Source organism: Thermopolyspora sp. NPDC052614 (assembly GCF_040678635.1).
GTDB lineage: Bacteria > Actinomycetota > Actinomycetes > Streptosporangiales > Streptosporangiaceae > Thermopolyspora.
Map to the genome: position 1 here is coordinate 1 of NZ_JBFATZ010000008.1, position 57,671 is coordinate 57,671.

The window sequence follows — 57,671 nt, forward strand, 5'->3', positions numbered from 1 at the left end:
ACCTCGACACCGTCCTGACCCCCAAGGCCGACACCGCCTGGCACCTGCACGAACTCACCGCACACCACGACCTCGCCCGGTTCATCCTGTTCTCGTCCGCGGCCGGCACTCTCGGCGCGTCCGGGCAGGGCGAGTACGCCGCCGCGAACGCGTTCCTCGACGGCCTCGCCGCGGCCCGCCACGCCGCCGGTCTGCCCGCCGTCTCGCTCGCGTGGGGCCTGTGGGCCGAACGCAGCGGCATGACCGGGCACCTCGGCGACGCCGACCTGGCCCGCATGGCCCGCGGCGGTATCACCGCGATGCCGTCCACCCAGGCGCTCGCCCTGTTCGACGCCGCCCTCGCCGGCGCGGAGCCCGTCCTTTTGCCCATGGCGCTCGACCCGCACCGTGGCACCGACGTACCACGCCTGCTGCGTCCCGCCGCGGCGGCCGGGGCGACGCGGAGCCGGGCGCGGAGAGCGGCCTCGGACGGGCCGGCCGACGGGCCGGAGGCGCTGGTGCGGCGGCTGGCCGCGCTTGATCGTGACGGGCGGGCCGCGTTCCTGCTGGACCTGGTCCGCGGCCACGCCGCCGCCGTCCTGGGCCACGCCGGAGCCGAGGCCGTCGAAGGCGACCGGCCGTTCAAGGAGATCGGGTTCGACTCGCTCGCCTCGGTCGAGCTGCGCAACCGCCTCTCCGCGGCCACCGGCCTCAAGCTCTCCGCCACGCTCGTCTTCAACCATCCGACCCCGCTCGCCCTCGCCGCCTTCCTCGGCGCCCGCCTTCCCCTTCCGCCCGGATCCGCGGCGGACCCCGCCGACCCGCCGGACGGACACGGGGCATCCGGGGACGGCCTTGACGACGCCGAGATCGCCCGGCTGATCGCGACGATCCCGGTGAGCCGCCTCCGCGCGGAGGGCCTGCTCGACCCGGTGCTCCGGCTCGCGGACGGCCCGCCCGAACCCGATCCCGCCGCGGACCCCGCCGACGGCGAAGCGCGGCGCGCACCGGAGGAGTCAATCGACGCGATGGACGTGGACCGGCTCGTGGCTCGCGCCCTCGGCGGCGCATGACCCCCGCTTGGGAGACGACATGACGGTCAGTTCACACAACACGCAGGACGGCTCGCTGGATCGGGTCGTGGCGGCGCTACGCGCGTCGCTCAAGGAGAACGACCGGCTGCGGGACCAGAACCGCCGGCTGGCGGAGGCCGCGCGGAAGGTCGGGCGGGCGGCCGAGCCGATCGCGATCGTGGGGATGGCCTGCCGGCTGCCGGGCGGAGTCGACTCGCCGGAGGAGCTGTGGCGGCTCGTGGCCGACGGTGAAGACGCGCTGACCGGGTTCCCCGACGACCGCGGCTGGGATCTGGACCGGCTGTTCGACCCGGACCCGGACGCGCCGGGCGCCAGCTACGTCCGCGAGGGCGGATTCGTGCGCGACGTGGCCGGGTTCGACGCCGCGTTCTTCGGGATCTCGCCGCGGGAGGCCGTCGCGATGGACCCGCAGCAGCGGCTCGTGCTGGAGGCCGCGTGGGAGACGCTGGAACGGGCCGGGATCCGGCCGGGTTCGCTGCGCGGCACCCCGACGGGCGTGTTCGTGGGGGCGGGCGGCTCGGATTACGCGCAGCTCCTCGCGGGCGCCGGCGACGACGTCGAGGGCTACGTCGTGACGAGCAGCTCCAGCAGCGTCGTGTCCGGCCGCGTGGCCTACACCTTCGGGCTGGAAGGCCCGGCCGTGACGGTCGACACCGCGTGCTCGTCGTCGCTGGTCGCGCTGCACCTGGCCGCGCAGGCGCTGCGCAACGGCGAGTGCGACCTCGCGCTCTGCGGCGGCGTCGCGGTGCTGGCCACGCCGGGCGGCTTCGTGGAATTCTCCCGGCAGCGCGGCCTCGCCCGGGACGGCCGCTGCAAAGCCTTCGCCGACGCCGCCGACGGCACCGGCTGGGGCGAGGGCGCCGGAATGCTGCTGCTGGAGCGCCTGTCCGACGCACGGCGGAACGGCCGTCACATCCTGGCGGTGATCCGCGGCAGCGCCGTCAACCAGGACGGCGCGTCCAACGGGCTTACCGCGCCAAACGGCCCCTCCCAGGAACGCGTCATCCGCGCCGCCCTGGCGAACGCCCGCCTGAAGCCCGCCGACGTGGACGCCGTAGAAGCCCACGGCACCGGCACCCGCCTCGGCGACCCGATCGAGGCCGAGGCGCTCCTCGCCGTCTACGGCCGCGGCCGCACCGCCCCGCTCTGGCTCGGCTCGCTCAAGTCGAACATCGGCCACACGCAGGCCGCCGCGGGCGCCGCCGGGGTCATCAAGATGGTGCTCGCGCTGCGGCACGAGACGCTCCCGGCGACCCTGCACGTCGACAGCCCGACCAGCCAGGTCGACTGGACGGCGGGCAACGTCGAACTGCTCACCGAGGCCCGCCCGTGGCCACGCGGCGGCCGTCCCCGCCGCGCCGGCGTCTCCTCGTTCGGTGTCTCCGGCACGAACGCGCACGTCATCCTCGAAGAGGCCCCCGAGCCTCCCGCGGACCCGCCGGAGACCGCGGACGGGCCCGTCCCGCTGCTGCTGTCGGCCAAGGACGCGGCCACGGTCCGCGCGCAGGCGGGTCGCGTCGCCGATTTCCTCGCCAGGACGCCGACCGCGTCCCTCCCGCAGGTCGCGCGGGCCCTTGACGCTCGGGAGCGGTTCACGCACCGCGCGGTCGTCGTGGCGAACGACCGGGAGCAGGCGATGGCGGCGCTCGGCGCGCTCGCCACCGGCGCCGACCACCCGGACGCCGTCACCGGCAAGGCCGGACCGGGCAAGACGGTGTGGGTGTTCCCCGGCCAGGGCTCGCAATGGCCCGGCATGGGCCTGCGCCTCGCGAAGGAGTCGCCGGTGTTCGCCGCGCGGCTGCGCGAATGCGCCGAGGCGCTGCGTACGCATGTGGACTGGGACCTGCACGAGGCCCTGGGCGACCCGGCCGCGCTGGACCGCGTGGATGTGGTGCAGCCCGCGCTGTGGGCGATCATGGTCTCCCTGGCCGAGCTGTGGAGCTCCTACGGCCACCGGCCCGACGCGGTCATCGGCCACAGCCAAGGCGAGATCGCCGCCGCCACCGTCGCCGGAGCCCTCACCCTCGCCGACGGCGCCGCCATCGCCGCCCTGCGCTCCCGGCTCATCCGCCACCACCTGGCCGGAAAAGGCGGCATGGTCGTGACCGGCCTGCCCGCCCAGGCGACCGCCGAGCTGATCGCGCCCTGGCCCGACCTGCACGTGGCCGCGCTCAACAGCGCCACCCAGACCATCGTCTCCGGCGGCGCCGGCTCCATCGCCGAACTGCTGGCCGCATGCCACAACCGCGGCGTCTGGGCCCGGCGCGTCCCGGTGGACTACGCCTCGCACTGCCCCCACGTGGACGCCATCGCCGAACCACTGCAGGCCGCCCTTTCCGCCATCACCCCCGCCGACGCGGCCATCCCGATGTTCTCCACCCTCACCGGCGACTGGATCGACGGGGGCCGGCTCACCGCCCGGTACTGGGTCGACAACCTGCGCCACCCGGTACGGCTGGCGCCCGCGCTGGAGGCACTCGCCACGGCCGGGTACACCGGCGTCACCGAGATCAGCCCGCACCCGACGCTGCTCCCCGCGATCACCGACGCCCTGCCGGACGCGGCCGTCACGCCGACGCTGCACCGCGACGACCCCGGCTTGCCGAAGCTGCTGCGCGGCCTGGCCCGGGTCACCGCGTACGGCGGCCCGGCCCGCTGGGACCTCGGCACCGGCCCGGTCGCGGCGGACCTGCCGACGTACCCGTTCCAGCGCCGCCGCTTCTGGCTGGAGCGGCCGACGGCCACCGCCGACGTGGCCGCGGCCGGGCTCGCGCCGGGCGGGCACCCCTTCCTGCGGGCCGCGCTCGCCCGGGCCGACGGCGACGGCGAGTTGCTCACCGGCACGCTTTCGGTCCGGGAGCACCCGTGGCTGGCCGACCACGCCGTCCGCGGAACGGCGCTGCTGCCGGGCACCGCGTTCGTCGAACTGGCCGCGCACGTCGCCGCGTACACGGGCCTGGCGGGCATCGAGGAGCTGACGCTGCAGGCGCCGCTGGCGCTGCCGGAGCGCGGCGGCGTCCACCTGCAGGTCGCGGTGGCCGCCCCGGACGGCTCGGGCCGCCGCGCCGTGACCATCCACTCGCGTCCGCAGGACGCCGCGCCCACCGACCCGTGGACGCGGCACGCCACCGGCACCCTCACCCCCGACCCGGCCGATCCGGGCGATGACCTGGCGGTGTGGCCGCCGCCCGGTGCCCGCCCCCTCGACGTGACGGGCCTGTACGACCGGCTCGGCGGCGACGGCTACGAGTACGGCCCTGCCTTCCAGGGCCTGCGTGCCGCGTGGGCGACCGACGAGCACGTGTACGCCGAGGTCGCGCTGCCCGTCCCGGCGGGCGGCCACCTCGTTCACCCCGCGCTCCTGGACGCGGCGTTGCACGCGTCCGCGCTCGCCCGCGACCCTCGGGAGGGCGGCGAGATCCGCCTCCCCTTCGGCTGGTCGGACGTGACGATCACGGCCGCCGCCCCCGCGAAGGCCCGGGTGCGGCTGACCCGCGGCGAGCCCCTCGCGGTCCTGGTCGCGGACGAGACGGGCAGGCCCGTCGTGTCCGTGGGGGCGCTCACCACCCGCCCGCTCGCCGGCACCGCCGGTGTCCTGTCCGGCGTGGTCGCCGATGCCCTGTTCCGGGTGCACTGGGCGAAGATCTCCCCCGACGGCCCTGCTCCGGCGCGCGTCGCCATCGCGGGAGGCGACCCGCTCGGCCTGGCCGCGGCGCTCGCCGGGACCGGCATGACCGTCACCGCCTGCGACCCGTCGCGATCGCCGGACGACGGGACAACCGTCCTGCTCACCCTCACCCCCGGCGCGTCCCCGCTCGCCGGCGCGTACGCGCTGACGCACGAGATCGCCGACCGGGCCAAGGCGTGGGCGGCGGCCGACCACGCGGGGGCGCTCGTCGCGGTCACCGCCGACCCGGACGACCCGGGCGTGGCCGCGGCCCTGGGCTTCCTGCGGTCCGCTCGGTCCGAGCACCCCGGAAGGTTCCGTACGGTCGCGCTGCGCCCGGATTGGACGCCCGCGGGGCTGGCCGCCGCGCTCGGCTCGGCCGAGCCCGACACGACCGTGACCGGCGCCGACCTGCTGGCCCGCCGGCTCGGCCGGGCCGCGGCGGCGCCCGCGCTGGTCCCGCCGGACGGGCCGTGGCGGGTCGCGGTCGCCGGGAACGGCGCCCTCGACCTGCGCGCCGAGCCCGCACCCGAGCTCGCCGAGCCGCCGGGCCCCGGCGAGGTCCGTGTGGCCGTACGGGCCGCGGGCGTCAACTTCCGGGATGTGCTCATCGCGCTCGGCATGTACCCGGGCGCGGCGTTGCCGGGCAGCGAGGGCGCGGGCGTCGTCACCGCAGTCGGCGCGGGCGTCACCGGGTTCGCCCCCGGCGACCGGGTGATGGGCCTGTTCTCCGGCGGATTCGGCCCGCTGGCCACCGCCGATCCGCGCACGCTCGTGCCCATCCCGGACGAGTGGGGGTTCGCCGAGGCGGCGGCCACGCCCATCGCGTTCCTCACCGCCTACTACGCGCTCGTCGACGTCGCCCGGGCCCGGCCGGGCGAGCGGGTGCTCGTCCACGCGGGCGCCGGCGGCGTCGGCATGGCCGCGCTGCGGCTCGCCGAGTACCTGGGGCTTGAGGCGTACGCGACGGCGCACCCGCGCAAGTGGCCCGTGCTGGGGCTGCCCGCCGAGCGGGTCGCGTCCAGCCGCGACACCGCCTTCGCGGAGAGGTTCCGCCGGGCGACCGGGGGCCGTGGCTTCGACATCGTGGTCAACTCGCTGGCCGGGCCGGCCGTGGACGCGTCGCTGCGGCTGCTCGCGCCCGGCGGCCGGTTCGCCGAGCTCGGCAAAACCGACCTGCGCGACCCCGCCGACGTCGTCGCCGTGACCGCGCCCGGCGCCGAGTACCGGCCGTTCGACCTGTACGAGGCCGGACCCGACCGGCTCGGCGAGATCCTCAAGGAGGTCGTGCGGCTGCTCGACACCGGCGCGGTCGAGCCGCTCCCGGTGACCGCGTGGGACGTCCGCGACGCCCCCGAGGCGTTCCGGACGCTCAGCCGCGCCGCGCACACCGGCAAGGTCGTGCTGACCGTGCGGCGGCCCCTCGACCCGGCGGGGACCGTTGTGGTGACCGGCGGCACCGGCACGCTCGGCGGGCTCACCGCCCGCCACCTCGTCGAACGGCACGGCGTACGGCGGCTGCTGCTGCTCAGCCGCCAAGGGCCGGACGCGCCCGGCGCCGCCGACCTCGCCACGGAGCTGCGCGGCCTCGGCGCCGAGGTGACGATCACCGCATGCGACGTCGCCGACGAGAACGCGCTGCGGCGCGCCCTTGAGTCCGTCCCGGACGCGCACCCGCTCACCGGCGTGTTCCACGCGGCGGGCGCGCTCGCCGACGCCACCCTTGACACGCTCACCCCCGACCGAATCGACGCGGTGCTGCGCGCGAAGGCCGACGGCGCCTGGCATCTGCACACGCTCACCCGGCACCTCGACCTGGCCGCGTTCGTGCTGTTCTCGTCGGTCGCGTCCACCTTCGGGAACCGCGGGCAGGCCGGGTACGCCGCCGCGAACGCGTTCCTCGACGCGCTCGCCGCGTCCCGCCGCGCCGACGGCCTCGCCGGCACGTCCGTCGCGTGGGGGTTGTGGGCCGAGCGAAGCGCCCTCACCGGCGGGCTCGACGCCGTGGACCTGCGCCGCATGGAACGCGGCGGCGTCGGCGCCCTCACCACCGCCGAGGGGCTCGCGCTGCTCGACGCGGCCACCGCCGGGCCCGACCCGGCGCCCGTCGCGGTCCGGCTGAACCTGCCGGCGCTCGCCGCTCAGGGCCGCGCCGGGACGCTCCCGGGGCTGCTGCGCGGACTCGTCCGGACGGCTCCGCCGCCGCGCCGGGACGCCGCCGAGCGGTCCTTGGGCGACCGCCTGGCCGCGCTCACGCCCGCCGAGGCCGAACAGGTCGTGCTCGACCTGGTGCGCGCGCAGGTCGCGGCGGTGCTCGGGCATGCCTCGGCCGACGCGGTCGAGCCGCGGCGGACGTTCAAGGAGGCCGGGTTCGACTCGCTCACCTCGGTCGAGTTGCGCAACCGGCTCGCGACCGCGACCGGGCTGAAGCTGCCCGCCACGCTCGTGTTCGACCATCCGACGCCGCAGGCCCTCGCCGACTTCATCACCGGGCGGCTCGCCGGCCCGCCCGCCGCGACGCCCGCCGCGGCCCGTCCCAGCGCCCCGCTCGACGGCGACGCCGTCGTCGTGGTCGGGCTCGCGTGCCGGTTCCCCGGCGGGGTCGAGACGCCCGAGGACCTGTGGCGGCTCGTCGAGGCCGGTGGCGACGGCACGTCGGAGTTTCCCGCCGACCGCGGCTGGGACGTCGCCGCCGTCTACGACCCCGATCCGGGGCGGCGCGGCCGTACCTACACGCGTTCGGGGGGATTCCTCGCGGACGCGGCCGCGTTCGATCCGGCCCCGTTCGGGATCTCCCCCCGGGAGGCCCTCGCCATGGACCCGCAGCAGCGGCTGCTGCTGGAGACCTCGTGGGAGGCGTTCGAGCGGGCCGGGATCGATCCGCGGTCCGTGCACGGCAGCGGCACCGGGGTGTTCGTCGGCGTGAGCGGCACCGACTACGCGGCGCTCGGCACGGACCCTCCCGAGGAGGTCGAGGGGTATCTCGGGATCGGCAGCGCCGCGAGCGTCGCGTCCGGCCGGATCTCGTACACGTTCGGGCTGGAAGGCCCGGCCGTGACCGTGGACACCGCGTGCTCGTCGTCGCTGGTCGCGCTGCACCTGGCCGCGCAGGCGCTGCGCAACGGCGAATGCGACCTCGCGCTCGCCGGAGGCGTGACGGTGATGGCGACGCCCGCCCTGTTCGTCGAGTTCTCCCGGCAGCGTGGCCTCTCCCCGGACGGCCGCTGCAAGGCGTTCGCCGAGGCCGCCGACGGCGCGGGCTTCGCCGAGGGGGCCGGGATGCTGCTGCTGGAGCGCCTGTCGGACGCGCGCCGGAACGGGCGTCGCATCCTGGCGGTGATCCGCGGCAGCGCGATCAACCAGGACGGCGCGTCCAACGGGCTCACCGCCCCCAACGGCCCCTCGCAGGAACGCGTGATCCGGGCGGCCCTGGCCAACGCCGGCCTCAAGCCGGCCGACGTGGACGCGGTCGAAGCCCACGGCACCGGCACCCGCCTGGGAGACCCCATCGAGGCACACGCCCTGCTTGCCACCTACGGCCAGGACCGGCCCACACCCCTGTGGCTCGGCTCGATCAAATCCAACATCGGCCACACCCAGGCCGCCGCAGGCGCCGCCGGAATCATCAAGATGGTGCTGGCGCTGCGGCACCAGACGCTCCCGGCGACCCTGCACGTCGACGCCCCCACCAGCCACGTCGACTGGACATCCGGAAACGTCGAACTCCTCACCGAGCCCAGGCCGTGGCCGCGCGGGGACCGGCCCCGCCGCGCCGGGATCTCCTCCTTCGGGATCTCCGGTACGAACGCGCACGTCATCATCGAGGAAATCATCGAGGAACCTATCGAGGAACCTATCGAGGAACCTATCGAGGAACCACCCGCTGCCGAGACGGCCGTATCCGAGGCCGCCCCGGTGCCGTGGCCGGTGCCGTGGATCGTATCCGCGGCGACCGAGGCCGGAATGCGTGCGCAGGCCCGGAGGCTCGCCGAGCGCATCGCGCCGGAGACGGACGCCGCCGCCGTCGCGCGGGCCCTCGCCACCACCCGCGCCCGGCTCGACCGGAGCGCCGTCCTCACCGGCCGCACCACCGCCGAGCTGCGCGCCGCCGCCGCCCGGTTCGCCGACGGCGACGACGCCGGCGCGGCCCTCGTCCCGCCCGGCGCGGTCCGCGGCAGGACCGCCTTCCTGTTCACCGGGCAGGGCAGCCAGCGGCCCGGCATGGGCCGCGGCCTGTACGGGGTGCTGCCCGAGTTCACCGAGGCGCTCGACCTGGTCGCCGCCGCGTTCCGGCCCCACCTCGACGGCCCCGACCTGCGCGTGGTGATGGGCGTCACCGGGGACGGCCCGGAGGGCCTGCTGGACCGGACCGCGTGGACGCAGCCCGCCCTGTTCGCCTTGGAGATCGCGTTGTTCCGGCAGCTTGAGGCGTGGGGCGTGCGGCCCGACGCGCTCCTTGGACACTCCATCGGCGAGCTGGCCGCCGCCCACGCCGCGGGCGTGTTCGACCTGGCGGACGCGTGCGCGCTGGTCGCCGCTCGCGGCCGACTGATGGACGCGCTCCCGCCCGGCGGCGCCATGCTCGCCGTCCGGGCCTGCGAACCCGACCTCCTCGACCTGCTCGCCGGTCTGCCCGCGGTCGCCAAGCAGGCCGAGGTCGCCGCGGTGAACGGGCCCGCCGCGACCGTCGTCTCCGGTACGGCCGCCGCGGTCGAGGCGGTCGCGGCGGCGGCGGGCGAACGCGGCTGGAAGACCAGGCGGCTGAAGGTTTCGCACGCGTTCCACTCGGCGCTCATGGACGGCATGCTCGACGCGTTCGCCGACGTCGCGTCCCGCGTGACGTACCACGAGCCACGCGTGCCCGTGGTGTCGAACGTGACGGGCCGGATCGCCGACCCCGCCGAGCTGGCGTCGCCCGGCTACTGGGTACGGCACGCCCGCGGGACCGTCCGGTTCAGCGACGGGGTTGCGCACCTGCACGGCCGCGGCGTCCGCCGCTACCTGGAACTCGGCCCGGACGCGGTGCTCGGCCCGCCGGCCCTGGAGTCGGCGGGCGTGTCGGGGCCGCGCGGCGACCGTCCCCGGTTCACCGCGCTGCTTCGCCGCGACCGCCCCGACGCCGACGCCCTCGTCACCGCCGTCGCCGAGTACCACGCCTGGCACGGCCGGGTCGCCTGGGACGCGGTCCTCCCCGGTGCCCGCCCCGCCGACCTGCCCACCTACGCGTTCACCCGCGCCCGCTACTGGCTGGGCGCCCCGCATTCCGATGCCGCCGGCGGCGACGGCGGCCCAGGCGCGGCGGCGCACGGGCTCGGCGACGGGTTCGCGGACCTGCCCGCCGAGGAGCGGGCGGACGCGGTCCTGGCGCTGGTGCGGGAACGGGCGGCGGCGGTGCTGGGACACGCGTCGGCGGACGCGGTCGAGCCGGACCGGGAGCTGCTGGAGCTTGGCTTCGACTCGATCACCGCGGTCGAGTTCCGGGACCGGCTGGCCGCGATCACCGGCATCGATTTGCCCGCGACCCTGCTGTTCGACCATCCGACGTGCGCGCGGATCGCCGCGCTCGTCACAGCCCGCCTCAACGGCGAGACCGAGACGGACCCGCAGGACGGCATCGCCGCCCGCTACTGGGCGGCCAACGACGCGGGCCGTTTCCGGGAGGCCACCGACCTGCTGCGCGCCGCCGCCGCCGAGCGGCCCGTCTTCACCGCCGCCGAGGCCGGCACCAACGCTCCGCGCCTGCTGCGCCTGGGCCATGGCGACGGCCCCGGCCCGGTCCTGGTGTGCCTGCCGTCGTTCAGCCCGGCGTCCGGTCCGCACGAGTACGCCCGCCTCGCCGCCTCGCTGCCCGGCCACGCCGTGTGGGCGGTGTCGCAGCCCGGTTTCCGGTCCGGCGAAGCCCTGCCCGCGGACGTCGCCGCGCTCACCGCCGCCCACACGGTCACGCTCACCGGGCCCGACGCCCCCGGCGGGGACGCCGGGATCGTGCTGGTCGGCCGGTCGGCCGCGGGATGGATCGCGCACGAGCTCGCCACGGCGCTCGCGGCCCTCGGCGCGCCGGTGCGCGGCGTGGCGCTGCTGGACACCTTCACGCCCGGCGACCTGGCGGAGCGGGTGTGGGTGCGCGACGCGATGACGCGGGCGACGTCGGGCCGGGAGAACGCGCTGGTGCTGCGGAACGAGGCGCGGCTGGTGGCGTCCGGCGGCTATGACCGCGTCTTCGCGGCCTGGGAGCCGGAGCCGGGGCCCGTACCGACGGTGCTGGTGAAGGCGGGCACGCCGGTCGAGCCCGGACTGGACACCCGCGGCGATTGGACGGCCGCGTGGCCGCTGCCGCACACGTCCGTGACCGTCCCCGGCGACCACTTCTCCCTGCTGGAGGACCGCGCGGCCGAGACCGCCGCGGCCATCACCGCCTGGCTGGGCGCCCTGCCCGGCGCGAGCGGGGACCCGAGTCCGGGTCCGTCCCCTGTCCGGTTCGTGAGTGAGAGCTGAGGGCGCACGTTATGAAGACCGTCGTCATCGGAGCCGGCATCGGCGGGCTCGCCACTGCGCTCGGGCTGGCCGGGTCCGGGCTGCCGGTGGAGGTGTACGAGCGCGCGGAGACGTTCCGGGCCGCCGGCAACGGGGTGATCCTCTGGCCCGGCGCCACCGGCATCCTCAAGGAGCTGGGCGTCGACACGACCGGGCTCGGACGGCCGATGCACCGCGGCGAGTTGCTGTCGTCCGGCGGGTCGCTGCTGGTGTGGACCGACATGAAGGAGGTCAGCGACCGGTACGGCCACGACACGCTGCTGGTGTCGCGCGGCGACGTCGTGAAGCGGCTCGGCGCCGCGCTGCCGGACGGGATCGTCCGGTTCGGGAAGCGCTGCACGTCGGTTCGCGAGTCGGCCGGCGGCGCGATCGTGGAGTTCGAGGACGGTTCGCGGACCGAGGCGGACGTGGTGGTCGGCGCGGACGGGTACCGCTCGGCCGTCCGGGATGTCCTGCTCCCAGGCGATTCGGCCCGGTTCACCGGCGTCGCGACCTGGCACGGCGTCGGCGCGTTCCCGCATGAGCTGATCGGCGGCACCACCGCCCGCACCTATTTCGGGAAAATCGGGATCTGCGCGGTGCATCCGGTCGGCGACGGCCTGCTGCACTGGGCGTTCGAGGCGCCCTGGAAACCCGGCGGGCCGCGGCAGGGCCCCTGGCTGCCGCGGCTGCGGCAGTGGTTCGGCGACTGGCATCCCGCGATCCGTGACCTGCTGGCCGCGGTCGACGAGGCCGACGTGCACGTGTTCCCGCACGCGCTGCACACGGTGCGGCGACGGTGGGGCCGCGGCCCGCTGACGCTGCTCGGCGACGCCGCCCACGTGATCCCGCCGCGCGCCGGGATGGGCGCGAACCAGGCCCTGGAGGACGCGTGGGTCCTGGCGCACGCGCTCGCCGCGGGCGCCGCCGACCCGCCGTCCGCGCTGCGCGCCTACGAGGACGCGCGGGTCAAGCGGGTCCGCCGGGTCGCGAGCAGCGCCGGCTGGATGAGCAAGAGCAACAACATGCTGCTCATGCTGCGGTTCATACGGCGGGCCGTACCGATGAACCGGCTCACCCATGCCACGGTCCGCGGCGGCAGCAACTACCTCAACGACGACCTGCCCGCCCTCTCCCGTAAGCCCGGCCTCCCCGTAGCCCGGCGAAGCCAAGCCAGATGAGACGAGAAGGTGACATGCTGCGTTCCGAGCTGATCCGCCCGCTGCCCGAGTTGCTCGCGGGCCACGCCGCCCGGCGGGGCGGCCGGACGGCGTTCCGTGACGCCCGCCGCGCGGTGACGTACGCCGCACTCGACACCCGCACCCGCCACGTCGGCGGGCACCTGGCCGCGGCGGGCATCGGGCCGGGTGACCGGGTGGTGCTGCTGCTCGGCGACCGCGTCGAGACCGTCGAGGCGTACCTGGCGGTGCACCGCGCGGGCGGCGTCGTGGTGCCGGTGGCGGCGCGGTCGGCCGTCGCGGAGGTCGCGCACATCCTGCGGGACAGCGGCGCCCGCGCGGCCATCGCCGACACGGGCCGCCTGGAGACGCTCCGGTCGGCCGCCGCCGACGCGGGCACGCCGTTGTTCACCGTCGAGGTCACCGATCCGGACGCGACGCCCACGGCCGACGCCGTGTTCGAGGAACTGGCGCGGACCGAGCCGCCCGCCCCCGCCCCCGACCCGCTCGGCCTCGACGACGTCGCCTGGCAGCTCTACACGTCCGGGACGACGGCCGCGCCCAAGGGCGTCCTGTCCACGACGCGGAACTGCCTGTGGTCGGTCGCCGCCTCCTATTCGCCCGTGCTGGGCCTGTCGGAGGACGACACGGTGCTGTGGCCGCTGCCGCTGCACCACAGCCTCGCGCACGTGCTGTGCGTGCTCGGCGTGACCGCGGTGGGCGCGACCGCGCATCTCATCAGCGGGTTCTCCGCCGAACAGATCGCGGCGGAGCTGCGCGCCCGCCGCTACACGCTGCTCGTCGGCGTGCCCGCGCTGTACCACTACCTTCTGGAGCAGGGCGAGGCGTTCCCCGGCCTGCGGGCCGGACTGTGCACGGGCGCGGTCGCGGGCGCGTCGCTCGCGGCGGACGCCGCCCGCGTGCTCGGCCTCACCCTCGTCGACAGCTACGGCAGCACCGAGACGTGCGGCGCGATCACGATGTCGCCGCCCGGTACGCCGACGCCCGCCGGGTCGTGCGGCCGGGTGGTGCCGGGCCTCGCGGTCCGGCTCACCGACCCCGACACCGGCGAGGACGTGCCCACCGGCGCGGAGGGCGAGGTGCGCGTCAAGGGCCCGAACGTCATGCTGGGCTACCACGGCCTGCCGGAGGAGACCGCGCGGGCGCTCGCCGACGGCTGGTACCGGACCGGCGACCTGGCCCGGTTCGACGCCGAGGGCAACCTCACCATCACCGGCCGGGTCAAGGAGCTGATCATCCGGGCGGGCGAGAACATCCATCCGGCGGAGATCGAGAACATCGTCCGGCAGGTACCCGGCGTCCGGGACGCGGCCGCCGCCGGCGAGCCCGACCGGGTCCTCGGCGAGGTCCCCGTCGTGTACGTCACCGCCCGGCAGGACGGCGCCGAGATCGACGCGTACGCCCTGCTCGACGCCTGCCGGGAGAAGCTCGCCGGGTTCAAGGTGCCCGAGCGCGTCCACCTCGTGGCGCGGATCCCGCGGACCGCGTCGGGGAAGGTCATGCGGCACGCGCTGCGCGACCTTCCGGCCCGGCTCCTCGCGTCGGCGTCGCCCCCCGGGCTGACCCGCCCGGTCTGGCACGACCTCGACGCGCCCGCCGACGCGCCCACCCACGCGCCCACCCACGCGCCCACCCACGCGCCCACCGACGCGCCCAGTCCGGCACTGGCCGTTCTCGGCGACGACGACCTCGGGCTCGGCGTCCCGTGCGCCGACCACCCCGGCGGCCTGCCGGGCACGCCCGGCCTGGTGCTGGCGCCGCGCCTCACCGACGCCATCGAGAACGGCGACTTCGGCGGCGCGGTCGCCACGGCCGCCGCGTGGGCGGAAGGGCTCGTCGCGTCCTGGCGGGACGGCTCCCACCCGGGGCGCCTGGTGTTCGTCACCCGCAAGGCCGTGTTCGCCGGCCCCGGCGAGGACGTCTCGGGCCTGGTTCCCGCGCTGGTGTGGGGGGTCGTCCGGGCCGCGGCCGAGGCCGAGCCGGACAGGTTCGGCCTGCTCGACGTGGACGACGCGCCCGTCACCCCGGAGATCCTTGCGGCCTTCGCCGCGTCGAAGGCGCCCGCCGCGGCGGTCCGGGACGGGCGGCTGCGCGTCCCCGGCTCCGGGCCCGCCACACCCGGGCGGCCCGCCGTCGACGGTCTCGCCGACGGCTCGGTGATCGTCGTGGGCCCGGCGGACGGGCGGGGCGGCGTGCTCGCCCGGCATCTCGCCGAGGCGTACGGGGTCGGGCACGTGGTCGTCGCCGACCCGTCCGCCGAGCCCGCCGTGGACGGCCCGGTCACGGTCGCACCCGTCGCGGTCACCGACCCGCCCGCGTTCGGCGGGCTCCTCGCCGGGCTGCCCGCGCCGCTCACCGGCGTGTTCCACGTGGCGGACCTGCCGGACGGCCGGGTCGAGGGCCCGCTCATGCTGCACGTCCTCACCCGGGAGCTTCCGGTGAAGGCGTTCGTCCTGTTCGCCGGGGAGGTTCCGGACGCGCCCGCCGGGGTGCGCGCCGGTGCCGAGTTCCTGTCGGTGCTCGCCCAGCATCGGCAGGCGCAGGGCCTGCCCGGGCAGGCGATCATCTGGTCGGCGCACGGGGTGCCCGAGGGCCGCGCTCTGCTGGACGCGTTCGACGCGGCGCTCGCCGTACCGGGGCCGCTCGTCAACGTGCCCGCGCCCGGCGCGGTCCCGGCGCCCGCCCGCGACACGGCCCTGCGCGAACGGCTCGCGTCCGCGCCCGAGGCCGAACGGCTGCGGCTGCTCGCCGAGCTCGTCCGTACGGCTCTCGCGGACCTGCTCGGCCGGGACGACCTCGACGTACGGCGTCCGTTCCGGGCGCTCGGCCTCGATTCACGAAGCGCGGTCGCCCTGCACCGCGCCCTGTGCGACGCGACCGGGGTGACCGGTCTGCCGGTCACCGCCGCGTTCGACCACCCGACGCCCGCCGCGCTCGCCGCCGAACTCCACCGCCGGCTGTCCGCCGATGCGCCCGCCGCGCCGGACGCCGCCGTCGCCCGGCCCGCGGACGAGCCGATCGCGATCGTCGCGATGGCGTGCCGGTACCCGGGCGGGGTGGCGAGCCCAGACGACCTGTGGCGGATCGTCGCCGAGGGCCGCGACGTCGTCGGCGGCTTCCCCGTGGACCGCGGCTGGGACCTCCAGCGGCTTTACGACCCCGACCCCGACACGCCCGGCACCAGCTATGTCCGGACGGGCGGTTTCCTCGCGGACGCGGGCGGGTTCGACGCCGCGTTCTTCGGGATCTCGCCGCGGGAGGCCCTCGCCATGGACCCGCAGCAGCGGCTGCTGCTGGAGACCTCGTGGGAGGCGTTCGAACGCGCCGGTCTCACCCCGGCCGCGCTGCGCGGCAGTCGTACCGGGGTGTTCGCCGGGGTGATGTTCCACGACTACGCGTCGGGCGCGCACGGCGCGAGGCTTCCCGACGGCATCGAGAGCTACCTCGGGACCGGCGGCGCGGGGAGCGTCGCGTCCGGGCGGATCTCGTACACGTTCGGGCTGGAAGGCCCGGCCGTGACCGTGGACACCGCCTGCTCGTCGTCGCTGGTCGCGCTGCACCTGGCCGCGCAGGCGCTGCGCAACGGCGAATGCGACCTCGCGCTCGCGGGGGGCGTCGCGGTGATGGCGACGCCGAGCGTGTTCGTGGAGTTCTCGCGGCAGCGTGCGCTCGCTCCCGACGGCCGGTGTAAGCCGTTCGCCGACGCCGCCGACGGCACCGGATGGGGCGAGGGGGCCGGGGTGCTGCTGCTGGAGCGCCTGTCCGACGCGCGGCGGAACGGCCGTCGCATCCTGGCGGTGATCCGCGGCAGCGCGGTCAACCAGGACGGCGCGTCCAACGGGCTCACCGCCCCCAACGGCCCCTCGCAGGAACGCGTGATCCGAGCGGCCCTGGCCAACGCCGGTCTCAAGCCGGCCGACGTGGACGCGGTCGAAGCCCACGGCACCGGCACCCGCCTCGGCGACCCCATCGAGGCACACGCCCTGCTTGCCACCTACGGCCAGAACCGGCCCACACCCCTGTGGCTCGGCTCGATCAAATCCAACATCGGCCACACCCAGGCCGCCGCAGGCGCCGCCGGAATCATCAAGATGATCCTCGCCCTGCGGCACCAGACGCTCCCGGCGACCCTGCACATCGACGCCCCCACCAGCCACGTCGACTGGACATCCGGAAACGTCGAACTCCTCACCCAACCAAGGCCGTGGCCGCGCGGGGACCGCCCCCGCCGCGCCGGGATTTCCTCCTTCGGGGTGTCCGGTACGAACGCGCACGTCATCATCGAGGAGCCGCCGCAGGCCCCCGTGGAGACGGCGGCGCCTGCCGGGCAGGACGTGCTGCCGCTGCCGCTGACCGCGCACAACGAGGCCGCCCTGCGTGCCCAGGCGGACCTCGTGCTGCCGCTGCCGCTGACCGCGCACAACGAGGCCGCCCTGCGTGCCCAGGCGGACCGCCTGCACGCCCACCTCACCGCGCCCGACGCGCCCAGCCTGCCTGAGGTGTCGGCCGCCCTCGTACGCCGGGCCCAATTCGACCGGCGGGCCGTCCTGTTCGCCGCGGACCTCGCCGAGGCCGCCGCGGGCCTGGCCGCGTTCGCGGCCGGGGAGCAGTCCGACGCGGTGACGGGCACCGCCCTGCCCGCGCCCGCCGCCGTCTGGGTGTTCCCTGGTCAGGGGTCGCAGTGGCCCGGGATGGGCCTGCGGCTCGCGGAGGAGTCCCCGGTGTTCGCCGCGCGGCTGCGCGAATGCGCCGACGCGCTGCGCCCGCATGTGGACTGGGACCTGCACGAGGCCCTGGGCGACCCGGCCGCGCTGGACCGCGTCGATGTCGTGCAGCCCGCGCTGTGGGCCGTCATGGTCTGCCTGGCCGCCCTATGGGAATCCTCCGGCGTCACCCCCGCCGCCGTCATCGGCCACAGCCAAGGCGAGATCGCCGCCGCCACCGTCGCCGGAGCCCTCACCCTCGCCGACGGCGCCGCCATCGCCGCCCGGCGCTCCCGGCTCATCCGCCACCACCTGGCCGGAAAAGGCGCCATGGCCTCCATCGCCCTGCCGTACCAACAGGCCGCCGAACTCATCACCCCCCACCGCGACCTGCACATCGCCGCCCGCAACAGCCCGCACCAAACCGTCGTCTCCGGCGACCCCGCCTCCCTCGACCGGCTCCTGCAGGTCTGCGCCGAACACGGCATCCGCGCCCGCCGCATCCCGGTCGACTACGCCTCCCACAGCCCCCACGTGGACGCCATCGCCACCGAACTGCTCACCGCCCTGGACGGCATCCGCCCGCGACCGGCCCGCATCCCCCTCTTCTCCACGCTGACCGGCGACTGGGAGGACGGCCCCGGCCTGGATGCGGCGTACTGGCTGCGTAACCTGCGCCACCCGGTGCTGCTGGCGCCCGCGGTGCAGACGCTCACCGCCGACGGGTTCGGCGTGTTCACCGAGATCAGCCCACACCCCACACTCACCCCCGCGCTGGCCGACGCCCTTCCGGACGCGGTCGTGTTCCCGACCCTGCACCGCGACCGCCCCGGCCTCGCCGGGTTCCGCGAGGCGCTCGCGCGCGCGTTCGTCACGGGTCTGCCGGTCGCGTGGGGCGTGCCCGCGCGTCCCGCCGAAGGACTGCCCACCTACGCGTTCCAGCGGGAACGGTACTGGCTGGTGCCCGAACCCGCGTCCGGCGACGTCGCCACGGCCGGCCTCAGCCCGGTCGATCATCCGTTCCTCACGGCGTCCGTGCCCGTCGCAGGGTCGGGAGAGCTGCTGCTGACCGGCCGGTTCGACCCGGCCGCACACGCCTGGCTCGGCGACCACACCGTCCTGGACGCGGTCGTCCTGCCCGGCAGCGCGTTCGTCGAGCTGGCGTTGCGCGCCGCCGCCGAGGCGGGGCTCCCCCACCTGGAGGACCTGACGTTCCAGACGCCGCTGGTGCTGCCCGCCGACCGGCCCGTCCTTCTCCAGGTGCGCTTGGAGGAGCCCGACCCTGCGGGTCGCCGTACCGTCGCCGTGTACGCGTCCCCGGACGGGGACACCTGGACGGTCCATGCCCGGGGCACCGCCGCGCCCGCTCCGGTCGGCGCGCCGACGCTCGACGGGCCGTGGCCGCCGGACGCCGAGCCCGCCGACGTCGATGACCTCTACGCCACGCTCAGTGTGCAGGGCCTGGCGTACGGGCCCGCCTTCCAGGGGGTCACGGCGGCGTGGCGGCGGGACGGCGAGGTGTTCGCCGAGGTACGGCTCGCCGACGACGAGGCCGCCGACGCCGCCGCGTACGGCCTGCATCCGGCGCTCGTCGACGCGGCGCTGCACGGCATGGCCCTGCTGCCGGGTGCCGACGCGCACGCCCGCCGCATGGCGTTCGCCTGGTCGGGCGTGACCCGATACGCGACCGGCGCGGCCGTGCTGCGCGTCCGCGTCCGCGCGTCCGGGCCCGACACGATCGCGCTGGACGCGTTCGCCGAATCCGGGGAGCCCGTCCTGTCGGCCGCGGCGGTCACCGTCCGGCCCGCTCCGGCGTCGCTGTCGGCCGCGCAACCGGTCGCCGACGCGTTCTTCGTCGTCCGCTGGAAGGCCGCCGCCGCGCCGCCGGCCAAGATCCCGGCGGGGACCGTTTTGGAGGTGCCCGAGCCGTCCGGCGACCTCCTCCACGACGTCCGTGCCGCGCTCGCCTGGACGCTCGACGCCCTGCGTGCGCACCCCGAGGGCCCGCTGACGATCATCACGCGGGGGGCCGTCGCGACCGCGCCCGGCACCGCCCCCGCGACGCTCGCGCACGCGCCCGTGTGGGGGCTGGTCCGGGCGGCCCAGGCGGAGCAGCCCGGCAGGATCACCCTGCTCGACCTCGAACCCGGCGCCGAGCCGGTGTCCATCGCCGGCGAGCCGCAGGCGGCCGTCCGGGAGGGACGGGTGCTCGTGCCACGGCTCGCCCGCCTCCCGCTGCCGTCGGCCGAGGTCCCCGCGTTCGGTCCGGGCACCGTGGTCGTCACCGGCGGCACGGGCGGGCTGGGCGCGTTGACCGCCCGGCACCTGGTGGCCGCGCACGGTGTAAGGGACGTGCTGCTGCTCAGCCGCCGCGGCCCCGACGCGCCGGGTGCCCGCGAACTCGCCGCCGATCTGGCCGCGCTCGGCGCCGAGGTCGCGGTCGTCGCGTGCGATGTCGGCGACCGGGACGCGCTCGCCGCCGCCCTCGACGGCCGCACGATCGCCGCCGTCTTCCACACGGCCGGGATCGTCGCCGACGCGACGATCGAGAACCTCACCGACACGGCCTGCGACACGGTCCTGCGCGTCAAGGCCGACGCCGCCTGGCACCTGCACGAACTCGTCGGGGACGCCCCGCTGTTTCTGTTCTCGTCGGCGGCCGGGACTCTCGGGGCGGCCGGTCAGGGCAACTACGCCGCCGCCAACGTCTTCCTCGACGCGCTCGCCGCGCACCGGCACGCGCTCGGCCTGCCGGGTGCCGCGCTCGCGTGGGGCCTGTGGGCGGAGGAACGCGGCATGGGCGGCCGGCTCACCGCCACCGACCGGGGCCGCATGGCCGCCGTCGGCACCCTCCCGCTCGACGCCGAGACCGGCCTCGCCCTTCTCGACGCGACCCGGGCCGCCGCGGAGCCGTACACGGTCCCGGTACGGCTGTCGCTCGCGACGCTGCGGGCCGCGCAGGATCCGCCGGTCCTCACCCGTGACCTGACCCGTGGCCTGACCCGTGATCCGGTCGCCGGGCGGCCCGCCCGCAGGTCCGCGCCCCGGGTCGGCGGCGGTCTCGCCGGGCTGTCCGGGCGGGAACTCGCCTCGGCCGTGCACGCCGAGGTGCGGGCCGCCGCCGCGGCCGTGCTCGGGCACGCGTCCGCCGACGCCATCGCCACCGATCGCACGTTCAAGGACCTCGGGTTCGACTCGCTCACCGCCGTGGAACTGCGCAACCGGCTCGCCACCGCGACGGGCCTGCGGCTCCCACCGACGGTCGTGTTCAACCACCCGACCGTGGACGCGCTCGCCGCCCACCTCCTCGCCGAACTGGTCGGCGACACGCCCCGGCAGGAGGCCCGCCAGGCGGCGCGGGCGACGGACGACCCGGTGGTGATCATCGGGATCGCCTGCCGGTTCCCCGGCGACATCGATACGCCGGACGCGTTGTGGCGGCTCCTCGCCGACGGCGGCGACGCGGTCGGGCCGCTGCCCGGCGACCGCGGCTGGGACCTCGACGCCCTCTACGACCCCGACCCGGACGCGCCCGGCACCAGCTACGTGCGCGGGGGCGGTTTCCTCGCGGACGCGGGCGGGTTCGACGCCGCGTTCTTCGGGATCTCGCCGCGGGAGGCCCTCGCCATGGACCCGCAGCAGCGGCTGCTGCTGGAGACCTCGTGGGAGGCCATCGAGTACGCGGGGATCGACCCGCACACGCTCAAGGGCACCGAGGTCGGCGTGTTCACCGGCACCCACGGGCAGGACTACGGCACGCTTCTGGTGCCCGCACCCGAACACCTTGAGGGCTTCGCCGTGACGGGCAGCGCCGCGAGCGTCGCCACCGGCCGGATCTCGTACACGTTCGGGCTGGAAGGCCCGGCCGTGACCGTGGACACCGCCTGCTCGTCGTCGCTGGTCGCGCTGCACCTGGCCGCGCAGGCACTGCGCAACGGCGAATGCGACCTCGCGCTCGCGGGCGCGGCGTCGATCATGGCGACGCCGGCCGGGCTCACCGGGTTCTCCCGGCAGCGCGGTCTCGCCCCCGACGGTCGCTGCAAGCCGTTCGCGGAGGCGGCGGACGGGTTCGGCATGGCCGAGGGGGCCGGGATGCTGCTGCTGGAGCGCCTGTCCGACGCGCGGCGCAACGGCCGTCGCATCCTGGCGGTGATCCGCGGCAGCGCGGTCAACCAGGACGGCGCGTCCAACGGGCTCACCGCCCCCAACGGCCCCTCCCAGGAACGTGTGATCCGGGCGGCCCTGGCCAACGCCGGCCTCAAGCCGGCCGACGTAGACGCGGTCGAAGCCCACGGCACCGGCACCCGCCTGGGAGATCCGATCGAGGCACACGCCCTGCTTGCCACCTACGGCCAGGACCGGCCCACACCCCTGTGGATCGGCTCGATCAAATCCAACATCGGCCACACCCAGGCCGCCGCCGGGGCCGCCGGAATCATCAAGATGATCCTCGCCCTGCGGCACGAGACGCTCCCGGCGACCCTGCACGTCGACGTCCCCACCAGCCACGTCGACTGGGCATCCGGAAACGTCGAACTCCTCACCGAACCCAGGCCGTGGCCGCGCGGGGACCGGCCCCGCCGCGCCGGGGTCTCCTCTTTCGGGGTGTCCGGTACGAACGCGCACGTCATCATCGAGGAAATCATCGAGGAACCAACCGCTGCCGAGACGGCAGCGCCCGTCGAGGAACCGGCCCCGGCGAGCGGTTCGTTGCCGCTGGTGCTGTCCGCTCGGGACGAGGTGACGTTGCGGGCCGCCGCCAACCGGCTCCGGACGTATCTCACCGAACGGCCCGATGTCTCCCTCCCGGCCGTGGCCGCCGCGCTGCACGGCCGCAGCCGGTTCGCCCGGAACGCGGTCGTCGTGGCGCACGGCCGGGAGCAGGCGATGGCGGCGCTCGGCGCGCTCGCCGCCGGCGCCGACCACCCGGACGCCGTCACCGGCGAGGCCAGACCGGGCAAGACGGTGTGGGTGTTCCCCGGCCAGGGCTCGCAATGGGCCGGCATGGGCCTGCGGCTCGCGAAGGAGTCGCCGGTGTTCGCCGGACGGCTGCGCGAATGCGCCGAGGCGTTGCGTGCGCATGTGGACTGGGACCTGCACGAGGCCCTGGGCGACCCGGCCGCGCTGGAGCGCGTCGATGTGGTGCAGCCCGCGCTGTGGGCGATCATGGTCTCCCTGGCCGAGCTGTGGAGCTCCTACGGCCACCGGCCCGACGCGGTCATCGGCCACAGCCAAGGCGAGATCGCCGCCGCCACCGTCGCCGGAGCCCTCACCCTCGCCGACGGCGCCGCCATCGCCGCCCTGCGCTCCCGGCTCATCCGCCACCATTTGGCCGGCAAAGGCGCCATGGCCTCCATCGCCCTGCCGTACCAACAGGCCGCCGAACTCATCACCTCCCACCATGACCTGCACATCGCCGCCCGCAACAGCCCGCACCAAACCGTCGTCTCCGGCGACCCCGCCTCCCTCGACCGGCTCCTGCAGGTCTGCGCCGAACACGGCATCCGCGCCCGGCTCATCCGCCACCACCTGGCCGGCAAAGGCGCCATGGCCTCCATCGCCCTGCCGTACCAACAGGCCGCCGAACTCATCACCCCCCACCGCGATCTGCACATCGCCGCCCGCAACAGCCCGCACCAAACCGTCGTCTCCGGCGACCCCGCCTCCCTCGACCGGCTCCTGCAGGTCTGCGCCGAACGCGGCATCCGCGCCCGCCGCATCCCGGTCGACTACGCCTCCCACAGCCCCCACGTGGACGCCATCGCCACCGAACTGCTCACCGCCCTGGACGGCATCCGCCCGCGACCGGCCCGCATCCCCCTGTTCTCCACGCTGACCGGTACCTGGGCCGAAGGCGAGACCCTCGACGCCCGCTACTGGCTCGACAACCTCCGCAACCCGGTACTGCTGGCGCCGGCCCTCCCCGTTCTCCACGACGAGGGGCACACTGTCTTCACCGAGATCAGTCCGCACCCGACGCTCACGGCGGCCCTCGGTGACACCCTCCCCGAGGCGGTCGTCCTCTCGACCCTCCATCGCGACCACGGCGGATGGGATGGCTTCACCCAGGCGCTCGTCGCCGCGTACGTCACCGGCCTGCCCGTACGGTGGCCGTTGTCCGGCGTGGCGCCTGCGCCGGACGTGCCCACCTATCCCTTCCGCCGGGAACGCTACTGGGTCGAACCCGTCCGCGCCGCCGACGCGTCCAGCCTGGGCCTCGACCCGTCCGGCCACCCCGTGCTCGGCGCCGTCACCGCCCTGCCCGGCCTGGACGCGTTCGTCGCGGGCGGTTCCCCCGCCGATCCGGCCGAACTCTCGGCCGCGAGCGGCGCCGTACTGCCGCTTCTCGCGCTCTGGACCGGCGCTCGCGTCGACCTGCCTCACCTGGCGTCCTTCACCGCCGAGACCGCCCTGCCCGCGGCCCCCCACCACCTGCAGGTCCTGGTGGGCGCCCCGGACGACCGGGGGCACCGGCCGGTCTCCGTCCACACTCGTCGGTCCGGCGACTCGGCCGCCCCGTGGACCCGGCATGCGACCGGTCTGCTGGCCCCCGTCCCCGCCGCCCGGCCGGACGAACCCCCCGCCGTGGGCGAGGTGACGGTGCCCGACGACCTGGCCGCCGACCGCCATCCGCTGCATCCGGCCCTGCTCGCCGCCGCGCTGGAGGCCGCCGGTATCGGTGCCGCCGTCCGGTGGACCGGCGTCACGCTCCACGCGACCGGCGCCGCGGGCGTCCGGGTCCACACGACCGCCCGTCCCGACGGCACCCGGCCCCTCCTGCTCGCCGACGCCGCGGGCGACCCCGTCCTGACGGCCGCGTCGGTCACCCCGGGAGTGCTCGCGGAGCCGCCCGGCACCCCCGCGCCGCCCCTGCTCACCGTCCGGTGGAGGCCCGTCCCCACGCCGACCCCGACCGGCGGCGGGGCCGTCGAACTCGCGCTGCCGGATCGGCCCGGGCTCGGGCTGCCCGTCGCCGGCGCGGACGCCGCTCCGGTCGCCGTCGCGGACTTCCGGCGTACGGGTGCCGGCGAGGTGCCCGCGCACGTGCGCCGGGTGGTCGCCGAGGTGCTGGACGTGCTGCGGGAGCGGCTCGACGCCGAAGGCACGCTCGTGCTGGTGACACGTGACGGGTCGGACCCGGCGGCAGCGGCCGTGTGGGGGGTGGTGCGGTCCGCGCAGGCCGAGCATCCCGGCCGGTTCGTGCTCGCCGCCGTGGACGACGACCCCGCCTCGCTCGCGGTCCTGCCCGCGCTCGGCGCGCAACCGCAGGTGGCGGTACGCGGCGGGGAGGTGTTCGTGCCGCGGCTGGCCGCCGAGGCACCCGTACCGGACGCGTCCGCCGGGTTCGACCCGCACGGCACGGTCCTGGTGACGGGCGGCACGAGCGGCCTGGGTGCGCTCGCGGCCCGGCGGCTCGCCGAGCGGCACGGCGTCCGGCACCTGCTGCTGCTGTCGCGCCGCGGCCCGGACGCGCCCGGCGCGGCGGCGCTGATCGAGGACCTCGCCGAGCTGGGGGCGACCGCCACGGCCGTCGCGTGCGACGTGGGCGACCGCGAGGCGCTCGCCGCCGCGCTCGCCGGGATTCCCGCGGCGCGCCCGCTGACGGGGGTCGTGCACGCAGCGGGCGTCACCGCCGACGCGACCATCGGCACGGTCACGGACGCCGACGTGGACGCGGCGCTGCGCGCGAAGGCCGACGCCGCCTGGCATCTGCACGAGCTCACCCGCGACCTGCCCGTTGCCCGGTTCGTCCTGTTCTCGTCGGCGGCGGCGACGCTCGGTTCGCCCGGCCAGGCCGCGTACGCCGCCGCGAACGCCGTCCTCGACGCGCTCGCCCAGCACCGCGCCGCCGCGGGCCTGCCGGCCGTGTCCGTCGCGTGGGGGCTGTGGGCCGAACGCACCGGCCTCACCGCCGGGCTCGGTGCCGCCGACCTCGCCCGCATCGCCGCCCGTGGCACCGCCCCCCTCAGTACGGCGGACGGGCTGGCCCTCTTCGACGCCGCCCTCACCGCCCCCGCCCCCGTGCCCGCCCCCGACCCCGTGCCCGCCCCCGACCCCGTGCCCGCTCCCGACCCCGTGTCCGTCACCGCCCCCGTGTTCGTCGCCGTCCGCCTGTCCGGGAGGCCGGCCGACGTACCCGAGCTGTTGCGCGAGCTGGTGCCCGCCGCGCCCCGCCGGGCCGCCACCGGGGACTTCGCCGGCAAGGGCCGGTTCGCCGGGCTGTCCCCCGACGAGCTCGGCCGGGAGCTGCTCGCGCTCGTCCGGGCCGAGGCCGCGGCCGTGCTCGGGCACCCGTCCGCCGACGGCATCGCCACCGACCGGGCGTTCCGCGAGCTCGGCATGGACTCGCTGACCGCCGTCGATCTGCGTAACCGCCTGCGGGCGAGTACCGGCGTCCGGCTCCCGTCCACGGCAGCGTTCGATCACCCGACGCCGCAGGCCCTCGCCGACCACCTCGCCGCCGCCCTCACCGGCGCCCCCAGGCCCGCCGAGCCCGCCCCCGCGCGGCGGGCCGTCACCGGGGATCCCGTCGTCATCACCGGTATGAGCTGCCGGTTCCCCGGCGGGATCGACTCGCCGGAGGCGCTGTGGGAGGCCGTGTCCGCGGGTGCCGACCTGATCGGGGAGTTCCCCCGGGACCGCGGCTGGGACCTCGACGCCCTCTACGACCCCGACCCGGACACGCCCGGCACGTCGTACACCCGGCACGGCGGGTTCCTCCGGGACGCCGCCGGGTTCGACGCCTCGTTCTTCGGCGTGAATCCGCGTGAGGCGACCGTCATGGACCCGCAGCAGCGCCTGCTGCTGGAGACCGCGTGGGAGGCGCTGGAGCGCGCCGGCATCGACCCGACGACGCTCAAGGGCAGCCCCACCGGGATCTTCACCGGCATCAGCGGCCAGGACTACGCGGCGCTCGCCGACCGGGTACCGCGCGGCGACGAGGGGTACCTCGCGACGAGCACCGGCGCGAGCGTCATCTCCGGGCGGACCGCGTACACGCTCGGCCTGGAGGGTCCGGCCGTGACCGTGGACACCGCCTGCTCGTCGTCGCTGGTCGCGCTGCACCTGGCCGTGCAGGCACTGCGCAACGGCGAATGCGACCTCGCGCTCGCCGGGGGCGTCACCGTCCTCGCCACCCCGGCGGTGTTCACGGCGTTCTCCCGGCAACGCGGCCTCGCCCGCGACGGCCGCTGCAAGGCGTTCGGCGATGACGCCGACGGCTTCGGCATGGCCGAGGGCGCCGGGGTGCTCGTACTGGAGCGCCTGTCGGACGCACGGCGCAACGGCCGTCCCGTGCTCGCGGTGATCCGCGGCAGCGCGGTCGGGCAGGACGGCGCGTCCAACGGGCTGACCGCGCCGAGCGGCCCCGCCCAGCAGAAGGTCATCGCCCAGGCGCTCGCCGCGGCGGGCCTCGACCCGCGCGACGTCGACGCGGTCGAGGCGCACGGCACCGGCACGCCCCTCGGCGACCCCATCGAGGCGCACGCCCTGCTCGCCGCCTACGGCCAGAACCGGGCCGAACCCCTGTGGCTCGGCTCGGTCAAGTCGAACATCGGTCACACCCTCGCCGCGGCGGGCGCCGCCGGCGTGATCAAAACCGTGCAGGCGCTGCGTCACGGCGTCCTCCCGCGCACCCTGCACGCCGAGAAGCCGTCGACCGCGATCGACTGGGACGCCGGCTCCGTCCGGCTCCTCACCGAGGCCCGCCCCTGGCCCGACCACGGCAGGCCGCGCCGCGCCGGGGTGTCGTCCTTCGGAATCAGCGGCACCAACGCCCATGTCATCCTCGAATCCGCCGAGCCGACCGAACAGGCCGGACAGGCCGAACAGGTTGAACAGGTTGAACACACCGAGCCGCGGGTGCCGCCGGCCGTGCCGGTGCCGTGGCAGCTCTCCGCGCGGACGCCCGCCGCGCTGCGTGACCAGGCCGCGCGGCTGCTCGCCCGGCTCGACGCGGACGCGCCGCCCGTCCAGGACGTGGCGCTGACCCTGGGCGCGCACCGGGCGGCGTTCCCGCACCGGGCGTCCCTCGTCGCGGCCGAGCCGAGCGGGTACCGCGCGGGCCTGGCGGCGCTCGCCGCAGGCGAGTCCGCACCCGGCCTGTTCCGAGCGACGGCCACACCCGGACGGGTCGCCTTCCTGTTCACCGGGCAGGGCAGCCAGCGTCCGGGGATGGGCCGCGACCTGCACGCCGCGTTCCCCGAGTTCGCCGCGGCCCTCGACGCGGCCTGCGCGGCCCTCGACCCGCACACCTCCCGGCCCGTCCGCGACGTCATGTTCGCCGAACCCGGCACGCCGGAGGCCGCCCTGCTCGACCGGACCGAGTTCACCCAGCCCGCCCTGTTCGCGTACGAGACGGCGCTGTTCCGGCTGCTGGAGGCGTGGGGCGTCCGCCCGGACGCGCTGCTCGGCCACTCCGTCGGCGGCATCGCCGCCGCGCACGCCGCCGGGGTGCTGTCGCTCGCCGACGCGGCCCGGCTCGTCGCGGCCCGCGGCCGGCTCATGCAGGACCTGCCGGGCGACGGCGCGATGGTCGCGGTCGGAGCGCCGCAGGACGAGGTGCGCGAGGTCGCGGAGGGGCTGCCGGGCGCGGAGATCGCCGCCGTCAACGGCGCGCACGCGACGGTCCTGTCCGGCGACGCCGCCGCCGTCCTGGAGGCGGCCCGGATCCTCGCCGAGCGCGGCCACCGGACGAAACGGCTCCGGGTCTCGCATGCCTTCCACTCCGCCCACATGGACCCCATGCTCGACGCGTTCGCGCGGGTCGCCGCCGACCTCGACTACCGGGAACCGGAGATACCGCTCATCGCGGACATCACGGGTGCGCCCGCGGGGGCCGAGATCCGCACGCCCGCCTACTGGGTACGGCACGCCCGCGAAGTCGTACGGTTCCACGCCGGGATGCGGGCCCTGCGCGCCGCCGGCGTCACCGTGTGCGTCGAACTCGGGCCCGACGCGGCGCTCACCGCGATGGTGCCCGACTGCCCCGGCGGCGACCCCGAGACCGCCGCGGTCGCCGTGCCGCTCGTCCGGCGCGACACCCCCCGCAACACCCCCCTCGACGCCCACCGCGAGACCCCCCGCGACAATTCCGAGGCCGCGTCCGTGCTCGCCGGGCTCGGCCGCGCCCACGCGCACGGCGTGCCCGTCCCGTGGAAGAAGGTGCTCACCGGAACCGGCGCCAGCTTCACCGACCTGCCCACCTACCCGTTCCAGCGCCGCCGGCACTGGCTCGACGCGCCCCCGCCCGCCGCGCCCGCCACGGCGGCGGGCGGCCCCGCCGTGAACCGGTTCTGGCAGGCCGTCGAATCCGGCGACCTGGCGGCCCTCGCCGACACGCTCGGCGCGGACCCCGACGCGCCGCTCGGCACGGTCGTGCCCGCGCTCGCCGCGCTCCGCGCCGACGACCGGGTCCGCTCCGCCGCCGACGCCCTGCGCTACCGCGTCACCTGGCGGCGGCTGCCCGCGTCCGCGCCGGTCCGGCTCACCGGAACCTGGCTCGTCACCGCCGCGCCGGACGCGGCCGTGCTCGCCGCCGCGCTCACCGCGCATGGCGCCGTCGCCGAGGTCACCGACGTCGGCGGGCTCGCGCGACGGCTCGGCGCGGGCGACGTCGCCGGCGTGCTCGTGCCCTGCCCCGACCTGGCGTCCGCGCAGGAGGCCGTGCAGACCGCGCTCCGGCACGACGGGCCCGCCAAGGTGTGGCTGGTCAGCCGCGGCGCGGTCGCGGCCGGCCCCGCCGACCCCGCCGAGGACCCCGCGCAGGCCGAACTGTGGGGGCTCGGGCTGGTCGCGGCGCTGGAACACCCGCGCCGCTGGGGCGGCACCGTCGATCTTCCGGCGGCCCCCGACGAGACCTGCCTGGCGGGGCTGTGCCGCGTGCTGGCCGCTCCCGAGGAGGATCAGACCGCCGTCCGTTCCGACGGCGTGTACGTCCGCAGGCTCGTCAGAGCGCCGCGGACCGGCCGGGTCCGGCCGGAGTGGCGGCCGGACGGCACGGTGCTCATCACCGGTGGCAGCGGCGCGCTCGCCCGGCACGTCGCCCACAGGCTCGCCGCCGACGGCGCCTCCCACCTGGTGCTCGTCAGCCGCCGCGGCCCCGCCGCCCCCAGCGCCGACGACCTCGCCCGCGAACTGGAGGCCCACGGCACCCGCGTGACGATCGCCGCGTGCGACGTCACCGACCGTGCCGCCCTCGCCGGCCTCGCCGACCGGCTGCGCGCCGCGGGCACGCCCGTCCGGGCCGTCGTACACACGGCGGGCGTCGGCGACCGGGCCGCGCTCCTCGACACGACCGCCGCCGAGACCGCCCGCATCCTGCACGCCAAGACCACCGGGGCCGACCTCCTCGACGACCTGTTCCCCGACCTCGACGCGTTCGTGCTGTTCTCGTCGGTCGCGGCCGTGTGGGGCGGCGCGGGGCAAGCCGCCTACGCCGCCGCCAACGCGCACCTCGACGCGCTCGCCCGCCGCCGCGCCCGCCGTGGCGGTCGCGCCGTGTCCGTCGCCTTCGGCCTGTGGGACGGGCCCGGCATGGGCGCGGGCCCCGAGTCGGCGGAGCTTCGCCGCCGCGGCGTCCGGGCCATGGATCCGGACCTGGCCGTCACCGTCCTCGCCGAGGCCGTCGGAGAGGCCGCCGGAGAAGCCGTCGGAGAAGCCGTCGGTGAGGACATCACCGCCGCGCCGTACGACGGGGGCGGGGCCGGGGCGGAGGCGGCGTGCCTGGTGGTGGCCGACATCGAATGGGAGCGGTTCCTTCCCGGGTTCACCGCGGCCCGGCCCAGCCCGTTCCTCGGCGACCTGCCGGAGGCGGCGGCGATGGCGCCCGAGCCGACCCCGCCGGCCGTACCGGAACTGGCGTCGCGCCTGGCCGGGCTCGACCGGGCGGGGCGGCGAGAGGCGCTCGTCGGGGAGGTCACGGCGGTCGCCGCGGCCGTGCTCGGTCACGCCGACGCGGCCGAGATCGACCCGTCCCGGAACCTCCTCGAACTCGGCTTCGACTCGCTGACCGCCGTCGAACTCCGCGACCGCCTCACCGCCGCGACCGGCCTGTCCCTGCCCAGCACACTGATCTTCGACCACCCGTCGGTGACGGCCGTGGCCGCGTTCCTCGCCGACCGCCTCCAGCCGCCCTCCGACGGGAAGCTCGACCTCGACCGCCTGGAGGCGTCGTTCGACGCCCTCGACCCCGGCGCCGCCGCCGAGGCCGCGGACCGGCTCGACCGCATCCTCCGCCGGGTGCGCGCCCGCGCCGCCGCGACCGCCACGAACGGCGCCGACGCCTCCGCCGACCTCGACCTCGCCAACGCCTCCGTCGAAGAAGTCCTCGGCTACATCGACGGACTCGACCTGTGACCGAAGCAGGGCCCGGACCCGTACCAGCGGACCGGACCACCGTTTCCCAAGGAGAGAGCGTGCCACTCCCGTCCCCGTCCGCCCCGGCCTCGCCGCGCCGAACCGGACGCGTCCGCGGGCTGCTGCGGGCCGTGCTCGCCGCCGTCACGGCCGCCACGGTCCTCGCGGTGGCCGCACCACCGGCCCCCGCCGCCACCCCCACCGCCACCGCCGCCGTAACCGCCGACCCCATCAAGCTGACGCTGCCGGAGCCGACGGGTCCGTACCCGATCGGCGTCGTCCAGGCGCACCTCATCGACGAGAACCGGGCGGACCCCTGGAAACCGGACCGTCGGCGCGAGCTGATGGTCAGCATCTGGTACCCGGCCCGGGCGGACCGCGACAAGCCGCTCGCGCCCTGGCTGTCGCCGGGGCTGGCGACGGTGTTCGAGCAGCTCATGGCGATCCCCGAGTACCTGGCCATCCCGGTCGGGTCGGTCGACTGGAAGGGCGTGAAGTCGCACGCCCGGATCGCCGCGGCACCGCTCCCCGGCCGGAGGCCGTGGCCGGTCGTGCTGTTCTCGCCCGGCCAGGGGACCGCCCGCGCGCTCAACACCGTGCAGGTGGAGGACCTCGCGAGCCGCGGCAATGTCGTCGTGACGATCGACCACACCTACGAGGAGGCGGCGGTCGAATTCCCCGACGGCCGGGTCGAGCTCGGCCTGTCGCTCGACCGCGGACCGGAGACGCAGCGTAAATCGAACGACTCGCGGGTCGCGGACATCCGGTTCGTCCTGGACCAGCTCGCCCGGCTCCGCGGCGGCAACCGCGACGTCCTCGGCTCGACCGGTCTCCCGGCGGGCCTGCGCCGGGCGTTCACGCTGAACTCCGTCGGCGTCTTCGGCCACGTGCAGGGCGGCTACGCGGGCCTGGAGGCGATGTACCACGACCGCCGCATCGACGCGGGCGTCAACCTCGACGGGGTCCTGGCGTACGGCGATGGCCGCGGCGCGAACCCGTACCTTCCCGGCATGGCCGCCCAGCATGACCTGGGCCGCCCCACGCTCCTCATGGGCGCCCACATGTACGACGTGACCGGCCCGCTCGTCGCGCACAACCACGTCAACGGCTCGGACCGGTCGTGGACGGACTTCTGGTCCGTGCAGTCGGCGTTCAAACGCGACCTCACGCTGAACGGCTCGGCGCTCGACAGCTACGCCGACTTCATGTTCTTCCTCCCGCAGATCAACGCCCGGATGCCGCTCAACCCGGCGATCGTCCGGCTGTTCATCGGCGACGTCGACCCGGACGCCGCCCTGAACGCCCAGCGCGCCTACCTGGCGTCGTTCTTCGACCGGTTCCTCAAGGGGCGGAACGACGGGCTGCTCGACGGCCCGTCCCCGCGGTACCCGCAGATCACGTTCGTCAACTGACCACGAAGTCGATCAGAAGGAGTTCGCATGAGCACCGAGCTGAGCACCGGCACCGCCGACCTTGAGGTCGCCTGCGCGATCCCCGGCGAAGAGCCGCAGCACAGCGTCAATTACGTGACGGTGTCCGCGCCCGCGCGGGTCGCCGCAGGCGACAAGACCGAGCTGCGGGTCACGCTGCGCAGCAAGGCCGCGACCCCGCGGGACCTCGCCGCCCGGGAGGTCACCGCCGAGCTGTCCCTGCAGGTGGACGGCCCCGACGGCGGCCAGGTCCTCACCGTCACCGGCCTCACCAACCCCGACCCGATCCCGCGCGGTGAGCGGGTCTTCCTCGACGAGGGCGTGGTCACGTTCGTGCCCGCCGCGGCCGGCACGTACGCGTTCACGCCGGGCGACCACACGGTCGTCACGTCCGACCACCCGGTGGTGTGCGCCGTCACCGGCGGGTCCGCCGTGGCCGCGCGAACGGAGGCCCGATGACCTCCACGACCGGTGGCCCACCGTCCGGCCCGGTGAGGGTTCTGCCGGGCGACGTCCGCTACCCCGACCTCGTCCAGGGGTGGAACGCCAGGTTCGTGGGCCGTCCCGACGCGGTGTGCCTGCCCACGTCCACCGCCGAGGTGGTGGACACCGTACAGGAGGCGGTGCGAAGCGGCACGCGGATCGCGGTACGCAGCGGCGGCCACTGCTTCGAGAACTTCGTCGCCGACCCGGCCGTCCAGATGGTCATTGACATGTCCCTCATGGCGGGCATCTCCTGGGATCCGGGCCGCGGCGCCGTCGCGATCGAAGCCGGCACCCTCCTCGGCGCCGTCAACCGGACCCTGTTCAAACGCTGGGGGGTGGCCCTGCCGGGCGGCACCTGCCCGTCGGTGGGGATCGGCGGGCACGTCTGCGGCGGCGGCTGGGGGCCGCTCGCGCGGCTGTACGGCCTGGTCGTCGACCACCTGGAGGCCGTCGAGGTCGTCGTGGCCGACGCCGACGGGACCGCCCGCGCGGTCGTCGCGTCCCGCGACCCCGGCGACCCCGCCCACGACCTGTGGTGGGGGCTCACCGGAGCCGGCGGCGGCAACTTCGGGGTCGTCACCCGCTACTGGTTCCGAACGCCCGGCGCCGACGCGTCCGACCCGTCCACGGCCCTGCCGAGGCCGCCGGCACGCCTCGCCGTACGGCAGCTTCTGTGGCCGTGGGCGATGCTCGACGAGGACAGGTTCGCCCGGCTGCTGCGCAACCACGGCGACTGGCACGAGCGGAACGGCTCCGCCGGTTCTGCGTACTCCGGGCTCTACAGCATCGTCGGGGCGACGCCGCGCGGACAGAACGGCGTCGTCATCATGAGCATCCAGTTCGACGCGACCATCCCCGACAGCGACCGGCTCCTCACCGAGTTCCTGGACGCGCTCAACGACGGCGTGGGCGCCTCGCCGATCGTCCTGGAACGGCAGGAGCTCCCCTGGCTGCACACCACGACGTGGCCCGGCGTGACCGACCGCGCCGACCACACCAAGCACGCCAAGTTCAAGTCCGGCTACCTGCGGCGGCGGCTCACCGACGCGCAGATCGCCACGGCGTACCGCCACCTGACGCTGCCCGACTACGCGAATCCGACGGCCGGCATCATGCTCGCGTCCTACGGGGGCGCGGTGAACACCGTCGCCTCCGACGCGACGGCGACGGCCCAGCGCGACTCGATCATGCGGATCGTCTTCGCGACCGAGTGGGACCGGCCCGAGGAGAACGACAAGCACCTGACCTGGATCCGGAGCTTCTACCGGGAGATGTTCGCCGACACCGGGGGCGTGCCCGCGCCCGGCGACGTCACCGACGGCTGCCACATCAACTACGCCGACGTCGACGTCGCCGACGAGGAGTGGAACCGGTCCGGGGTGCCGTGGCACACGCTGTACTTCAAGGACAACTACCCGCGCCTGCGGCGGGTGAAGGCACGGTGGGACCCGGGCGACCGGTTCCGCCACGCCCTCTCGATCCGTCTCCCGGACGCGCCATGACCGTGCGGAAGGCCGCCACCTGGGGGCTGCTCGCCGCGTGGGCCGTCCACGAGACCGAAGAGGCCGTGGTCATGGCCCGCTGGCTACGGGCGAACCTGCCGAAACTACGGGAACGGTTCCCGAAGGTCCCCGACAGCACGTGGGAGCGGCTCGAACGGGACATGACGCCCGCCCGCGTACGGCTCGCCATCGGCCTCATGGGCGTGCTGATGGCGGCGGCGTCCGCCGACGGGGCCCGCACCGGTGGCCGCTCGTTCCTGTACCGTACGGCGCTCGCCGCCTACGGCTGGCACGGGGTCATCCATCTCGCGCAGACCGCCGCGTACCGCGGCTACACGCCGGGCGCGGCCACCGCGCCCGTCGTGGTCGTGCCCTTCGCGGTGTGGGCGTGGCGACAGCTTCGCAAATCCGGCATCGATGGTGAACTCGGCCGTACCAGCGCCGCCGCCCTCGTCCTGTTCACCGGCGGCCTGGCCGCCTCCCACGCCATCGCCGCCCGCGTCCTCGGGCAGCACGGCGCGGGCGGCCGACCGCCCGGCGAGGACGCGCCCCGGCCGACCTGAACCACTTCGTCCCTCATGTCCACGGCTCATGTCCACGGCTCATGTCCACCCCGCATGTCCACCCCGCATGTCCACCCCGCATGTCCACCCCGCATGTCCACCACTGCGACGACCACCGCCACCTCCACCCCTCATGTCCACCGCGACGACCACCACCACACCGACCGCGCCCGCCCCCGTGGCGGGTCGCCGCCCGACCCCCAAAGGACCGCCGATGACAGCCTCGTCCCTCACCCGTCCCGCCGACGTCTCCGGCGATCTCACCGCCGACACCGCGCTCCTGCGCGAACAGGCCGAACGCGGCGAGGACGTACTCGCCTCCCTGCCGCCCAAACCCGCACGCACCCCCACCCAGCGCGCCGAGGCCGAACGCGTCCACCGGGAGCTGCGATGGCTGCGATCGCGGTTCATGGCGGCGCACGCACCAGCCGTCTACAGCGGCCTCACCGACGGCCGCACCCTGCCGCTGCGGCTCGACGAGCTCGTCACCGCCGCCGCGGAGGCCCATCCGGGGCTCGTTCCGTCGCCCGCCCAGCTCGCCGCGGAGTCCGGGCTCGCGCCGGCCGACCGCGAAGGCCGCGAGATCGACCAAGGCGTGTTCTTCCGCGGGATTCTGCGGGACCCGGTCGCCGGCGGCCACCTCATGGAATCGATGCTGCGGCCCACCCCACGCGCCCTCGACCTCCTCGACGACTTCCGCCGCACCGGCGCCCTCGACCTCGGCTCCGTCCGAATCGTCCGTGACGGCACCACCGCCGCCCTTACGATTCACAACGAGCACTGCCTGAACGCCGAGGACAACAAGCTCACCGAGGACCTCGAGACGGCCGTGGACCTCACCCTGCTGGACGAGTCCGTGCGCGTGGGCACCCTCCGCGGCGCCCCGATGACCCACCCGCGCTACGCGGGCCGCCGCGTGTTCAGCGCCGGCATCAACCTCAAACACCTGCACCGCGGCCAGATCTCCTACACCCGGTTCCTGCTCGGCCGCGAACTCGGCTACATCCACAAGATCTTCCGCGGCCTCCTCCTGCCGGACACCCCCGACGCGTGGCCGCACCGGTTGCTCGCCAAGCCGTTCGCCGCCGCCGTCGACACGTTCGCGATCGGCGGCGGCATGCAACTGCTGTTCGTGTTCGACAAGGTCATCGCCGGATCCGACGCCTACTTCAGCCTGCCCGCCGCGCAGGAGGGCATCGTTCCGGGAGTCGGCAACCTCCGCCTGACCCGGGCCGCGGGCGGCCGCCTGTCCCGCCAGGTCATCCTCGGCGGTCGCCGCCTGTGGGCCACCGAACCCGACGCCGCCGTCATCTGCGACGAGGTCGTCGACCCGGCCGCCGTCGGCGCCGCCCTCGACCGCGCGGCCGACGCCCTCACCGCCGACGCCGTCGCCGCCAACCGCGTCATGCTCAACCTCGCCGAGGAACCCTGGGACGACTTCCGCGCCTACATGGCACAGTTCGCCCTCGTCCAGGCCCTCCGCCTGTACAGCGAAGACGTCCTCAGCAAGGTCGGCCGCTTCACCGCCCGTTCGGAGGCCGCCTCATGACCTCCCCCCGGTACCCCCGGCCGATCCTCGCGGTGCCTGCGAGAAAGACGGTGCCCTAGTGACCGAGCGCGTCCTCTACGAGAGGAAGGACAAGGTCGCCTACGTCACGCTGAACCGTCCGGAGGTCCTCAACGCGCTGGACCTGCGCACCCACGAGGAACTCGCCGAGATCTGGGACGACATCGAGCGGGACGACGACATCTGGGCCGGTGTCATCACCGGCGCCGGCGACCGCGCGTTCAGCGTGGGCCAAGACCTCAAGGAACTCCACGCCCGCACCGAGGCCGGCCTCGTCGACCGGCCCAGCACGTTCGGCAGCCGCGGCGCCCCCGGCTGGCCCCGCCTCACCGAGCGCTTCGACTTCGCCAAACCCCTCATCGCCCGCGTCAACGGCTACGCCCTCGGCGGCGGCTTCGAACTGGCCCTCGCCTGCGACCTCATCATCGCCGTCGACACCGCCGAATTCGGCCTCCCCGAAGCCCGCCTGGGCCTCATCCCCGGCGCAGGCGGCGTCTTCCGCCTGACCCGCCAACTCCCCTACCGCACCGCGCTGGGCCACCTCATCACCGGCCGCCGCCTCACCGCCCCCCAGGCCCTCGCGTACGGCCTCATCAACGCCGCGGTCCCCGCCGCCGACCTGGACGCCACGATCGACTCCTGGCTGTCCGACCTCCTCGCCTGCGCGCCCCTCTCCGTCCGCGCCATCAAACAGGCCGCCGCGACCTCCACCACCCTCCCCCTCCCCCAGGCCTTCGCCACCCGCTACCCCTGGGAGGAGATCCGCATGCACAGCGCCGACGCCCGCGAAGGCCCCCGAGCCTTCAACGAGAAACGCCCACCACGCTGGCAGGCCCGCTGACCTCGCAGGTCACAGGTGAGAGGGCCGTCGCCGAGGGGGTGAAATGGGCCGAGCGGGGTGTCCGCGAAAGGTCACCGCCGCCCTCGCGGTGCCGGCGTGCGCCGCCTGCTGCGTCCTGCCGCCGGGCGGCGCCGATGCAGCGTGGGCCGCGGTCGTCGTGAATCGGGGCCACGAAATACATGAGGTAGCGGCCGTCCGCACGCCGGGAGACGTCGGGTGCCCAGAAGCCGCCCTGGCCGGCCCGCTTCGGCTTGGTGAGCAGGGCGTCGCCGCGGATCGTCCACGGGCCGGTGGCCGAAGGTGCCGAGGCCACCGGGACGGTGCGCCCTGAACTGCTGGTGGAGTAGGCGTAGTAGGTGGAGCCGGCCCTGATCACGTCCGGGTCGGGAAAGTCGGTGGAGATGACGGCCGCCGGGGGCACGAGAAGCACGGCCGTCAGCAGGAGGGGCAGGGGCATGGGTCAATTTCCTCCGGTTCCGGGCGGGGGAAGGTGCGGGAGCCTTGGAAGGTCTCGCCGGTGATGCGGTAGTCGTGCGCGGCTGCGCTGCCGGTGTCGAGGCCGACGTCGAACGTGCCCGCCGTCGTCCACTCGCCGTCGATCCGCTACCGGACGATGTGATGCCTCAGAGTGCATACCTGATTACACAAAGCGTCCGGGGGTGGGATTGATGTGTCCGAGTCTGTCCGGACGACTGTTGGACACCACGGCGGTGCCGTTTTGCTGCTGCTCACCGGGCCAGACGGCCCTTCCTCGATTCGGAAAGGAGCATCAGCATGCGCATCTCCTTTGGTACGCTCGCCGCCGCCACGCTCGCCGCCGTTACCCTGTCGGCCGCGCCCGCCGCCGCCCACACGGGACAGCAGCAGGCCAGGGTGGTGCCGTGCCCGAGCGGTTACGTGTGCATCTACCCGGACACCACGCAGAACGGGCAGCCGGCCAAGTACTACCGCTATGGCTCGTACAACCTGCGCAACGTGTTCGGGAACCGGCTCATCATCAACAACCAGACGGGCGGGGCCGGGCTGCGGCTCTGCACGGCGTACGGCGGGCAGAACTGCGGTAGCCGCCTGGGGCCCGGGAGCTACGTGGTCAACCTCTCGCCGATCAACTCCATCCTCCTGGAGCCGTAAAGGCTCCGGCCGGGCGGGCAGTTGGGGAGCCCGCCCGGCCCACGCCTGGCTTCCCGCCGGAGAAGCGCCCCGAGGCAGCCACCCGCGTCGGCCCATGTGCGCGCCGTCGCCGTTGCTCCCCGACCAGCTGCCCGTGCGGTGAAGTGAACCCTTTTCAACCTCAAGCTCGCTGGTCAGCAGCGGCATGCGAGGTCTCATCCCCAGCAGGTAAATCAACCAGCAGGCCGAGGAGAAGCGAAAGGCGCGGGACCCGTGGGCACCGCGCCTTTCTTCACATCAGATCACGAATTCGGGCATCTGTCCGGAACAAACTGAAGTCCTTGGCCCGTGAATCCGTCGGGACTGACTGCCTGGGCACCTGCGGCTTCGGCTTGGGCTGCGGCTTGGGCTTGTTCACCACCGGCTTGGCAGGGCCGTCACACGAAACCGAGAAACGGCTCTTCTTGGTGGTCACTTTGCGCGGCGCCAGCACCTGCAGCGCCTGCCAGCCCTTGATGTCCTTTTTGAAAGTGGCCTTCTCCACGATAGCGACGGTCTTGACACCCTTGCCCCTGACGATGCGGGTCTTGACCTTGCTCTTGGAGCCGTCGCCGCGCAACCAGCGGTACGCGAGGGTGGTCTTACCGCTCACCTTGAGTTTCACCTTCGCGGAGAAGGTGACCGTGACCGGACAGGCGCCGTCGTGGCTTTTCGGCGAGGCCACGGGCGTGGTCACCGAAACCTTCGGCTTCGGCTTCGACGGAGCTGTACCTGCCGCCGCGGGAGTGGCCACGAGACCGGTCGTCATGGCGGCAAGCACGGCGACGCGGGCGATCGTCATGTCGGCCAGTACAGTGCATCCCGGCGGGCAGGGTTCGCCGGAATGGCGGGATCAGGTGTGCGGGTGCCTCAGTGTCCGCAGCCGCTCCCGCCGCAGCCGCAGCCTCCCGTGGCGGCGGCCGCGCGCGAGGCGCGGCGGTGGTACAGCCACCACATGCCTCCGGCCGCGGCGATCAGCAGGCCGGCCACGGCCAGCAGCATCTGTTCGGCCAGTGCGGCGCCGGCGCCGATGAGCAGTCCGGCGCCGATGAGCAACGGCAGGGCGCAGCAGGCGGCGCAGGCCGCCACCGCGAGGGTGGCGGTGACCTTGCTGCGCAGCGGCGGCCCGCCTCCGTTCGTGGTTCCTTCGAGGGGCACGCGACCGGAGGCGGGCAAGGCCGTCGTGACGGGCTCGGCGGGCGGGCGGCGGTTGTGATGTCGGTCGTGGTGCGTGTTCACGTCGTCAGTTCTCCTGCGGGCTGCGGCCGGTGGCCAGGTCGGCGAACGGGAGCGGGCAGTCGGGGCAGGTGCAGTCGGTCAGGCTGTCGCAGCCGGCGGCCACCACCGCGGCGAGCGCCCGCCGGATGGTGGTCAGGTCGGCGATTCGCGCGTCCACCTCTGCGATCTTGGCCTGGGCGCGGGCGCGGAGGTCCGGGGTGGGGTGGCCGCGCCTGCCGGTGTCGAGCAGTTCGGCCACCTCGTTCAGGGTGAAGCCGAGCCGCTGGGCGGCCTTGATCACCGTCAGCAGGGTGACGGTCTCGGGTGGGTAGGCGCGGTGCCCGCCGGGGCTGCGAGCGGGCTCGGCGATCAGGCCGCGTCGCTCGTAGTAGCGCAGCGTCTGCAGGTTCACCCCCGCCTGCTCGGCCACCTGGCCGCTGCGCAGATACGGCCCCCCGACGTCCCGGGTCACGCCGGTCGCCCCGCTTCGGTCGCCGCGCTCCCGGTGCCGTCGCCGAGGATCGGGCCGGCCTCGGCCCGGTCGCGTCCGTCCCCAGCTCGGACTGCTGGTTCGGCGGCGTCCACGACGTCGAGCCGGGCCACCGCGGCGGCGCGTGCCTGCAGGGCGTCCAGCACCTCGATGTGCTCCGGCGGCACCGCCACGTCCAGGGTGAGACCGGCGTCGGCGACGGTGAGGACGAAGGTGAAGAACGAGCAGCATTCGTTCTCCCGCGTCGCGAGTTCGGCGGTACGCGCGGCATTCGCCGGGCCGGGACGGAGTTCCAGGCGCAGCCGTGTGCGTTCCGGGCGTGCCATGCCGCTCATCGAGTCGGCGAACAGGCTGTCGAACTCGGCCCTGCGCAGCGGCTGCTCGGCGGTGGGCAGCGTGCACGATCGGGGCACCCACCCCTGGTCACGGGTCATGTCTTTGGCCATGAACCGACGGTAAACCTGTACCTAAGTACCGGATGCAAGCCCGCCGCCCACGCGTGCGCGTGTTGGTTGTGGCAGGGGCTTGCATCGTAACTCTATCTAGATAGATATTGGCGTCATGGCACGCGCACGACGTCCCTCGCCGCAGACCATGGCCGTGCTCGCCGCCCTCGCCGAGGCCGGCGAGGGCTGGAGCCACGGCTACGACCTGTGCCGCGCCCTGGGTTTGAAGGCGGGCACGGTCTACCCGATCCTTATCCGTCTCGCCGAGCGCGGGCAGGTGGAGACCCGCTGGGAGAGCGATCCGCCGCGTGGGCGGCCGGCCCGGCACCTGTATCGCCTCACCGCGGCGGGCGCCGAGCTCGCCCGCGGCCTCGCCGCGTCCACGCGAGCCGGGGAGGCCGCGTCCGTCCCGAGCGCGGCCCGGCTCCAGCCCACGACCACCTGACCCGGCCGCCCGGTTCCGGCCTGTCCTGCCGTTTCCTGCCGTTCGGAGGCCTTCATGCTCGACCTCCTCCCCTTCCTGTTCCTGGTGGTGCTCGTACCGGCGCCGCTGCTCGCGGTCGTGGTGCTCGCGGTCCGGCTGCGCGACGCCGTACGCAGGGGCGGGGTCGGCGGGCTCGCCGCCCGCGGCCGCGTCGTCTGGCGCGGCGGTGCCGGGCGCCCCGTGTGGCCGGCGCTGATCGGCGTGGCCGTCGGCGTCGCGGCGCTCACCGTCGTGCTGGAGCGCTCGTATCTCGTCACGGTCGCGAACGGCCCGCGCTGGGGCTTCGACGTGGCGCTGCTGACGATGGTGCTCGGGCTGCTCGCCGTGGTCGGGTACGCCGGGCTCGCCTGCCTGGCCGCGACGGCCGTCGCCCAGGCCCGCGGGTTCGGGGCCGGGACCGTCGCCGGGCTGCTCGTCGTCGTGGCCGTCGCCGCCGGGGCCGCGTCCGCGCACCTGCCGCTACGCGCCGTCTACCTGGCCGAACCGGGCGCGTTTCCCGCCGTCGGCAATCTCGGCGGCGGTGACCTGCTGGTGCCGTTCGATGTGTTCTTCGCCGGGCTGGTCTGGGCACTGCCGTGGCCCGTGCTCGGAGCCGCGTTCGGCGCCCGCGTCCGGACCACGGGCCGACGGCACGCGGTTCGCGACATGTGGCAGCTTCTGCTCGATCTGGCCACCTCCGATCTGCCGGAGAATCGGTCCGCGTGGGGTGCCGCGCTGCGGGCCGAACTCGCGGCGATCGATGTTCCGGCCGAACGCCGCGGCTTCGCCATGAGCGGGGCGTGGGCGGCGCTGCGGTGTGGGTGGCCACGGGGCGTCTGGGTGGGGGTCGCGGGGGTGGCCGTCCTGGTGGCGGGCGGGTCGTTCGCCGCCTCCCGCTGGTCGCTGGCGCACGATCGGGGTGGGGTGCTCGTCTTCTGGATGGCCGTGCCGAGCGCCCTGCTGTTCGCGGTCGCGCTGGTCACGGCGTGGCGTACCCGGTCCTTCGGCTCAGGACTGCGCGTCGGAGCCGTGGCCGGGCTCGCCGCCCTGGTGGCGGTGCTCGCCGTCGGCGTCCCCGAGGCCGTGGTCTGGGCGCACCGGCAGGCCGGCTACCTGAGCACCGGCGACGCCGTACCGCCGTCGTGGCAGGCGGCGGTCGGCGACGTGCTGCGGCCGGAGTTCCTCGTCGCCATGATCGTTTTCTGGGCGATGAGCGCGGCGGGCGGGGCGGCGCTTGGGTTGGCTTTCGGGCGCCCGCGAGCCGATGTCCCCGGCGGCCTCGCCGCAGAGGGCGGGCGCTGAACGCGACGGACCCGGCCAGGCCCGGCTGCGCGGTGGCGATGCGCGGGGCGTCGTGGCCTGCGAAACGATCTGCTCTCGTAATCTCGTGGGGGGCGGGTGAGATATGTCGGGCTCGGGGGTTGGTGTCGCGGCTCCGGCATCTGCTGGCGGCGGGATGCGGATCAGGTGGACGTACGGGTGGGCGGCGAAGGAAAGCAGATGCGCCTCTGCCGTGGCCGTGGCTCTGGGACGGGTGACCTGCACGTTCTCGCGCTGACCGGGCGAATGTCCTGCACCGGCGGGCGAGGCCCGGCGTTCACCTCACAAGTGGTGGTCACCCCTTGTGCGATCTCTTGTGAAAAAAAGCATCTTAACGAAAATATTGGGAACTCTGTACACAAGCCATTGGACCGTGGCAACATCTCCGGCGTGGGCTCAGATGGCTCACAGATCCCCCGCACTCTCAGGAGATCTCATGCGTACCCGTAGCATCCTTGCCGCCGCCTTCGGCGCCGCCGCTCTGCTGGCCGCCGTCCCGGTCGGAGCGGCGATGGCCGACCCGGGCAGGCCGGCCGGAAACTACCCGAAGCCGACCGCGACCCACTCGCCGACGCCCACCGCCACCAGCGCGCCCAGCGGCACCACCTACACGCTGTGCGTGAACAAGCGCACCGGGAATGTCCGCGTCCCCACTCGCTACAAGCCCTGCTACCGCTTCACCGAGAGCAAGCTGACCCTCCTGTCGGCGGCGGCAGTCGGCAAGCTCACGGGCCCGAAGGGCGACCCCGGTCCGAAGGGCGACCCCGGTCCGAAGGGTGACCCCGGACCTCAGGGCGAGAAGGGGGAGAAGGGCGACAAGGGTGACACCCCGCAGATCAACAGCCTCGAGATCGACCTCGGCAAGATCCTCGGCAAGTACTCCTGCGCCAACATCTCCCAGGACGCCAAGGTCCTGAAGTTCGGGTCCTGCAAGAAGGTCTGATCTTACGATCATCGCAAGGCCGGTTCCGGCGACGGGACCGGCCTTGCGCGTTCCCTCATCTATGAGCGGCTCCCGAGCAACTCGGAACCTAATGATCGGACGTTGGGAGGGATGGCTAACCCCACGGCTAAAGCCGAGAGTCTGCGCCCAAGAATCTGAACCATGTCACGGCCATCATCACCCCCGGCGCCCGGGCGATGGCCGATCCGGACCACGTCGGCCCACGCTCTATCGAATGCCGGCCACCAAACACGGCATCCGCCTACAGGACCCCGACCTCCTATCCCCGTGTGAGATCGCCCAGTGTGACGTGGCCGTTCGTGAGTGCGTCGATCTCCGGGACCCCGAGCAGCTGAAAGATCGGTCAGTTCACGTTCGCCTCCCCGCGCTCGGGTTCCGCCCGCCGTCTCCATGGAACGGCCCTCGGTTACCGGTGGAACGCGATGGAACGCCGGAGGTTGTGGCCCTCCATTCTCATCAGCGAAAGGTGACCCTCATGATCAGAACCCTCGTCTCCACCGACGCCGCGCCGGCCGCGATAGGGCCGTACAGCCAGGCGATCGTCGCCAACGGATTCGTGTTCTGCTCCGGCACACCTGGCATCGACCCCGTCACCGGCGAAGTCGCCGAAGGCATCGAAGCGCAGACAGAACAGGCATTGCGGAACTTGGAGGCCGTGCTGAAGGCGGCAGGGGCGTCGCTGTCCACGCTGGTCAAAACAACGATCTTTTACACCGACGTGGAGGACTTCCCCGTTATCAACGCGATCTACGCCCGGTATATGCCGGATCCCGCCCCCGCACGATCGGCGCCGGCCAACGTCGTCCTGCCCCGCGGCCTACTCATCTCGATCGACGCCATCGCGGTCGTCACGACGTAAGCGGACACCTGCTCGCCCACTACCAGATGAGCATCCACGATGACCCGAAAAGTAATCTCCACGCCCGAGGCTCCGGAGTACCCCACCTACAGCCAGGCGGTGAAGGTCGGAAACACGATCTACGTCGCCGGCACGATCGGGGTCGACGTGAAGACCGGCAAGCTCGCCGGGCACACGATTCAGGAGCAGACGCGCCAGGCGCTGCTCAACTGCCAGGCGATCCTACGCGCCGGGGACGCCGACCTGAGCGACGTCGTCATGGTCCACACCCTGCTCCTGCGTCCCGAGGACGCCGATGGCGTCGTCGAGGTCTTCGACGAGTTCTTCCCCGACGTACGACCGCCGCGCTGCGTGAGCAAGCTGGGTGTCGACCGTCCGGGGATCCTCGTGTCGCTCGCCATGGTGGCCGTGACGGACTGAGCCGTGCGTTCGCCGATACAGGGGCGCCGCTGGGACGGTGGCCGTCCCTGGTGCCCTCCATCGCGTCCATCTCGGCGTGGAGGCGGGCGAGTTCGGCCAGGATCGTAGCGAGACGGTCCTCGGTGCGCTGTTCCTCGGGTGAGACTCCCGAGCGCCGGGACGCAACCGAATTCAGATTCGGCCAAGGGCGGCATTGACACGCCTTCGCATCGTCGCAGCGCGCGGGTCGGACAGCCGCGACAGCAGGTCCGCCGCCTCGATCCAGTACGACCGTGCATCTTCGGTCCTGCCCGCGCCGCTCAGGGCCGTGGCCAGGTTGTCGAGCGCGATGACGAGATTCCAGGTATCGCCCAATTCACGATGGGTTTTCATCGCCTGCAGATGAAACTGTGTGGCTTCCTCCGGCTGCCCCAGTTCCCGGTAGGTCTCACCGGTGCAATCGAGGGCCATGGCCTCGCGACTCCTATCCCCGAGCTTGCGCTGTATCGCAGAAGCGCTTTGCAAGGGGTCAAGAGCCTCGGCGGTCCGCCCGGCGGCACGGAGCACTCGGGCTTGTTCGACCAGCCAGTGAGCGAGCCATACCTGATTGTGGGCGGTGTGGGCGATGTCGAGAGCATCGCCAATGGAGCGGGACGCCTCCGCGAACAGGCCAAGTTCGCGCTGGGCCCTACTCAGAAAGAACAGCGAGTTCCCCTCCTGCGCCCTATCCCCGATCTCCCGCTGAACGATGAGGGCCTGCTCGAGATTGTCCACGGCTTCGGTGAGGCTGCCGAGCTCGTACAGGGCTTCGCCCAGGTTGCTGAGAAGCAGCGCCTCCCATCGACGAGCACCCAGGTCGCGGAAGATTGCGAGGCTCTGCCGGAAGTAGTCGATGGACTTGTCCAGATGCCTGTGGCGCAGACCCAGCAGACCCAACGCGTTCGTGGACACGGCCTCGCCGAATTTGTTGCCGATCTCTCGGCGGATGTTCAACGCCTCAAGGTGGTACGTTTCGGCTTCCGCGAGCCTGCGCGCCTGGAAATGGGCCTTGCCAAGACTCTCCAGAACCTCGGACTCACCGTACCGGTTGTGTACGGCTCTGGCCGCGGCCAGACCGGCGAACCCGGTGATCAACCAATCATCGAAAGCGTTTTGGTGCATATAAATGCTTCGCAGTACTGCCGCGAGTTGCCAGGATATGTCCTCGAACCCGCTCTGCCCGGCGACCACCGTCGCCGCCATGAGGTTCTCCCGCTCGGTCTCGAACCACGTTCTCGCCTCGGCTTCTCCTCCGAATACAGGTGGCGGGGTCACCACAGGCTCGGTCAGTGCGACCGTCCGATTGAAGGGCGCCAGCACGACAAGCGCGGCGTCGGACGCATGCAGGTACCAGGCGAGAACGCGGCGCAATGCCGCCTGCCGGTCGTCTTCTGTTTCCTGATCGCGTACCTGATCTATGGCATACGCGCGGAGAAGGTCGTGCAACTGGTAGCGATCGGGCCCTATCTGCTCCAGCAGATGCGCGGCCACCAGAACATCAAGGAGATGCTTGACGCGTTGTTCCATCCCCAGCAGCGCACCGGCGACGGTGGCCTCGAAAACAGGAGTCGGATGCAGACCCAAGAGCCGGAAGAGGCGAGCCGCCTCTTCCGAGAGCGCGCGATACGACCATGCGAACACGGTGCGAACCGCCTCCGCCTCTTCATCGTCTCCAATGGACAGGGCCTCCCAAAGCGCGGACTCGTCACGCAGATCCTGGATAAGCTCCGATAGCGGCATGAAGGGGCGGCTTGCCGCGCGTTCCGCGGCGATTCTGAGCGCGAGTGGCAGTCGGCCGCACAGCAGCGCCAACTCCCGGAACTGCTCCGCCGTGTCGTTGACGCGGTAGTGGACGGTGACGTTAGCCAGCAACTCGATGGCGTCCGTTTCCGGCAGGATGTTTAGGATCAGGCGCCGCCCACCGTCTCTGACGACAAGACCGGAGAGTCGGTTGCGACTCGTTACTATCGTCAGGCAACTCGCCGTCCCGGGCAGCAGCGGACGTACCTGGTTACTGTTAGCGGCATTATCAAGGACCAACAGGACTCGCCGGTCGGCGAGATGGGAGCGGAACAGCGCCGCGCGCTCCTCCGCGTCGTGCGGAATCTCGGCCGGCGGGACGCCGAGCGCACGTAAGAATCGGTCAAGCGCCTGTTCCGGCGTCACGAGGATGCCCGGGTCGTAGCCCTTGAGGTTGATATATAGCTGGCCATCCGGGAAGTCGCGTCGTACACGATGGGCCCAGTGCAGCGCCAGGGCCGTCTTACCTACCCCAGCCGTTCCGGTGATGACGACCAGGGATTCGTGCGCCTGGCCTGCCAACAGACCATCGAGTTGTCCAAGTTCCTCCCGGCGATTGCTGAAATTGCGGATGTCGGCAGGTAGTTGTCGGGGAGGGTCATTGCCCGCCGGTCGCCGCTGGTGGAAATGCACTCCCCCATGAACATCCCTGGCCTGGACAAACTCGGAAGATCTGAGCTGCTCGGCGCGATTGAGATGCTGAGGCGATTCGTCACGATCATCACGAGTCATGATTTTTGTTGAAGCTCAAGGTCCCGTAGGGGGGTCCAGATGCACGACACATCGGGCCATGAACTCGTCCAGCGGCTCCCCTGACTCATAAAGACGTTCGATGAACTGTTGGCACTCAATGATCAGCGCCTTGTCGGTGAATCGGTTCGCGGCGGCCAGCACACCGTCCTCGTCGTAGACCGCCTCGTACATCACGGCCGTGCCCAGCGTGTAGATCTCCGGCAGCGGCCCCCGCTTCTCGTACGGTGCGACTTCCGCGACGTCGACCACCCTCGTCAGCCCGCCGAACTCATGGCGCAGGGCCAGCAGGTGTAGTTCCCACTGGAGATACGGGCTTATCGGCTTCTCGACGATTCGGACCCGGCGATTGATGAACCCCTGCTCCGCAATGCGTTGGTAGTACCGGCTGAAGTCGTCCCGCTTCTCGTGAATGATCCTGATGGCGCCGTCCCAGTCACCTGCCGCGAACGCGACCCAGCTCGGCTCGAAAGGCTCTTTGAAGACCTGCTGCCGCTCCAGCTTCCAGAAGCCCGGCGCGCCGGTCTCCCAGAAGTTCTTCTCGAAGTCCGGCCAATAGTCCACCAGTTCGAGTCGCTCCGGAACGGCATCGGAAAAGGCGTCAAGCATCAGGAATGTCCTGTTTGGCTGCGAGGATGGCGGCGCGCGGAATGACGACCAGGCTCTCACCCGGGTCAATGGACACGCCTACGGGCAACCGGTCCCGATAGCTCGCAGTGAGATCCTGCCCTATGACGGCGACATCTCCGTTGCCGAGTTCCCAGATGTCCGGACAGCTTCCGTCCCCGGAGGTGTCACCCCGCTCGTGTGGTGATTTGCCCCAGCGCCGCACCAGTTCGGCAGCGGGGTCCGCTTCCCACTTGACGCCTGCCAACAGAACCTCCCGGTCGTCTGACGCGATGTGCCTAGAATAACTCTGCAACGGCCGGTCGACGAGGATGCGAAATTCGGGAAGCCCGGAAAGCCCATAAGTGAAACGGCTGATAGGGTGAGAACTAAACCATCGTCGATGCGACTGTGGGGGTGGGACTTGCCGACCAGGCATTAGATTGCGCTTTTCAGAGCAATCCGGCACCTGGCGGCAAGTATCAAACCTCGGCCGGGTTGGTCAGCGCCGGACGGATCCCGAGACCCGGGCGGTGCCGGTCGGGTCGATGATGGAGACGCTCGCCTGATCGTTCTTCAGTCCGGACAGCACGAGGGTTCCGCCGCGGCATCCCCGGCCCCCGATGTCGCTCATGCTCAAGGAGATCTGTTGCTCGGTGAGGCTCGCCCGGGTGAGCCGGGCGGTGCAGCGCTGACCGAAACCCCAGCTCATGGTGGCGGTGTCGGTGCCCTGGACGGACGCCTCGGTGAGGCTGATTTTGATCGGGATCGCGGGGCCTCCGCTCGGGCGGCGAACGGTTCCGGTCCACTCACCGGCGAAGGTGGGTTTCGGCTCCGGCTCCGGAGGCGGGGACGCGGAGGGTTCCGGGGTGGGCGGTGGTGGTGGCGGCGGTGGCGGTGCAGGGGTGGATGAGGGCGTTGTCTCCGGCGGCGCGGATGAGGGGGAAGGCTCTGGCGCGGACGTGGCGGAGGGGCCGGGCACGGCCGTGGCGGGGACCGTGGTCCCGGCGACCGTCTCCGGACGCTTCACGGGCCGGGTCCGCACGACGGGGGGCGTCGCCCGATGGGGTGTCGGTACGGCTGGCGCGGACGTGGCCGCCGGGCCGATTGGGACGGCGGGTTCCGTAGGCCACAGTGCCACGATCACGGCCGTCAGGCTCGTTAGCATCGCCGTCCCGAGCGCTACGGCCACGTACGCTCTGCGGCGGGCGCTGTCTCCCGCCTCCCCGCCGGGCGGGGCGGTGGCGTGTTGCGGGTCGGAGTCGCGCCGCGGGGCGGTGGCGTGTTGCGGGTCGGAGTCGCGCCGCGGGGCGGTGGCGACGGAGCCGAGGCCGGACTTGCGTCCCGGCTCGGTTGGATCGGAGTGGACGTCGGAGACCCGCCCGGAGCCGGTCTGCTCGGCCTCCGGTCCTGGGGGCTCGTCATCCGGACGCGAGGTGGAGTCCTCCTCCGCGACGACGGGCACGGAGACCTGCTCGCCGCCGTCCGGCGGTGCCGGGGAGTCGGACGCGGCTACCGGGCGCGGTGAGGGCGAGGAATCGGCGATCGGGTGTGCCGGTGAGTCCGGCATGGCGATTGGGCGCGCCGGAGAGTCCGGCACGGCGATCGGGCGGCCCGGGACGGACCCGGTCTGCGTGCCCGTTCGCAGGGCCTGCAGCACGTCGTCGGCCGTGGGCCGGGCCGCCGGATCCTTGCCGAGGCAGGCGGTCACCAGGTCGAGCAACTGGCCGGTGAGGCCGTCCAGGTCGGGCTGGCCGTACAGGATGCGGCCCAGCACGGCCGGATAGCTTTCGGCTCCGAAGGCCACCCTGCCCGTCGCGGCGAAGGCGATGGTGGCGCCCCAGCCGAACATGTCGGTGGCCGGGACGATCGTCTCTCCGGCGATCTGCTCTGGGGCCATGTACGCGGGCGTGCCGATGATGATTTGGCTCGTGGTGGCGGTGTTCTCCAGCAGGCGGGCGATGCCGAAGTCGATGACGCGGAGCCCGTCCACGCCGAGTAGCACGTTCTGCGGCTTGAAATCGCGGTGGATGACGCCCGCCTGATGGATCGCGGCCAGCGCGGTGGCGGTGCCGACGGCGATCCGGTCGAGTGCGCCGCCCGACCGGGGCCCCTCCCGCATCACGTAATCCTGGAGCGAAATGCCGTCGATGTATTCGGACACGATGTACGGATGGTCGCCGTCGACGTCGGCGTCGAGAATGCGGGCCGTACAAAATGGCGCGACGCGGCGCGCCGCCTCGATTTCGCCGCGAAAACGTCGTCGGGCGGTTTCGTTCGCGGCGGTTCGCGCGGTGAGCAATTTGATCGCCACCTGGGTGCCCGAGGCATCCTCGGCGAGGTAGACGATCCCCTGCCCGCCGCTGCCGATTCGCCCGGTCAGCCGGTATGGACCGATATGGCGGGGGTCCGCGGCCTCGAGCGGGCCCGGTCGTGGCATCGCGACTCCTGCGGGACGGTGAACGCCTCATCTTTATCACGCCGCCGTTCATTTCCCCGGCCTGATCAGCGAACCGTCTGAAACGCCGGATCTGTCCGTGCCCCAATTAATCGGATTTTCGCAAATAAAGGGAGAAATATCGCTGGCGTTCCTCTGTCGTCACCGCTCGGCCATCCCGAAGCGGATGCGGGCCACCCCGGTCGGGGCGGCCTCGATCAGCCAGGCGTACGCGCCGAGCCCGATCGTCGGACCAGGAGTTCTGCTGTCGGCGGGATCAGGTAGGGCTGATCGGGTTCGGCGATGACCGTACCGTCCGGTGGGTGCGGCTACCCGTTTCGACCTGGTTTCGGCAGCCAAATCGCGGGCCGGTCGGCTTCCGGACGCGGTGACCGACCGGGGCGACACCACAGGCCGGTGTACGGCGCGAGGATGGCCTGCTGCGACAATCTGACGAAGCACGATCGTCGGACGAACCAGTGGCGGGACGGTATTCATGGTCATCGAACACGCCGAGATCACAATCTTTCCGGGCCGGGCGGCCGAGTTCGAGGAGGCGTTCGAGCGCGGCCACAAGGCGATCGCGCAGTCCCCGGGGTATTTGTGGGCGCGGCTGGTCCGGCAGATCGAGAACCCCGACACCTACCTGCTGCTGATCGGGTGGGAGTCACTGGAGGCGCACACGGTGGTGTTCCGCGAGTCCGACCTGTTCCAGCAGTGGCGCGCGGCCGTCGGGCCGTTCTTCGCGTCCCCGCCCACCGTCACCCACTACGACGGCGAGCTGACGCCCGCCGAGGGCGCCTAGCCTTCGAGGGCCGGGATCAGCCCGATATCACGCCGGCGGATCGTGACGCCGGGTCACTCGCCGCTTCGCAGGTCGGACAGGCATTTCGGGGAGTACGCGATCTCGTCGAAGCGGGCGGTGCACCCGGGCCCGGTGGGCGACTGGGCCAGGAAGCCGACCTCGGGATCGCCGTCCAGCGCGAAGTATCGGATCAGGTGCCAGAAGTCCGAGCCGAGCGCGACGTGGAAGGCGAAGGCCGGGCCCAGGCGGGAGATACGCAACCGGACCTCCTCGCCCTTGACGGGAATCGAGTTGCAGTCGTCGGACACACCTCGGTTCACCACGGAGACGACGGTGGGACGACCCTGTGGGGAGAGTTCCAGGCAGAACTTCGCCCACGTGTCCTCTCCGGCGTACAGCAGCAGCACACCGGCGTCGTACGTGGAGGCGAGGTCGGTGGTGATCCGGGCGCTCAGGGTGAAGTCGCCGTCCAGACGGCCGAGCAGCGCGGGCGCGTTGGCGTAACGGCCTGGGCCGCCGGGGTCGGTGAACAGGTCGGTGCCAGGGCCCGCGGACAGGGTGAGCGCGTCGTCGGCCTCGATCCGCCAACCGGCGGGCTGGTTCAGCGGACGCAGCGGGGCCGGGAAGACGGGCAGGAGTATCGGGTCTGTCATCGGTCCTCCTCAGTGGTACCGAGGGTCGTACACGTTGGCGACCAGGTCAGCGACGATCGCGGCTTTCTCGGTCGGATGTACGTACGCGCGGTGCACTACACGCCCCCGCCGCCGAGGATGGTCGGCGGCGGGGGCTTGCGGACCTGGAACAAGGGGTGCTTCGTTGATCCAACCGCCTCCACCCTCTCAGCAATGCGTCCGGAGTCAAGCTGGTTGGTCGGCAGGCGTCCGGCTCAGGCTGATATGCACCTGCGATGCGCCGGACCTGCTTGAAGCGTTCATCGACGGGTAGCCGCCAAGGCGGCGGGCGCCTGGGGACCGCTCAGCCGCGGACCGGCCAGGCACGCCCACGGCCCTGGCCCCGGCGGCGTCAGTCCTCCCAGCGCTGGGCGTTCTGATCATTCAACGTGCCCGGCTCCTGGGGAATGACGCAGAAGGGCAGCCCGGCGGGGTCCTCCATGACCGCCCACCTGTCGTTCACCATTCGCAGTCGCCTGGCCCCGAGTGCCTCCAGACGCGCGATCTCCGCCTGTAGATCGTCGGTGTGGATATCGAGGTGAACGCGGGCGGAGCCCGTCCCGAGTCGCTGGATGAGCAGGCCGAAGGCGTCCCCGGGCAAGGTGGCGCCGTGGTACTCCGGATACCGCCGAGACCGGGTCAGCGTCTGACCGGTCGCCTCCTGCCAGAACGTCAGTTCCTCGTCGTGAACGCCCTCGGGCACGTCGATCACGACCTTGTGGATCCTGCTGTAATGCGCCATTGCCCCATCCTCCCGCGAGCAGTCCGGAGATCAGGACCTTCAGCGCCGCGTCGGTGCTGCGCCGCCGGTGAAGGGAGAGCCCAGGCCCACCCGTCGTGGGCCCGGGATGCTCGTCCGGCGCCGGCCGTACGGGAGAGAAATCGGCCGGGGGAGGTCAGGCGGGGTAGGCGGGATAGCCGTAGCCGACGACCTGCCAGGTGGGGCGGACGCGGCGTTCGACCTTGCCGTTGCCGGTGTTGCCTTCGATGGTGGTGATGGTGCCGTCGCCGTTGTCGCGTTCCACCAGGCCCACGTGGTCGATGGCGTCGGTGTCCTTGCTGCCGCCCCAGTCGAAGAAGACGACGGCGCCCGGCTTGGGCGCGGTGCCCCAGTGGCGGTTGGCCTGGAACCACTTGGCGTAGGTGACGGTGTAGGCGTCCCAGCCGAGGACGGGGCGGATGCCGGCCTGCTCGCCGACCCAGGAGACGAACATGGCGCACCAGGGGGCGTTGGCGTAGCCGCGCAGGGTGCCGCCGTCGCGGGCGAGGGTCTCCAGGGCGCGCGGAGTGGACATGTACCACCGCTGGAACTCGGTGCCGCCGCCGTCGGCGTTCTCGGTGACGCCGATCTTGCTTGCCGCGATGCGGAGGACGTCCTGGGCCGTCACCGGAGGGAGCTTCTTGGCGATGCGCTCCAAGGGGGTCAGCTGGGCGTCGTCGGTGTTGGGGGCGTCTTTGGCCTTTTTCGCGGCGGCTGCACCTCGGGCCAGGCCGTGGCCGGATGCGGCGAGGCCGGGCGAGGCGGGGAGGACGGCCGCCGCGGCGACGGCCGTACAGAGGATGATGCGAGGGAGGGTTGCGCCTTCACGTGCCCGGGAGGGGCTGTACATGGACATACGGGGGCTTACTCCTTGCTTCCATGCCGCCTACCGGGTTAGCTGACGGGTTCGGGCATGGAAGGTGCCCTACGACGCGCCGCGACGAGGCGTGCGTCGATTCACCCCGGTGGAGAGTGGGTCCCCGGCTCCTCGAAGATCTCGGACTCGGCGGCCGCGCGTCTCACCGACAGAGAGGATCTCCGCCGGAGGGACGACGGTCACGGTTGTCTGGCCTCAACCCGGGCTCGTACGGCGCGCCGGGCCGAATACCATGCGGACGAAGGTAAACGATTCGGACAAATCCGCGCAAACATCCGTCAAGGTGGGGCGATGGAAAAGCCTTGCGCCATCGGGGTTGCAGGTCGGAAATTTTACCTTTGCCGCCCCCTCGGGGGCGTCGTCCCAGAGCCGCAATACCGGCAGGTCAAGGGCGGCACATGCCCGCCGGATTCATCCCATTGATCCCGGAGTTTTCCCTACAAATACGAAGGGTAGCGTAGCAACTGCTATCTGTAGCCAACAGGCCCGGGGGTCATGGGATCATGCGTCAGCTCATCGTGTGCTGCGACGGCACCTGGAACACGGCGGAGGACAGGGCCATCACCAACGTGCGGCGGCTCTACAACGCCCTCGCCGAGAAGGACGAGAACGACAATCCACAACTGGCTTACTATCAGCCCGGCGTGGGCACCATGCGTAACCGTCTCATCGGCGGCGGCACCGGGCTCGGCCTGTCCCGCAATGTGATGGACGCCTATCTGTGGCTGACCACGCGGTACGAGCCCGGGGACCAGATCTCGCTGTTCGGTTTCAGCCGTGGCGCCTACACCGCCCGCAGCCTCGCCGGCATGATCTCCGCCTGCGGCCTGATCGACACCACCAAGACCGACGAGCAGGCGATCCGGCCCCAGCTCCGCCGCCTCTACCAGCAGGGATACCGGCAGCGGGGTCGGCGGAACACGCAGTGGCGCGACGGGCTCACCTTCCGCTGGGACGCCGACGACGCCAAGAACATCCCGATCCGGTTCATCGGCGTGTGGGACACCGTCGGCGCCCTCGGCGTACCGGACTACCTGGGCGTACTGGAGATGCTCGACCGGCCGCACCGCTTCCACGACCTGCGGCTCAACCCGCACATCAGGTTCGCGCGGCACGCGCTGGCGATGGACGAGCGGCGCGAGCCGTACCAGCCGACGTTGTGGGCCGAGCCGTACGGGCCGGAGCAGGACGTGCTGCAGGTGTGGTTCCCCGGCAGCCACAAGGACGTCGGCGGCGGCCACCCCGAGCGGGGGCTCAGCGACGGCGCGCTGCGCTGGATGATCGACGAGGCGCGTGAGCTGATCAAGCTCGGCTTCCACAAGGAGACCGTCGAGGACCAGATCGATCCCGACCCCCTCGACGTCATGCACGACGACGAGCTCGGCGCGATCGGCGTGCTCGACCAGGTCGTGGACCCGATGCTCAAGCCGGTGCGGGAGATGCTGCTGCGCCCGCGCCCGCGCGCCGTGCCGCGGATCGACCCGCACGCGCCGACCCGGATCATCCACGAGTCGGTGTACGAGCGGCACCAGCGCCCGCCGATCACCTCCGGCGCCTACCGGCCCACGCGGGTGCTCGCGCCCGGTCAGGAGCGGACGGTCGAGGTGTTCGCGCACGAGCCGTGGAACGAGACCGGGCTGTACCTGGAGCCGGGCGAGTACCGCTTCATCGCCGACGGCATGTGGCAGGACGGCGACATCATGGCCGGTCCCGAGGGGACGTCGGGGCTCGACCTGCTCAACCCGATGCGGGAGCGCCTGCGCCTGCTGTCCACGCTGTGGGGCGGCGGCGAGCGGCTCTTCCGCATGATCACCCGCAACGCCGCGGCGGGCTTCATCGGGGCGCGGCGCGAGGGCGACCTGCCGTGGATGTCGCTGGTGGGCGTCATCGCCAACGACGCCGTGTCGATCAAGTCGCGCGACGGGATGCGGCACGCGCACGAGCGGATCCCGATCGGCATCGGCACGCGCTGCCACGTGACCAAGGGCGGTTACCTGTACGCGTACGCCAACGACGCCTGGGGCCTGTACGGCAACAACCAGGGCAGCGTGCGCCTCACCGTGGCCCGGTTGGTCGCCGACGAGCCGCACACCGTGCTCACGCACGCCTCGCTCGCGCACACCCTCGGCGGCAACGCCGGCTCCGACATGGGGGGCGGGAACTCCGACGGAGGCGCGCGGACGGTCGCGGGCGGTCGCCGTACCGGGGCGGGGGCGGCGGGCCGGGTGCGCCGTGAGGTGCAGGAGGCCTGACCGGTCCCGTCGCGAAGCGGTTCGCGGGTCCGCTGGTGAACCCGTGGCAGGCGCGGACGACGCGTCGAACAGGCCCGGCGCTCGGGGGCGTGCCGGGCCTGTGGCGCGTCCAGGGCCGGTACTCGACCGGTGCTTGAGCGGTGCCGTGTGCGGAGGAGGAGCGCGCGAACCGGCTCGCACCGCCCGCAGGTGAGCAGGCGGCGAATCAGGGTAGAGCAGGCCGACGCGGGCAGACGTACCTTCGCGCCCGCATCCCGGCGGACACGACCCCGAGGACACGAGCCCCTCCCCGCCGGCAAAGGCCGCAGAACCGTCGCACAAGGACGGCCGGGAGGGCGCAGAGGAGGCTCAGGTGAAGGTCAAGGACATCATGACCGCCCCGGTGATCACCGTACGGCGGGACACCTCGGTGCCCGACGTGGCGGCGCTGCTGCGCGGCCGCCGGGTCAGCGCGGTCCCGGTCGTGGACGACGAGGGTGCCGTCGTCGGCCTGGTCAGCGAGTACGACCTGCTCGCCCGCGAGGGCGCGACCGCGGCCGACGTGATGACCTCCGCCGTAATCAGCGTCACCGAGGACACCGACGTCGACGAGGTACGCCACCTGCTGGTGGAGCGGCGCATCCGCCGCGTTCCGGTGCTGTCCGGCGGGCACATGGTCGGCATCGTCAGCCGATCGGACGTGATGGCGCTGCTCACCACCGAGTGGGCGTGCGGCGTGTGCGGCGAGGTCACCCGCGGCGAGCGGCCCCCGTCCCGCTGCCCGAAGTGCCACGCCGAGGCGGGCCGATTCGCCCTGCAGGAGCCCGCCCCGGGCAGTTGAGCGGCCCACCCATCCACACCCGTAGGAGGCGCGACCGATGGCACCGACCACGCCCGGCCCCGAGCCGGGCCGTACCGGGGAGCAGGCGGACAAGCCGCCGCAGGACCGGGCAGGCGAGCCCGCGGCGGAGGATCGAGCGGGCCGCCCGGACGCCGCCGAGGATCCGAAGGCGCTGACCGGCTACTACCGCCGGATGGCGCTGATCCGGTCCTTCGAGCTGCGCGCCGCCGAGATGTACACCCGGGCGAAGATCGGCGGCTACTGCCATCTCAACCTCGGCGAGGAGGCCACGGTCGTCGGCCTCATGGCGGCGCTGCGGCCCACCGACTACCTGTTCACCACCTATCGGGAGCACGGGTACGCCCTGGCCCGCGGCGCCGAGCCCGGCGCGGTCATGGCCGAACTGTTCGGCCGCGCCACCGGCATGTCGGGCGGCTTCGGCGGGTCGATGCACCTGTTCGACTGGAACCTGCGGCTGCTCGGCGGGTACGGCATCGTCGGCGGCCAGATCCCCCCGGCGACCGGCGCGGCGCTGGCGATCGCCCACCGGAGCGCGCCCGGGCCCGACGGGGAGGCGGTGATGTGCCTGATGGGCGACGGCACCACCAACATCGGCGCCTTCCACGAGTCGCTCAACCTCGCCGCCGTGTGGCGGCTGCCCATCGTGTACGTGATCGTCAACAACCTGCTCGGCATGGGCACGCCGGTCGAGGCGGCCTCCGGCGAGCCGGAGCTGTTCCGGCGCGGCTGCGCGTACCGCATCCCCGGGGAGCGGGTGGACGGCAACGACGTGCTCGCCGTACGGCGGGCGGCCACGGCGGCGATGGACCGCGCCCGGTCCGAGCATCAGCCGGTGCTGCTCGAGGCGGTCAGCTACCGGCTGCGCGGCCACTCGGTCGTGGACCCGGCCCGCTACCGGTCGGTGGAGGAGACCCGGCGGCTGCGCGAGCTGGACCCGCTGCCCGCCTTCCGCGCCCGGCTCATCGACGACGGGGTGCTGGACGAGGAGAGCGCGGCCCGCATCGACGACGAGGCCGAGCGGGAGGTCGCCGCCGCGATCGAGTTCGCCGACAACAGCCCGCCGCCCGCCGTGGAGACCCTCTTCGACCACGTGTACGCCACGCCGGTGGCCAACGCCCCGCGCGAACTGCCCGGCGACCCGCTGCCGGTGGGCCGCACGGACGAGGCGGACGAGGCGGACGAGGAGGGGTGAGCGGTGGCGCAGACCATGACCTACCGGCAGGCGCTGCACGACACGCTCCGCGCCGAGCTGCAGCGGGACGAGAACGTGCTGCTCATCGGCGAGGAGATCGGCGTCTTCGAAGGCTCCTACAAGATCACTGCGGGGCTGCTGGCCGAGTTCGGCCCCCGGCGGGTGCGGGACACGCCGATCAGCGAGGAGGGGTTCACCGGCGCCGCCGTAGGCGCGGCGATGCTCGGCCTGCGGCCCATCGTGGAGATCATGACGATCAACTTCAGCCTGCTCGCCATCGACCAGATCGTCAACCACGCGGCGAAGATGCACGGCATGTTCGGCGGCCAGGTGTCGGTGCCGATGGTGCTGCGCACGCCCGGCGGCGGCGGGCAGCAGCTCGCCGCCACGCACTCGCAGAACCTCGAGGTGTACTACGCGCACGTGCCCGGCC

The 57,671-nt window shown here is 73.4% G+C and carries 33 protein-coding genes and 1 riboswitch (1 of these 34 running past the window's edge); of the genes, 21 read left to right on the top strand and 12 right to left on the bottom strand.

Features of this window, described 5'->3' with window-relative positions:
- The 10 genes from AB0K60_RS18610 to dpgD form a co-directional block, all read left to right on the top strand.
- The coding region (locus AB0K60_RS18610; protein WP_364055901.1) for a beta-ketoacyl reductase at positions 1-1,052 on the top strand (1,052 nt) is incomplete at its 5' end.
- Positions 1,053-1,071: 19 nt separating this feature from the next.
- Entirely contained in the window at positions 1,072-11,235 is a 10,164-nt protein-coding gene (locus AB0K60_RS18615) for an SDR family NAD(P)-dependent oxidoreductase (RefSeq protein ID WP_364055904.1), read from the top strand.
- Positions 11,236-11,246: 11 nt separating this feature from the next.
- On the top strand, positions 11,247-12,434 hold the full coding sequence (locus tag AB0K60_RS18620) for an NAD(P)/FAD-dependent oxidoreductase (protein WP_364055907.1): 1,188 nt from the start codon (positions 11,247-11,249) through the stop codon (positions 12,432-12,434).
- A 14-nt stretch (positions 12,435-12,448) separates the two neighbouring features.
- Positions 12,449-30,511, top strand: coding sequence for a type I polyketide synthase (locus AB0K60_RS18625; protein WP_364055910.1), 18,063 nt, complete (start codon positions 12,449-12,451; stop codon positions 30,509-30,511).
- A 59-nt stretch (positions 30,512-30,570) separates the two neighbouring features.
- Positions 30,571-31,923: a lipase gene (locus AB0K60_RS18630; protein WP_364055913.1), complete on the top strand. Its 1,353-nt coding sequence runs from the start codon at positions 30,571-30,573 to the stop codon at positions 31,921-31,923.
- A gap of 27 nt (positions 31,924-31,950) precedes the next feature.
- A complete protein-coding gene (locus AB0K60_RS18635) occupies positions 31,951-32,400 on the top strand; it encodes a hypothetical protein (protein WP_364055916.1) in 450 nt (149 codons plus the stop codon).
- Positions 32,401-32,432: 32 nt separating this feature from the next.
- Positions 32,433-33,929, top strand: a complete 1,497-nt coding sequence (locus AB0K60_RS18640; protein WP_364055919.1) for an FAD-binding oxidoreductase — start codon at positions 32,433-32,435, stop codon at positions 33,927-33,929.
- Entirely contained in the window at positions 33,926-34,492 is a 567-nt protein-coding gene (locus AB0K60_RS18645; protein ID WP_364055922.1) for an HXXEE domain-containing protein, read from the top strand. Before AB0K60_RS18640 ends, AB0K60_RS18645 begins: the two co-directional genes overlap by 4 nt.
- Before the next feature lie 214 nt (positions 34,493-34,706).
- A complete protein-coding gene (gene dpgC, locus AB0K60_RS18650; protein WP_364055925.1) occupies positions 34,707-36,041 on the top strand; it encodes a (3,5-dihydroxyphenyl)acetyl-CoA 1,2-dioxygenase DpgC in 1,335 nt (444 codons plus the stop codon).
- Between the two features lie 58 nt (positions 36,042-36,099).
- The gene (dpgD, locus tag AB0K60_RS18655; RefSeq protein ID WP_364055928.1) at positions 36,100-36,900 is read left to right on the top strand and encodes an enoyl-CoA-hydratase DpgD; all 801 of its coding nucleotides are present in this window, start codon (positions 36,100-36,102) and stop codon (positions 36,898-36,900) included.
- On the opposite strand, the gene AB0K60_RS18660 is transcribed toward dpgD, so the two are convergent.
- Positions 36,863-37,357, bottom strand: a complete 495-nt coding sequence (locus AB0K60_RS18660; protein ID WP_364055931.1) for a family 43 glycosylhydrolase — start codon at positions 37,355-37,357, stop codon at positions 36,863-36,865. The two genes, dpgD and AB0K60_RS18660, sit on opposite strands and share 38 nt — an antisense overlap.
- Positions 37,358-37,674: 317 nt before the next feature.
- On the opposite strand from AB0K60_RS18660, the gene AB0K60_RS18665 reads away from it, so the two are divergent.
- Positions 37,675-38,031, top strand: coding sequence for a hypothetical protein (locus tag AB0K60_RS18665; protein ID WP_364055934.1), 357 nt, complete (start codon positions 37,675-37,677; stop codon positions 38,029-38,031).
- Between the two features lie 271 nt (positions 38,032-38,302).
- Here AB0K60_RS18665 and AB0K60_RS18670 read toward each other — a convergent pair whose 3' ends face one another.
- The 4 genes from AB0K60_RS18670 to AB0K60_RS18685 form a co-directional block, all read right to left on the bottom strand.
- Positions 38,303-38,851, bottom strand: a complete 549-nt coding sequence (locus AB0K60_RS18670) for a hypothetical protein (RefSeq protein ID WP_364055937.1) — start codon at positions 38,849-38,851, stop codon at positions 38,303-38,305.
- Between the two features lie 68 nt (positions 38,852-38,919).
- Entirely contained in the window at positions 38,920-39,288 is a 369-nt protein-coding gene (locus AB0K60_RS18675) for a hypothetical protein (protein ID WP_364055940.1), read from the bottom strand.
- A gap of 4 nt (positions 39,289-39,292) precedes the next feature.
- Complete coding sequence (locus tag AB0K60_RS18680; protein WP_364055943.1) at positions 39,293-39,739, bottom strand: MerR family transcriptional regulator; 447 nt, start codon at positions 39,737-39,739, stop codon at positions 39,293-39,295.
- Positions 39,736-40,203 (bottom strand): hypothetical protein, encoded by a 468-nt coding sequence (locus tag AB0K60_RS18685; protein ID WP_364055946.1) that lies wholly within the window; start codon positions 40,201-40,203, stop codon positions 39,736-39,738. The genes AB0K60_RS18680 and AB0K60_RS18685 overlap by 4 nt, the downstream gene beginning before the upstream one ends.
- Before the next feature lie 115 nt (positions 40,204-40,318).
- Here AB0K60_RS18685 and AB0K60_RS18690 point away from each other — a divergent pair, with 115 nt between their 5' ends.
- The 5 genes from AB0K60_RS18690 to AB0K60_RS18710 all read left to right on the top strand — a co-directional run bounded on the left by AB0K60_RS18690 (position 40,319) and on the right by AB0K60_RS18710 (position 44,229).
- Complete coding sequence (locus tag AB0K60_RS18690; RefSeq protein ID WP_364055949.1) at positions 40,319-40,648, top strand: PadR family transcriptional regulator; 330 nt, start codon at positions 40,319-40,321, stop codon at positions 40,646-40,648.
- Between the two features lie 54 nt (positions 40,649-40,702).
- Positions 40,703-41,968, top strand: coding sequence for a hypothetical protein (locus AB0K60_RS18695; protein WP_364055952.1), 1,266 nt, complete (start codon positions 40,703-40,705; stop codon positions 41,966-41,968).
- Between the two features lie 454 nt (positions 41,969-42,422).
- Positions 42,423-42,929 (top strand): hypothetical protein, encoded by a 507-nt coding sequence (locus AB0K60_RS18700; protein ID WP_364055955.1) that lies wholly within the window; start codon positions 42,423-42,425, stop codon positions 42,927-42,929.
- A gap of 235 nt (positions 42,930-43,164) precedes the next feature.
- Positions 43,165-43,809 (top strand): Rid family detoxifying hydrolase, encoded by a 645-nt coding sequence (locus AB0K60_RS18705; RefSeq protein WP_364055958.1) that lies wholly within the window; start codon positions 43,165-43,167, stop codon positions 43,807-43,809.
- Positions 43,810-43,848: 39 nt separating this feature from the next.
- The gene (locus tag AB0K60_RS18710; protein WP_364055961.1) at positions 43,849-44,229 is read left to right on the top strand and encodes a RidA family protein; all 381 of its coding nucleotides are present in this window, start codon (positions 43,849-43,851) and stop codon (positions 44,227-44,229) included.
- Positions 44,230-44,400: 171 nt separating this feature from the next.
- Here AB0K60_RS18710 and AB0K60_RS18715 read toward each other — a convergent pair whose 3' ends face one another.
- The 4 genes from AB0K60_RS18715 to AB0K60_RS18730 all read right to left on the bottom strand — a co-directional run bounded on the left by AB0K60_RS18715 (position 44,401) and on the right by AB0K60_RS18730 (position 49,843).
- A complete protein-coding gene (locus tag AB0K60_RS18715; protein WP_364055964.1) occupies positions 44,401-46,779 on the bottom strand; it encodes a tetratricopeptide repeat protein in 2,379 nt (792 codons plus the stop codon).
- A gap of 15 nt (positions 46,780-46,794) precedes the next feature.
- The gene (locus AB0K60_RS18720) at positions 46,795-47,406 is read right to left on the bottom strand and encodes a DUF6879 family protein (protein WP_364055967.1); all 612 of its coding nucleotides are present in this window, start codon (positions 47,404-47,406) and stop codon (positions 46,795-46,797) included.
- Positions 47,399-47,671, bottom strand: a complete 273-nt coding sequence (locus AB0K60_RS18725) for a hypothetical protein (RefSeq protein WP_364055970.1) — start codon at positions 47,669-47,671, stop codon at positions 47,399-47,401. The genes AB0K60_RS18720 and AB0K60_RS18725 overlap by 8 nt, the downstream gene beginning before the upstream one ends.
- Positions 47,672-47,905: 234 nt before the next feature.
- Positions 47,906-49,843 carry a protein kinase gene (locus tag AB0K60_RS18730; RefSeq protein ID WP_364055973.1) on the bottom strand — a complete coding sequence of 646 codons (1,938 nt, stop codon included), beginning with the start codon at positions 49,841-49,843 and terminating at the stop codon, positions 47,906-47,908.
- A 493-nt stretch (positions 49,844-50,336) separates the two neighbouring features.
- On the opposite strand from AB0K60_RS18730, the gene AB0K60_RS18735 reads away from it, so the two are divergent.
- Positions 50,337-50,645 carry an antibiotic biosynthesis monooxygenase family protein gene (locus AB0K60_RS18735; RefSeq protein ID WP_364055976.1) on the top strand — a complete coding sequence of 103 codons (309 nt, stop codon included), beginning with the start codon at positions 50,337-50,339 and terminating at the stop codon, positions 50,643-50,645.
- 53 nt (positions 50,646-50,698) lie between these two features.
- Here the strand turns inward: AB0K60_RS18735 and AB0K60_RS18740 are convergent, their stop codons facing one another.
- From AB0K60_RS18740 to AB0K60_RS18750, 3 genes are all read right to left on the bottom strand, one after another.
- The gene (locus AB0K60_RS18740) at positions 50,699-51,298 is read right to left on the bottom strand and encodes a DUF1349 domain-containing protein (RefSeq protein WP_364055979.1); all 600 of its coding nucleotides are present in this window, start codon (positions 51,296-51,298) and stop codon (positions 50,699-50,701) included.
- Between the two features lie 370 nt (positions 51,299-51,668).
- Positions 51,669-52,058 (bottom strand): VOC family protein, encoded by a 390-nt coding sequence (locus tag AB0K60_RS18745; protein ID WP_364055982.1) that lies wholly within the window; start codon positions 52,056-52,058, stop codon positions 51,669-51,671.
- Between the two features lie 154 nt (positions 52,059-52,212).
- Complete coding sequence (locus tag AB0K60_RS18750; RefSeq protein ID WP_364055984.1) at positions 52,213-52,932, bottom strand: CHAP domain-containing protein; 720 nt, start codon at positions 52,930-52,932, stop codon at positions 52,213-52,215.
- Positions 52,933-52,944: 12 nt separating this feature from the next.
- A riboswitch (cyclic di-AMP (ydaO/yuaA leader) is annotated at positions 52,945-53,095 on the bottom strand.
- Positions 53,096-53,456: 361 nt separating this feature from the next.
- On the opposite strand from AB0K60_RS18750, the gene AB0K60_RS18755 reads away from it, so the two are divergent.
- From AB0K60_RS18755 to AB0K60_RS18770, 4 genes are all read left to right on the top strand, one after another.
- A complete protein-coding gene (locus AB0K60_RS18755) occupies positions 53,457-55,205 on the top strand; it encodes a DUF2235 domain-containing protein (RefSeq protein WP_364055986.1) in 1,749 nt (582 codons plus the stop codon).
- A 352-nt stretch (positions 55,206-55,557) separates the two neighbouring features.
- A complete protein-coding gene (locus AB0K60_RS18760; RefSeq protein ID WP_364055989.1) occupies positions 55,558-56,025 on the top strand; it encodes a CBS domain-containing protein in 468 nt (155 codons plus the stop codon).
- Positions 56,026-56,062: 37 nt separating this feature from the next.
- Positions 56,063-57,238, top strand: a complete 1,176-nt coding sequence (gene pdhA, locus AB0K60_RS18765) for a pyruvate dehydrogenase (acetyl-transferring) E1 component subunit alpha (RefSeq protein ID WP_364055992.1) — start codon at positions 56,063-56,065, stop codon at positions 57,236-57,238.
- Between the two features lie 15 nt (positions 57,239-57,253).
- A protein-coding gene (locus tag AB0K60_RS18770; protein ID WP_364056772.1) for an alpha-ketoacid dehydrogenase subunit beta crosses the window boundary here: on the top strand, positions 57,254-57,671 show its beginning. It continues 578 nt past the right edge of the window; only the first 418 of its 996 coding nucleotides appear in the window; the start codon lies at positions 57,254-57,256; its stop codon lies off the right edge, out of view.

Excerpts from the sequence above, each read along its gene's own strand:
- AB0K60_RS18615 (WP_364055904.1), top strand. The coding sequence starts at position 1,072 with ATGACGGTCAGTTCACACAACACGCAGGACGGCTCGCTGGATCGGGTC.
- AB0K60_RS18620 (WP_364055907.1), top strand. The coding sequence starts at position 11,247 with ATGAAGACCGTCGTCATCGGAGCCGGCATCGGCGGGCTCGCCACTGCG.
- AB0K60_RS18625 (WP_364055910.1), top strand. The coding sequence starts at position 12,449 with ATGCTGCGTTCCGAGCTGATCCGCCCGCTGCCCGAGTTGCTCGCGGGC.
- AB0K60_RS18635 (WP_364055916.1), top strand. The coding sequence starts at position 31,951 with ATGAGCACCGAGCTGAGCACCGGCACCGCCGACCTTGAGGTCGCCTGC.
- AB0K60_RS18645 (WP_364055922.1), top strand. The coding sequence starts at position 33,926 with ATGACCGTGCGGAAGGCCGCCACCTGGGGGCTGCTCGCCGCGTGGGCC.
- dpgC (WP_364055925.1), top strand. The coding sequence starts at position 34,707 with ATGACAGCCTCGTCCCTCACCCGTCCCGCCGACGTCTCCGGCGATCTC.
- AB0K60_RS18660 (WP_364055931.1), bottom strand. The coding sequence starts at position 37,357 with ATGCCCCTGCCCCTCCTGCTGACGGCCGTGCTTCTCGTGCCCCCGGCG.
- AB0K60_RS18665 (WP_364055934.1), top strand. The coding sequence starts at position 37,675 with ATGCGCATCTCCTTTGGTACGCTCGCCGCCGCCACGCTCGCCGCCGTT.
- AB0K60_RS18670 (WP_364055937.1), bottom strand. The coding sequence starts at position 38,851 with ATGACGATCGCCCGCGTCGCCGTGCTTGCCGCCATGACGACCGGTCTC.
- AB0K60_RS18685 (WP_364055946.1), bottom strand. The coding sequence starts at position 40,203 with ATGGCCAAAGACATGACCCGTGACCAGGGGTGGGTGCCCCGATCGTGC.
- AB0K60_RS18690 (WP_364055949.1), top strand. The coding sequence starts at position 40,319 with ATGGCACGCGCACGACGTCCCTCGCCGCAGACCATGGCCGTGCTCGCC.
- AB0K60_RS18695 (WP_364055952.1), top strand. The coding sequence starts at position 40,703 with ATGCTCGACCTCCTCCCCTTCCTGTTCCTGGTGGTGCTCGTACCGGCG.
- AB0K60_RS18700 (WP_364055955.1), top strand. The coding sequence starts at position 42,423 with ATGCGTACCCGTAGCATCCTTGCCGCCGCCTTCGGCGCCGCCGCTCTG.
- AB0K60_RS18705 (WP_364055958.1), top strand. The coding sequence starts at position 43,165 with ATGCCGGCCACCAAACACGGCATCCGCCTACAGGACCCCGACCTCCTA.
- AB0K60_RS18710 (WP_364055961.1), top strand. The coding sequence starts at position 43,849 with ATGACCCGAAAAGTAATCTCCACGCCCGAGGCTCCGGAGTACCCCACC.
- AB0K60_RS18715 (WP_364055964.1), bottom strand. The coding sequence starts at position 46,779 with ATGACTCGTGATGATCGTGACGAATCGCCTCAGCATCTCAATCGCGCC.
- AB0K60_RS18720 (WP_364055967.1), bottom strand. The coding sequence starts at position 47,406 with ATGCTTGACGCCTTTTCCGATGCCGTTCCGGAGCGACTCGAACTGGTG.
- AB0K60_RS18730 (WP_364055973.1), bottom strand. The coding sequence starts at position 49,843 with ATGCCACGACCGGGCCCGCTCGAGGCCGCGGACCCCCGCCATATCGGT.
- AB0K60_RS18735 (WP_364055976.1), top strand. The coding sequence starts at position 50,337 with ATGGTCATCGAACACGCCGAGATCACAATCTTTCCGGGCCGGGCGGCC.
- AB0K60_RS18740 (WP_364055979.1), bottom strand. The coding sequence starts at position 51,298 with ATGACAGACCCGATACTCCTGCCCGTCTTCCCGGCCCCGCTGCGTCCG.
- AB0K60_RS18745 (WP_364055982.1), bottom strand. The coding sequence starts at position 52,058 with ATGGCGCATTACAGCAGGATCCACAAGGTCGTGATCGACGTGCCCGAG.
- AB0K60_RS18750 (WP_364055984.1), bottom strand. The coding sequence starts at position 52,932 with ATGTCCATGTACAGCCCCTCCCGGGCACGTGAAGGCGCAACCCTCCCT.
- AB0K60_RS18755 (WP_364055986.1), top strand. The coding sequence starts at position 53,457 with ATGCGTCAGCTCATCGTGTGCTGCGACGGCACCTGGAACACGGCGGAG.
- pdhA (WP_364055992.1), top strand. The coding sequence starts at position 56,063 with ATGGCACCGACCACGCCCGGCCCCGAGCCGGGCCGTACCGGGGAGCAG.